Here is a 51,670-nt window from a genome sequence, read left to right as displayed (position 1 = left end):
TTCGTCGGCCGCGTCAGTTGTGTAAAAGACACCGGGCCCCGCCCCCGGCACGGGGGGGGGGGCGCCCCACCCAGGAGGGGCGCCCCACCGCCGTTTCGTCCGTACGCCCGGGTGTGTCCGGGCCGGTGCCGGGGTGCGTCAGCCGAAGGCGCCGTGCTGGGTGACGTCGGGCCCGGCCTGGCCAGGCCCCTCGCCGGCGGACTCCGCGGGGCCACGGGAGGTGGTGCCGCCGGCTGCGGCGGCAGGGACGGCCGGCCCGGCGGCGGGGGTGGCGGACGTGGCGGCCGCGGAGGCCGTGCCCTTCTTCCGCGGCCCGGCCTTCGGGTCCCGCTCGTCGCCCGGGGCCCGCTCGTCGCCCGGGGCCGGCTCCGGGCCGGCCGGCCGGCTCCGTACGCCCTTGGCGATGCCCTCGCCGCCGCGCGCCTTGGCTCCGCCGTCCTGCGCCGGGCCGAACGGGTCGGGCCCGTGCGCCGCCGTGGACGTGACCCACTCGTGCCGCAGGGGCGGCCGCCCGCCCTGGCCGCCCCCGCCGCCGCGCTTGCCGAACGCGCCGCCGAGGCCGTTGGCGAGCTGGCCGAGCGCCATGAAGCCGTAGGCGATCTCGGGACCGGACGACGACTGCGCGCCGCCGGCGGAGTGGTGCGCCGGGGGAGCGGTGTGCGGCTGCTGCTCCTCGTCCTTGTCGTCGGGGGGCTGAGCGGCGGCGGTTTCCAGGTCGGCGGCGGCCAGTTCGAAGACCGGCAGCGACTCGTCGACGGACCGCTTGAGGCGGTGCCACTCTCCCGCGAACGCCTCGCCGGCCGGGCCGTGCCAGTTGGCCGCGGCGGCGGTGCCCACATGCCGGTCCAGATCGCGCATGAGGCCGTCGAGGTGGCTGCCCATCTCCCGCCAGCCGGCCGCCGCTCGATGCAGGGCCTCGGGGTTGCGTCGTTCGCTCACTGGACGCTCCGGATCGTCTCGACCAGCTCTTCCTCGGCCGCCTGCGTGTTCGCGACAGTCTCCTTGATCCGCCCGCCGACCTCGGCGAGACGCTGCTGCAGTTGGACGAGCGCGTGCTCGGCCTGCTCGTACAGTTCGCGGTAGGGCCGGGCCGCGTCGTCACTGCCGAATCCGTCCCGCAGGGCCTCGGCGTCCGCCCGCCGCCTGAATGCGGCCAGCTGCCGGCTCAGTTCTTCCGCACGTATCTCGAAGGTCGCACCGAGCTTGTACAACTCCTCGGTACTGAGCCGGACTTCGTCGGACATCATTTCTCCCCGAATTGAATGACGGCTACCTGCCGACATCGCCTCAGGTCTAGCACACCCGCAATAGTCCCGAAGCCCTCTCCGGGGCGAGCGGGCGACGGACCATGAAATACCTGTGGAGCAATATCCGGCAATACCGACAACCCCCGCCTTGACGCCTCGTTCACACCCGTCATTAGACTCAGGACGCCGGTGCCGCACACGCGGTTGCTGTGCCATCACACGTTCAAGGGGGCAGATATGAGCAAGGAACGGCAGATCCAGGACGAAGACCTGATGGACGTCGCCCGGGATCCGGAGCAGGCGCACCGGCTGCGCAAGGCGCTGAAGGTCCTGGCGGAAAACCCCAACGTCGGCGGCAAGCTCCAGGAGATGGCCCAGGAGGTGCTCTCCGGGCGTATCGGCATGAAGGACGCCATCGAGACGCCCGGTTACATGGATGCGCTGGGCGACCGGATGAACCAGATCCGGCGGGCCGCGGAGAACCAGACGATGGCCGAGCGCGAGGAGTCCCGCGAGAAGTTCGCCGCGTGGCAGAAGGAGCAGGAGGCCAAGGAGGACGAGGAGCGTGCGGAGCGCGACGGTCCGACGGGCAGCATCGTGACCGCCCCGCGGCGCGGCGGCCGGGGCGGCGGGCACCGGGGCTGACGCCGGGGCGGCGCGGGGGGGACGGTCCGCGGCGACCGGCCCGCGGCGGCCGGCCCGCGGCGGCCGGCCCGCAGTAATCGGCCTGCGGTTACCGGCTTGTGGCCTGGGTGACCGGTCCGCCGGCACGTCAGATATCCGGCAATTGCCGCTCTCCCCCTCTCACCGGAATCCGTACAAGAAGTCCGGAGAACCGATCCGGAAGAAAGCAGATCGACCGCCGGTCGGAAGAAAGCCGATCAACCGTCGGAGCGATCGGACAGATCTGCTTTCTTTCCGCACAACGTGATCTCTTTTTCTCCACATCGAGCCCCGGGACAACGGACTTCACGCACACTGCCCGTCCCCCGCCGCGTTCAGTCGCACACCGGCCCCAACCTGCATGTTCCAGTTCCGGCACAGCCGCCCCCGCGTCATGCCCAGGTCACGGCCCGGATCATAGGATCGAGCCGGTACACGCAGGAATCCACAAAGGTGGCGGCGGATTGATCGGGGACGAGGAAGCCATGAGCGCCTCAGGCGAAGGAAATGCCACGGCGGCCGGTTATGCACCGCATCCGTACATCGGCGGACGCACCGCCGCGCTCCGCGCGCTGGCAGCCTGGCGGATGCGGTGGCCCGGTGCGCCGCGCGTCATCGTGCTCACCGGAAACCCGGGCAGTGGGCGTTCCCGCCTGGTAACCGGCTTCCTGATGATGTGCGACCCCGGCTACCGCAAGCAGTTGCCGCTGGACGATCTCGACCCGGCGACCGTGCCGCCGGACCTCCCGGCGCCCGCCGTACCGAGCCCCGCGGGGCGCACGGCGGCACAGCTGATATGGATCATCTCCGACCATTTCGGGCTGAGCGTGGACCACGCCGACGACATTTTCACCGAACTCGCCGCTCGTGAAGAGCCGGTGACGCTTGTGGTGCCGGATGTCGATCGGGCCGGTCCGGTACGCGCCGCCCACGAGCCGGCGCGCCTCGTACGGGACGTACTCAAGCCGCTCGCCGCCACCGAAACGGTTCACCTGCTCGCCGAGGTGCCGCGCGAACTGGCCGCGGAGCTGGCCGGGGCACTGCCGCGCGGCCAGGTGCAGATCATCGATCTCGACGAGCCCGAGTGGGCCGACCCCAAGGGCCTGGTGCTCCATGCGGAGACCGCGCTCAGCCCCGAAGCGGGGGCGCCGGAACTCCCCTGCACCACCGACCCGTCCGCCCGCCGGGCGCTCGCCGAGGCGCTCGCGGCGCGCGCGGACGGCAATCGGCTGACCGTCCAGCTCGCCGTGCAGTCACTGCTCATGCAGCCCGAGGGCTTCGACCCGGCGGACGCGTCCCAGCTGCCCGGCAGCATCGGCGAGGCACTCGATCTGCATGCGCGCCGGCTGGGCGCCGATCCGCACACCCTGCGGCTGATGCTGGCGCCGCTCGCGCTCGCCGAGGGCGAGGGGCTGCCCGTGCAGCTGTGGGGTGCGCTGGCGAGCGCCGTCGCCGGACGGGACATGCGCCAGGACATCGCCGACGGCATGCTGCTGACCGCGCCGTTCATCCAGCCGGTGGAGCCGTCCCGGGACGGGGACGGGGACGGGGACGGGAACGGGAACGGGAACGGGAACGGGAACGGGGAAAGGGTCTCGGATGACGGTGGGGCCGGGACCGGGACCGGGACCGGCGCCGAGGGCGGCCGTACGCTGCTGCGTCTGATCCACCCGGGGATCGCGGAAGAGATCCGTTCCGCTCTGCCGGACATCCGGGACGCCCAGACCAAGATTGCCATGGCGCTGCTGGAGGCGGTGCCCCAACAGGACTGGTCCCAGGCCGATCCGTACCTCCGCGACCACCTGGCCGGACACACCCTCGACGCCGGCCTGCTGCCCCAACTCCTCACCGACCCCGGCCTGTTCGCGTATGCCGATCCGGTGACGATGCGGGCCGCCATCGAGGCCGTACCGCTCGATCAGCTGGGCGCGCCGGCCCGTACGTACCTGCGCACCGCCCCGCTGCTCACCCGCTCCCAGGCGCCGGCCGAGGTACGGGCGGCGTTCCTGGAGTCCGCCTTCGTCGAAGACGGGCTGGCGCCGTATGCGGAGGCACTGCACACCCTGGGCTTCTCCCTGCCGTGGCGCACGCTGTGGAGCGTGCCGCTGACCGGCGTCCGCGCCGTGACGACGGGAACCCTGCCCCCGCAGGGCGCGGCAGGCACGACCACGGACGGGACCGGGCACACGAACCACACGGCCATGGACAGGACCGGGCGCACGGACCGCACGACGGCAGAGGCGGCCCCTGGCACTACGGACGGCGCAACGGCAGCGGAAGCTCACGGTCCGTACGGCGCGACGGCACCGGAATCTGCCCGTACGACGCCCGGTTCCGCGAGGCCCGGCAGGCCGGCACCGGCCTCCGGCACCACCGCCCCCCGCCCCGTTGCGGCCTTCATCGTCCCCGAGGGCACCCCTGGTTCCCGTACGGTGCCGGGCCCTGGCGGCGGCGCCTCCGAGGAGGGCGGACGGGCGCTCCTCGTCCACGATCTGCTGCGTCCCGAGTACGTCGACGCCGACCCGGCGCACGTACAGCTGCCGTCCGAACAGGCGCAGGCCACAGCGCCGTTCAGGCTCAGCCGCGGCGCGGACTATCTGCGGGTCCGGGCCCGCGCGAGCGAGGAAGTGGTGGCCGCGCTGATCTCCGACACCCCGTTCACCGGCGCCGACCTCTCACCGGACGGTGTACTGGTCGTCGCCACCGCGCGCGGTGTGACCGCCCGGCAGATCCTCGCCGCGGCTCCCGCGGCCACCCCCACCGTGCCCGCCCAGCGCGCCGGTGCCGCTCACTCCGAGGCTTCCGACGGCCTCGACGGAGACCACTCGTGATCACCCAGGCGGAGGCACATGCCACCGCCGCCCGCTGACTCCATCCCGAGGGCCGTCAGGGGCCGCCGCGGGAGGTGGCGATGCAGGAGTTCGACCTCGGCTGGGTGGTGTGGGCCGTACCGTCGCCCCTGCAGACTGGTCCGCAGACCGGCCCGGGGACCAACCCGCAGATCGGCCCCGGGACCGACCCGCAGACCGGCCGGCGTCGTCGCCCGCCGAGGTGGGCGCCGTATGGGCGGTCCAGCCGTCATCCGGCGGCGGCCGGTTCGTCAACCGCACACTCTCCGCCTACCTGCGCTCGCTCGCCCTGCTGGTCACCACGCGCCGGCAGATGCAGGGCATGGACCGGTACGCGGCAGGTGCGGCCGTCGTCGCCTTCCAGGAACAGACCGCAGCGATCGACTCCTGGGCGCTGGATGACGACGGCAACTGGAGTGGTCACGGGTCATCGAGCAGATGTGGCATGGGTTGTTCTGAGGGAAAGGTGGGCTTCTTGAGAGGGTGAGGCTCCGGGAGGGACCTCGGGGTGCTCCGGGGACTGCTCCCTGGCATGGACGGTTCCCGGGTGCGGGGCCGGGGGAGCTCGGAGGTTCCGGGCGGGGAGCCCGAACGGGGAGCCCCGGCGGGCACGGCCCGCCCCTCACCCGCCCTCAGGGCAGAAGCAGCCAGTCCGCGGCGAGCGCGGCCACCAGTCCGATGCCCAACAACCAGGTGCCGAGCCGGGTGCGCCCGTTCCGGCTGAGCTCGATCACCACGCCACAGAGCACCAGTGCGGCCCCGTACACGCCCACCACGAGCACCGACGTACGCGCCGCCAGGCGTACCACGAGCACCCCCGCCATCGCGGCCATCAGAACCGAGGCCAGAACGATGCGTATTCGCCGAGCCTGACGAGGCGTCAATTGCACTTGATTCTCGACGAGGGGCTCTTCATTGCCGGGTACGTCCATGAGCGGGAATGCTACGGGACGAGTGATCGCCACTCCGCTCCGCTCCCCCCGACACCTCTCAACTCCACACCTCTCAACTCCCCTGCCAACCGGCCCATTCGGCCACCCCCGGCCCTCGCAAGTCCGTACATCCGGGCACATCCCAGCACCCACTCACATCCACACATTTACGCATCCACGCATCCACGCATCCACGCATCCACGCATCCACGATCGTCAACATGCCACGCCCAAGCCTGCGGCCCATTCCGTACCGCACCTGGTTGACACTTCCGTCACACGCCATTGACGAAGAATCCGCCCATCACCGGCCAACAGCCGGTCTGCCAGTCATCCAGCCACCCACAGCTCCCCGCCAGTGGCCAACGACGCACCGACTCTTCACCTGCCCTTCAAGGCGACCACTGAGGACGCACCCGGCCACCTCACGCACGCAAGATTCTCCAATGGCACAGGTGGGTCAATTCCCCGGACTCGCCGGGTGGTTGAGCCGCGGAATGCCCACGCTCCCTCCACACACTCGCCTTGACATGCCTGCGCCCGGATCGCCTAATGTGTGGGATCATTAAGGACGCGACAAGTATCTGCGGGTGCGCACCGCACAACGGGGGCAAGGGTGGCAGGCAAGGCATTTGACGTCGATCCGGATGTGCTGCGCAAGCAGGGCAACGCATTCGTCCACATCGGCGGCGAATTCTCCAAGGCGTCGAAGAAGCTTCAAGACGATCTCGAAGGTCTCGGCAGTCCGTGGGAAAACTGCGACTTCGGCGACATCTTCGAAACGATCTACACGCCCATCAGGGATGGCATGTTCGAGTCGATGGACTCCCTGGGCGAGCGCATCGAAGGAATCGGCGACAAGCTCCAGAACATGGCCGGCTCGTACACCGAGTCCGACGACCAGGGCATCCACACCATCAGCGCGGTCGGCCGTCCGGCCATCTGACATCCGGCCCGCCGCCCGGCACGCATGCGCCCGGGTCGGCTCCTGAGTCCCGCCCGGGGAACCCCGCGGCCGAATTCCCACCGCCGCCGCCCTCGCCCTCGCCCTACCTTCGCCTCTCTCCTTCACCACCATCTTTCACCTTTCCGCTCCGCAATCGGCTACAACTGCACGGGGGACGATCACTGTGTCATTGACGCTGCCAAGCGAGGTAGCTTGGGTCTTGGACCTCCTCGGCTATAACTGGCCGGACGCCGACGAGGACAAGCTCCACGAATGCGCCCAGGTCTGGCGCAACTTCGCCCAGTCGGTCAATCAAGCGTCCTCCCAGGGCTCTTCGGCAGCCAATGAAGTCGTCTCCGCCAACTCCGGCGATGCGATCGAGGGCTTTTCGAACGAATGGGGTTCTTTCTCCGGCGGCGGGAACAGCGGGGACAACTACCTCCGTGACGCCGCCGCGGCGGCCGAAGTGATCGCCGTGGCCTTCGATGCGGCCGCGATCGCCGTTCTCGCGGGCAAGATCGCCGTCATTGTCCAGCTCGTCATGCTGGCCGCCGAGATCATCGCGGCACAGGCTGCTGCACCGTTCACCCTGGGCCTGTCCGAGATCGGCGCCGCAGGCGCCACCCAGGCGACCCGCGTGATGGTCCGCCAAATCCTCGACAAGATCAAGCGCGAGGTCATGGAGGCAGCCACGAAGGCCATGGAGCACGCCACCATGGACGCCATCAAGAAGATGGCCAAGAAGGCCGTCTCGAAGGAAGCCCGCAAGGTGGCGGCGGACTACGTCAAGAAGACGGTCAAGGAGACCGTCAAGGACAAGGTAGTCGACCAGGCGAAGGAAATCGCCAAGGACAAGATCGTCGAAGAGGGCAAGGCAAAGGCCCAAGAGGCCGCCACGGAGATGGCCCAGAACGTCGCCCAGCAGGGCATCGAAAGCCACTTCGGCGCCCGCGACGGAATCGACTGGGGCGAGACCGCCGACATCGGCAAGGAAAAGGCCGGCGAATACGTCGACGGCATCAAGGAAGGCGCCCAGGACTACAAGGACGGCGTCACCAGCCTGGCCGACCCCGGCACCTACATCGACCACGCCAAGGAAGACCTCACCAGCCGAGGCCTGGACGCCGCCCAGCGCCACACCGACCGCCACACCGGCGGCGCAGCCACCCGCCATCAGGACGTAACGGACGAGGTCCGCTCGGTCTTCGGCTGAGCCACTCCGCACCGGAGCGCGGCAAACCAACGCAATGGCAAGGGGGTCAAGCCCGCGGGCTTGACCCCCTTGCCATTGCTCTCAACTCCACGTACGCAGTGGTGATTACCAGCCGATGGCTGAAGGGGAGAGGGTGCGGCATGCCACCCACCCGGCGAGGCACCAGCTCGTTCCGCGCTCGGACCAAAGCATCAGGTGGAACCTCAGTCAACAACTGCGGTTCCACCTGGCTGTGTTCTGGCTACCGTCCCTGACTCATTCCGTCAGATGAGCTCTCTGAACGTGCCGTCCTCACTGACGAGGAGGGTAGTTGGGCGGTGCCGACTGGTACCCGCCAGGGCCACCCGGCTGCTGGTAGGAACCGGACGGATACTGAGGGGGAACTCCCACCCCACCACTCGGACCGCCGAATCCGGTACCACCAGGAGGCGGACCATTGCGGCGCTTCTTGTTAGCGACGATCACGCCGATGACAATCCCCAGAACGACGACCGCGCCGAGAGCGATGCCGACAACCATGACGGGGCTCACACCGCTCAGGTCACTACCACTGCTCGCCGAAGGAGTCCCCCCGGGCGCATCCGCGCCTGCACCGGCAGAAGGCTCCGTGTCCTTCGGCATGGTGAGCGGCCCGTTCTTCGAACCTGCGGGAATATTCTCCGAGAGGGCCCGGTACGGGCGAATCACACCGTACCCGTATTTGGGGTCAGGGGAATTGACGTCCGTCTTCCCATCCGGGGTGATCGCCGTCTTCGTCAGGCGATTGGCGACCTGACCTGCGGTGAGATCCGGGAACTTCGAGCGCACGAGGGCTGCGGCGGCCGATACATACGCTGTTGCGTCGGATGTGCCTGTTCCCTGACGGTACTTCGGGGAGATGCCTGCGGAGTAGACCTTCTCGCCGGGGGCGATCAGCCGGAGATGGGGGCCGTAGTTTGATTCGCCGAGAACCTTGCCGTCCTTGGCTACCGCACCGACCGCGAGTACTCCGGGCGACGCAGCAGGATAGAGAGGTTTGCTGGAGCCGTCGTTACCGGCACCGGCAACCAGCAGGACATCCTTCTTCACGGCATAGTTGACGGCGCTCTGTTCCTGCGCATTCAGAGGACCACCGGCAAAGGACATATTGATGACCTTCGCACCGTGATCAACCGCGTAGCGAATAGGGCCGTCGATGGCGTTCTCAGAGCCGCCTACCGATTCGTTCCTCTTGATCGGAAGAATCTTGGCATCCGGCGCCAGACCCATGATTCCGTCGGCGTGATTAGGGCCGTGTCCATGGCCCGCGATCAAGGCGGCCATAGCCGTGCCGTGATCATCATCACCGGTTTCGTGATCTGCCGTACCACCCCCGCCGGCAAAGCTCTTCCCAGGGAGCACATTGCCCTTGAGATCGACGTGGTCTCCGTTGACGCCCGAGTCGATGACCGCCACGATGACGTTCTTGCCGGTCGACTCTTTCCACACCTTTTGCGGATTGAACGCGTCAAGCGCCCATTGTCCGTCCCTGATGTAGTCCGCCGAAGCAGTCGGCGCGGCGGTGAAGAGCAGCGCTCCCGCCACCGCCACGCCGCCCACCGCACGCAGCGTCCGCGTGAAGCTCATGCTGTAACACCTCTCCTCAACAGGTTGCGGCCCGCAGCCCAATGACTGCGGGCCCAACTCGTTTCCGCCGCTGTCACACCCGAAGGCTAGCTACTCAATCACCTTCGGAGCGACATTGCGCTCGGTCGTCCACGTCTCTTCGTCCTCAACCAGGTAGTCCGGACGCTGGCCGTTCTGCCCCTTGTCGTCCTTGGCCTTTGCGCCATGGGCACCGTGTGCGCCAGACATACCGGCAGGACGTCGGCTGCCAGAAGCGCCGGCACCGGGCTGGGCACCACCACGGCTGCGATGCAACCCGGAGCCGCCCTGAGACCCGGCAGTCGTCTTGCCTCCCGAGCCGGCACCCACTACTCCGCCCTTCTGCCGGGCGAGTCCAGCGCCACGGCCCGCAGCACCGGCCCCCTTGGCGCCGCCCTTGGCTCCTACGGCACCGGCACCACCCATGCCGGGCATGCCGGCACGTCCGGTCCCACGCCCGGCAGCCCCGGTGCCGGCGGCCCCACCTGCACGACTGCCAACGCCACCCGTGATCCCACCGGCACGACCACCAGCGCCACCCGTAGTCCCACCAGTACGGCCACCAGCACCACCGGCCATGCCGCCCGGCATATCGGGAAGCCCACCGTGACCTGCGCCGGCACCGCCGCCAGGACCGGCGCCACCACTCATGCCTCCGGTGCTGACGCCGGGACCTCCGCCGGTGCCCACACCGCCTTGCGGAGGAGTCAAGCTGTCAAGGCCCGTGCCCACGTGCGGCGAGAAGGAGCCATGGCCCGGCGTCGTGTTGCCGATACCGCCGCTGATCCCCGGCGTCTTCACGCCGTCGCTCGAGAACCCCGGCCCCGGCGCCTGACCTACGGGCTTCATCGAGCCCTTCGGCGTTCCCTTGGGCTTGGTGATACTTGCCGGCAGGGGGTAGTGAACCGGCGGAATACCCGAGTTGTCCGGCGGAGGGATGTCCGACGGATCGTCAACATTGGGGGAGGCGGGCTTGCCGATTGCTGCCGCGTTGGTCCGGTAAGCGGCGCCCAGGTATTCCATGGTCGCCGCAGCCTTCAGCTGGGTCTCCTTCTGGGCCGACAGGTCGTCTTCGTTGTCCTTAACGACCTGCGTCGCACTCTTTCCGCCCGCCAGCTGCACGTCGGCGTTCTTGTCCTGGCGGTCGATATGGTCCGTCGCCCAGTCCCAGGCCCGGTCGCCCCAGTCCGGCATCTCCATGCCGTCGAGGTGCTGCTTGTACGCACTGAGAGCCTCATGCGCACGACTCATGCCATCGCCCACGAGCTTGGCATACTTCGCACCGTTCTCGACATTCTGGCTGATCTTCTTGGCGCGCTCGCGAAACGCCTTCGCGGCAGAACCCTCCCAATGCTGCAGAACCTCGTCGATGGCCCTGTCGAAGTACGCGCGGATGCCACCGCCGTCGTCGACCACCATCCTGTTGTGCACCTGTTCCCAGGCGTGAGCAACGCCGACGACCGTCTCTGGCTTCGCATCGGCCACCATGGCCTTCAGCGACTCAAAGTCGACCTTGTAGAACTTCGTGGTGTTCTCGATGGCATAGCACTTGTCCTGCGGCGCGTACTTCGAATCCGCGTAACTACCCACGCCCCTGCCCCCTCTTCCTCTGCAAGCTCATCGCTACCGCTCAGGAGTACTTGTTTTGCGTCGAAGACTGCCCATCGTTCATGGCATTGCTCGTGTTCTGCTCTTGGTCCTGATAGGCGCCGTGAGCTTTTGAGGTCTTCTTCTTGAGATCATCGATCAGATCCTCAAGATTCTTGAGCACGTTCCTCTCGATGTGGTCCTTCATCGCGGCATGCGTCTGCCGCAGTTCGCCCTCTTCCTCGAAGCCCTTGCCCAGTGCGCCCTCCGGAAGATGCGTCCCGCTCTTCGCCTTGCCCGAGGCGCTCTGCATGTCCTTGAGCACACTGTTGAGCTTCTTGACGACCTCATCGAGTCTGTCGAGATCGACGCGGTAGGAATCGTCAGCCATGTTTGGCCTCCCCGTGTTTGCTATGCAGTTTTCCGTCGCCAGTCACGAAGTGCGATTGCGCAGCCCACTACCGTACCGACGGCCAGAAGTCCGCCGCCGACAATGTAGATGGATACGCGGGCACGCCGGTCCTCGGTGCTTTCCCCGAGTGTGACCGCGACCGGATGGATGTCGGAGCCGTCAGCCACGTTCGAGGGCTTGTCCGGCTTGGGTTCGGCGGTGGGCGCGCTGTCGTCGTTGAGGGCTGCCACCGGGTCGACGACACCCCAGCCGATGAAGTCGTCGCGGTTCTTTCCCACACGCTCGGCGGTCTGCTCGAGATGCCAGATGAGCTTCTGCGGCGTCCAGTTCTTGTGCTTGGCCTTGAGAAGGGCCGCGGCTCCTGTGACATAGGGGGCGGCGAAGCTGGTGCCCTGGTCGACGCAGTTTCCGCCGTCGGGGACCGTGGAGACCATGTCGACGCCGGGGGCGGCGATTTGGACGAACTTCCCGGACTGGGAGAAGGGCGCGCGCTCGTTGTTGCGGTCCGAGGCCGCCACTGCCAAGACGTTGGGGTAAGCATTCGAGAACGCAGCGGGGTACATGTTCTTCTCGCCGCCGTCGGCGCCACCGTTGCCGGCCGAGGCGACCACCAGAACGTTATGGGCGCTTGCGTTCGCGATCGCTTGCTTGAGGGTGGGCAGAAGGCTTGGGTCGGCGCCGGTTCCCTGGGAGATGTTGATGATGTCGACATTCTCCGCCACGGCCTTGTTGACGGCCTTGGCCAGGCTTTCGGCGGTGCCGGCCTTCTCGTCCGAAGTCTGCTGGAACGGGATGACGGTCGCCTTGGGCGCGATCCCGAAGAAGCCGGAACCCTTGACCGGGCGGGCGGCAATGATGCCCGCGACCTTGGTGCCGTGGCCGACCTTGTCCTCGGTCGGCTTGCCGTTGACAAGGGACATACCGCCGCTGCCGATCGCGCTTTTGAGCTGCGGATTGCCCGCGTCGATCCCGGTGTCGATGACGCCGACGCGGATTCCTTGACCCTTCATTCCGTCGGCCCACAGCTGATTGGTCAGGAGTCGCTGCAACGACCAAGGGGTCTCTTCGATGTTGTCCGTACCGAACTTGCACTCGCCGCTGTTGAGCGGCACGTTCTCGTCCGCAATCGCCGGCGCGGCGGTCACGCTCGACAGACCGGCAATGCACGCCGCCGTAACCAGTGCACCCGCCGCAGTGCGACGGTGCCCGGCTCGATGGCCAATGGCGCGAGATCCCACGGGTTGTCTGCTCTCCCTGTATACGGAATGGGCGGGAACGAGGAGTGAGGAAACGGCGGAGAAAGGGGCGGTGTGGAGGAGTTGGCGGAGGTGTTGCGGGGCGGTACCGGACGGCAGAAGGGCGAGCGCACTGATGCAGCGCGCTCGCCCTCATTGACCACTGTGCGAGCCGTCGGGCTGCTCAGCCGATCGCTGTCCGTACCGGTCCTGACGCGAGGTCAGCCCGCCCAGATACCGGAGTTCTTGTGCTCGGTGGCCTGGTAGTTCTGGGCCGCCTGGTCCAGCGCCTTGGCGATGGCCTCGAGCGTCGAGTGCAGGGAGGCCGCGCGCTGGTCCCACTCACGCTGGCGGGCCTGGTAGCCCTCCTGCGCGGCACCTTCCCAGCTGGCGGCGATCTTCTTGACGCCCGCCTCGAGGTCGTCGAGCTGCTGGCGGATGTTGTTGGCCGTACCGCGCACGTCGGAACTGGCCTGCGAGATCGTCGCGAAATTTACGAGGATCTGGCCTGACATGGTGTCTCCTCAGGAGTTGATGAAGCCTGGTCGATGCACATGCCACAGCGGGCCGGCGGGGACTGCCCGGCTGGCCCGCGCTGTGACTGCTGAGCCGCTGCGCCGCGGAACGCGACGCGGCTCCATCATCCGAACGGGGAAGCCGAGGCGGAGACGTGCGAGATCGACCGGGCCTGCTCCTCCTCGGAGGCGGTGTAGTTCTTCGTGGTCGCGTCGATCGCTTCCTTGATCTCACCCAGAAGCTGGTTGAGACGGTTGGCGTCCTCGTTCACCTGCGTCTGCAGCTGGTTGTACGAGGTGGCCGCAGCACCCTTCCACCCGGACGTGATGGTGTCGACGACCGTGTTCAGGCGCGAGATCTCGCCCTGGATCGACTGATTGACCGAGGAGATCTTGCCGCTGAACGCGACCATCTCCTCCTCGGTGGTTGTGTACTGCTGACCAGCCATAGTCAACGTCCCCCATGAGACTCGTACGTCGTACCGCGGCATGCCGCAACAGGCGCTCGCGCGGTAGGCATCTCCTGCTGACGCCTTTGGCTACTTTAACCACTCCATATGTCTGTTCCCAACAGGGGGAGGGTTCTTGTGACGGGATCACAACCTGTCAACTGCCCGTCGCCGAAACGTTGTTCAAAAGAACCGGACAGAAGTGATGCTATCGGTCAGGTCGGGGTGTGGGAGAGCGGTGAAGATCGCACCGAGAGGTCGGCGAACGACCTTGGTGAATTCCACGGCGCACGGAATCCGGACGCAGCGGCTTCCGCGCCGATTGCCGTCCCGGACCCCGGGCGCGGACTTCGGCGCCGACTTCGTGCCTATCAGGACGACTGCGGCTTCTTGGCGCTTCGGATGTCCAGTGCCGGCCCTTCGGAGAGCAGGGTGGACCACGACTTCAGAATGAGCGGGGGGTGGGTGCCCCCGTAGCCCAGGTGAAGCCTCGACTGATCCAGTTCCTGCTTGTCGTTGCCGGCCGTGTCCCCGCCGTCGTTGTTCCGCGGAATCGAGTAGCGCAGTCCGGTGTCGGTGACCAGGAACAGGCTGCCGCTCTTCGCGGAGGGGGTGGGCACCTCCGTGTAGAGCAGCCCGCTGCCGGGGGTGACGTACGAGCTGGCGCCGCCGGCGGGCTTGGCCGGGTAGTCCTTGCCGACCCAGGTCTGCATGTCCGGCACACCGTTCGGGTATCCGAGCTGCTTCTCCTCACCGCCCGGGTACTTGGTGTTGGTGCCGTTGTAGACACTGCAGGACACCCCGCTGTCCGTGGGGGTGACCAGGCCGCCGGTCTGGGAGCCGTGCGTGAAGTCGTTGGCCGTCGAAACGGCTTCGGTGGGCCACGGCGAGTCGAAGCCGCCGAAGACCTTCCCCAGGAAGGTGGTCTGGTTGCCCGCGTCATCCCGCTTCGGGTCGATACTGCCGGCGGCGACGGGTACGGGAGTGAGCGGCGAACCGTCGGGGTGCAGCTTCTTCGCGTTCGCGCCCTCCTGCAGGAGCTTCGCGACGAAGTTCGTCACCTGCTCGACGCCATCCCTCTCCACGACGTACTTGTGACCGTCGCTGCCCTCGAGGATCGAGCCGACGGTCCTGGCCTTCTGCGGGACCTTCTGGGCGGTGGTCCGGGATCCCGCCCCGTCGACCGTGGGCATGCTGATGGAGAGCTGGTCAGGGACGGTCAGGAGGGTGTCCATGAACTGCTTCGACACCTTCTGCGGCGTGGCGTCGGAGCCGAAGATGATGCGGCGCAGGACGGCGTCGCCCTCTTCCTTGCTGCCGGAACCCGCCCCCATGCGGGCGGAGTTGAATCCGAAGGCCATGCCGTTGTGGTCGACCAGCCACTTCTTGCCCTGGGGGTCCTCGACGTACAGCGCCTGGTGGATGTCGAGCTTGCCCTTGTCCTCGACGAGCTTCTTGTCCTTGCCGGCAAGGACGAAGACGGCCTGCTGGGGCTTGGCGCCGGCGCCCGTGCCGGGGCGGTTGCACACCGCCCAGGTCTTCGGCTTGCCGGCGTCCTCGGAGGTGGGCAGCCGGTCGGGGGCGTACGGAATACCGAGGGCGGGTCCGTGCGGGAGTTTTCCGTCCAGCTCGGATTCCTTGACCTTGACGACGTTGAACTTCGGGTCGATAAGGAGCCGGGCGGATGCGAGGTTCAGGATGGGATGCAGCAGTTTCTGGTTCTTGCCGTTGACGTCTTTACTATTCAGGACGACGTAACGCGTGGTGGATTCGTCCCCGACGATGACATTCTTCCCGACCTCGTCCCACCCCTGGGGCGCAACAGGCTTGAGAATGCCGCACGCACCGAATCCCACGAGCATCATGACACCCACGACGACGCTCGGCACCACCGCCTTGAGGGGCTTGGGGGCACTCTCGATCGAACCGTTCGGCAGCGGCTTCAGAAATGCCGCATTCGTGCGCTTTCGAGCGAACGAATACGCATTCAGCTCGTCCCGACGTGATGCCATTGTTGCTTTCTCTCCCCGCCTGTCGGATCCACAACGACCGCCCCCGGCACTCACGCCGTAGCGCCCTCTACTATGCCGTGTGTCGATCGCCCCGTACGGTACGGGTGCCACCTTCCAACGCACCAGTCTCAGCAGGCGACCGATACGTCTAGAGGCCACACCACCAGTAGAGGAGCAGGCCGGGGGATGTCCAGCGCCACCAGGGCTCGACGCCGCAATGGGCGGCAACAGCAACAACAGCCTTCCGCTGCCCCGCAATACGCGGGAAATGCTGACCAAAACGGTACAGCTTCGGGCAACAGAGGAAATGGCGGCCGGGATTCCGCGGCCCGTCCGGCCGGTCCGGTGGCACCGCGGCTGCGCCAGCAGGCGGGAACCATCGGCGGGGTGCGCGTCCAGCAGCTGGCCATCATCGAACTCGCCGCGGCACTGGTACTGGTGGGCTGGGCGATCCATCCGGCCGTGCTGACCGCGGCCATTGTGATCGCGGCCGTTCTGGTCGTTTTCGCGCTCGGGCGGCGGCGGAGGGTTCCGCTGCCGGAGTGGATCACGACCGTGCGCGCGATGAAGCGCCGCGGCAAGGACAGCGCCTCCGTGATCGCGGCCACGCAGGGTGTGGACCCGGCGTTCGCCCCGGTGGTGGAGTGCGAACCGGCGCTGCAGACCTACGAGTTCACCACCGAGGCGGATCAGCGCGCCATCGGGTTCGTCGGTGACGGGACATTCCTGACCGCCCTCGTCCAGGTGGACGCCCGTGACGAGCCGCTGCGGCCGCAGCGCGGCAGCCACATGCTGCCGCTGGAGGTGCTGCACACCGCGCTCGACATCGAGGACATCCACCTCGAATCCGTGCAGTTCGTCCAGTACACCCAGCCCGCGCCGGCGCCGCATCTGCCCGAACAGGCCGTCGCGGCCCGCTCGTACGCGCCGCTGCAGGCCCAGTCACAGACACCGGCGCTGCAGCTGACATGGATCGCGCTCAAGCTCGACCCCGAGCTGTGCTCGGAGGCGATCGAGGCCCGCGGCGGCGGGATGGAGGGCGCCAAGCGTTCACTGCTGCGCGCCGCCGACCAGCTCGTCAGCCGGCTGACCGCGCACGGCGTGCGCGCCAGGGTGCTCGCCGAGCGCGAGGTCGTGGCCGCGATCGGTACCGCGGTGTGCGTCAGCCCGCGGGCCGCCAATGGCGCGATGGGCCGTGACGGCCGGGCGGCCCGCCGCACCCAGGAGACGACCCGGGCGGTGCGCTGCGACGACCGCTGGCACTCCACGTACTGGATCGGCCGGTGGCCCCAACTGGGCGAGGGCGGTGCGCCGTTGGCGGCCGTCACCCAGCTGCTGACCAGCACCAGGGCGATGGCCAGCACCTTCGCGCTGACCGCCACGCACGGCGGGGGCCGCGCCCCGGCCATCTCGGGTTACGTCCGTCTTTCCACCCGCAGTGAGAACGAACTCTCCGCCGCTCAGAGCGAGTTGGAGCGCCGTTCCGGTTCCGTGAAGGTCGGGCTCGTACGGCTCGACCGGGAACAGCTGCCCGGCCTGCTGGCCACGCTTCCCCTCGGAGGTACCCGCTGATGGCCTCTCCCACCTATCAGCCCCGTGTCAACACCAGCGGCAACGGCTGGCGCAATCCCCCCATCGGCGGCAGCGGCACCGGCGGTGGCCGGCTGTCGCACCAGCCGCGTCCGGAGCAGGAGCAGTCGGGCCCGAACGGCCTGAAGCCCCGGCCCGGCTTCGGCCTGCGCGGCCCCCGGCGCAGCCCGCACGTCCTGACGGCCGAGTCGCTCGCCGCGCTGACCCTGCCGGTCGGCGACGACGGCGTGATCATCGGCATCGACCCGCAGAACCAGCCCGCCGTGCTGAGCCTGCTGCGGCCGGCACCGATGGAGATCGCGCTGGTCGGCAGCATGTGGATGGCACAGGTGCTGGCGCTGCGTACGGTCGCCACCGGCGCCCGGGTCGCGGTCGAGACGGCGCGGCCGCCGGCCTGGGGGCAGATGGCACAGGCCGCGGGCGGCGGACAGCAGTGCGTCTCCGTCCACGATGTGCGTCAGATCGCGCCCCAGGGGCCGTCGATTTCCAGCCCGGTGCTGGTCGTACGGGACATGGGTGCGCGGCCGCCGCGCAATCAGCTCGCGCCGAGCCCCTGGCAGTCGGTGCTGACCGTGCTGCCGTTCCTCGGACCGCGGTCGCCGCAGCTGCTCGGCCGTGCCGATCTGGTCGGCCTGCAGCGGCTCTCGCCCGAGGAGGCGGAGGTTGTGACGCGAATCATGCGGCTGCCGGACCAGGTCCGTGCGGTGCTGCCGACGCTCAGCGACAACGCCCTGCTGTGGTGCTCGCGCGACGGCCACCAGTTCGTCATGACCCAGCCCACGGAAGCGGAGACCAACCTGCTCGGCGGGCCGCGCCGCATGGACTGACCACCGGTGCGGGCCGGTTGACCGCGGGGCGCTGCGCGCCGCGCACGAGCCGCCGGCCGCAGGCAGGTCTTACGGGCGCACCCATGGGTGCGCCCGTACGTGTGCCGAAGGGGCTTGAAGACGACACGGCACCGACTGCCGCTGGGGGCCGACTCTTGATTAGGCTGTGTGGGAGAGCCGCCGGAGCACAGCACGACGGCAGTAGAAACGGGGACGGAGACAGTTAGTGTTGGCGCAACCCCGGGTGGTGTGTTCCGACTTCCGCTACATCCGATCGATCCGCCTGTATCCGGTCCTGCCGTTCAGGTGCGTTGCAGTACACCAGGAGGCACAGTGAACGAGCAGGAGGCTTTCCGTCCGGAGGGAAACGATCCTGACGACGACCAGTCCGAGTTCGACCTGACCGGTGAGTTCAAGATCGATTTCGCCGCACCGGCCTGGTACGCGAGCAACGACACCAGTGGTGAGGGCACGAGCGCCGCCTCCCCCGCGACTCCTCCTGCGTCTTCGCCCACCACTCCGGCCGCCGAGTCCCAGCCCCCGCACGGGCCGCCCACGGGCCGGCCGCTGACCGGGCCCGCCCAGGGTGCGCCCGGAATTCCGCAGCAGGGTGCGCCGACGGCCCCGCCGCCCGTAGCGACCGCACCGCCCGGCTTCCCGACGCTGCGCCCGCAGGACACCGGCAGGGACACGCCGGCCGCCGCACCTCCCGCTCCGGAGGCGGCCGCGGAGGCCGCGCCGACCTCGTCGACCGCTCCGACCTCTCCGGCCTCTCCGGCCTCGAACGAGGACGCAGGCTCCGGCAATCATCGCGCCGGCACCGGTGTCGACCCGTCGGCCTCGCTCTGGGACGACGATGACGAGGCGCCGGAGGCGGTGAGCCCGTCCGAGCCGGAGGCCTCACCCACCACGGCGGCCGAGGCCGCACCCGCCGCCGCGGCGCCGCAGCCGGCAGCCGTGGAGGTGTCTCAGGCCGCTGCCGAGGGCGGAGGCGCGGCTCCTGATGCTGCCGCTCCCGATCGGCCCCGGCCGGCCCCCGAGGCCACCGCACAGGGCGCACAACCCGCCCAGGTCCAGCCGCAGCCGCAGCCGCAGGCGAGCACGCCCCAGCAGGGTGTGCCGCAGCAAGGCCTGCCGCAGCAGGGCGACCCCCGGCAGACGGCTCCGCAGAACGTCCCCCAGCAGGGAATCCCTCAGCAGGGTGCTCCCTGGGGCGCCGCGCCGGAGGGGCCGCAGCAGCGTGTTCCGCTGCCGCCGCTGCCGCCGGAGTTCCAGCCCGCGGACCCTCGAACGGCGCAGGCGCAGGCCGGTCAACAGTCGCAGCAGGGCCAGCAGCAGGCCTCGGCCCAGCAGCAACAGCAGGCGCAGTACCAACCACAGGCACAGCAGCCGCAGGCCGGCTACCCGCAGGCGCAGCCCGCTCAGCAGGGTGGCTACCCCCCACAGCAGCAGGGCGCGCCCGTACAGCAGCAACAGCCTGCGTACGGTTACCCGCAGCCCGCGTACGGCTATCCGCAGCAGGGCCGGCCGCAGCCGCAGCACCAACCGCACCCGACCGCACCCCAGTCGGCGTACGGCTATCCGCAGACCGGCGCGCAGGGCTACCCGCAGCAGAGCCAGTACCCCCAGCAGGCGCAGCACGGCTACGACCAGCAACAGGCGGCCCAGGCCCAGGCGGCCCAGGCCCAGGCGGCCCAGGCGCAGCACGGCTACGACCAGCAACAGGCAGCTCAGGCGCAGGCGGCACAGGCCCAGGCGGCACAGGCTCAACAAGCCCAGCAGGCGTATCAAGCCCAACAGGCCCAACAGGCCCAGCAAGCCCAACAGGCTCATCAAGGCCAGCAGGCCCAGCAGGTTCAACCGGCCCAGCAAGCCCAGCAGTCTCCATACCAGCCGCTCCCCGGCCGGCAGGCCGGCGACCCGAACGCGGCGGCGAACTACGCGTCGTACTCGCAGCCGGGCCAGCAGCAGCCGCAGCGGGCCGCTCCCGGCGCGCCGCTCGGTTACAGCGCCGCCGTCGAGCTGACCTCCGACCGACTGCTGCGCAACCAGCCCAAGAAGCGCAAGCCGGGCGCCAATGCCCAGCCGTCCAAGTTCAAGCTGGGCGCGAAGAAGGAAGAGGCGGAGCGGCAGCGCAAGCTGGAGCTGATCCGTACGCCGGTGATGTCCTGTTACCGGATCGCGGTGATCAGCCTCAAGGGCGGTGTCGGCAAGACCACCACGACGACCGCGCTGGGCTCCACCCTGGCGTCCGAACGGCAGGACAAGATCCTGGCGATCGACGCCAACCCGGACGCCGGCACGCTCGGACGCCGGGTGCGCCGTGAGACCGGTGCGACCATCCGTGACCTGGTGCATGCGATCCCGCATCTGCACAGCTACATGGACATCCGCCGGTTCACCTCACAGGCCCCCTCGGGCCTGGAGATCCTCGCCAACGACGTGGACCCCGCGGTCTCCACGACGTTCAACGACGAGGACTACCGGCGGGCGATCGACGTCCTCGGCCGGCAGTACCCGATCATCCTCACCGACTCGGGTACGGGTCTGCTCTACAGCGCGATGCGCGGAGTCCTCGACCTCGCCGACCAGTTGATCATCATCTCCACCCCGTCCGTGGACGGTGCGAGCAGCGCGAGCACCACCCTGGACTGGCTGTCCGCACACGGCTACGCGGACCTGGTGCAGCGCGGTATCACGGTCATCTCGGGAGTGCGCGAGACCGGCAAGATGATCAAGATCGATGACATCGTGTCGCACTTCGAGACCCGCTGCCGCGGTGTGGTGGTCGTCCCCTTCGACGAGCATCTCGCCGCCGGGGCCGAGGTCGACCTCGACATGATGCGGCCCAAGACCCGTGAGGCGTACTTCCACCTCTCCGCCCTGGTGGCCGAGGACTTCACGCGGGCGCAGCAGACGCAGGGGATGTACCCCCAGCAGCAGATGGGCGGCGATCCGTACGCCCAGCAGCAGTACGCCGCCCAGCAGGGTCAGCCGCAGCCGGCACAACAGCCGCAGCAGCCGCAGCAGCCGCAGCAGGGCCAGCCGCCGGCCGGTTACCCGCCGCAGCAGGGCGGCTGGACGCAGCAGCCCGCCCAGCCGCCGGCCCACTGGCAGCAGCAACAGCCCGCTCCGGACGCACCGCAGCCGGAGCAGCCGGGCCTGGCCCCGGGGTGGCAGCAGCAGCCGCCTCCGCAGTGAGACTGGCGTCACGCAATGCGGGGCGGGGCCCGGCACCTGTGAGGACACTGTTGGCGAATCCGGCCCGCGGCCCTCGGCGAACTCCATGACCGGCACCGACGCCGGCCGACCGGCGACCACGCCGACTTCTCCCTGTCGGGTACAGCCCACCGAAGTCGGCGTCCGGGAACAGCTCGCCCCACTCGTCACGGCCCCGCATCGCCAGGCTGCCCTTCGGGAACGCAGCCCGCGCCACCCGGCCGTCTTCTCCTCAGGAACCCCGTCGATCTTCCTGGCGTGCAATGACACCGCCCGCCCCAAGCACGACATCGGCCTTGACAACCTCAAGGGGTCACAAAGGCCGTCGTCTCACCACCCGGTTACTGCGCCATTCCTACCCGCCGGTGCCACTGCGCCGGGAGCGTCAACTTCGCTGGTGGCTGATTCACCCTGAAGAAGGATGAACACAAGGGGTGCAACGGGGGCTTTCGGCCATGACAGGGCGGGGTGGAGGGAGCTGGGAGGCATGTGTGGCGGGAGCGGTGCGCCTTCGGCCTCACGCATGACGTCGCGGCGGGAGTGTTCCGGGCGGGTTTCCCAAACCTGCTGAGCCAGGTTGGCCAAAGCTCATCAAATGTCACTTTACGCGTTCGTGTGAATGCGATGCGCTACCCGCGTTCGGTTCCGCCACGACGCGCAGGGGTGCGGCCGGTCGGCGGTGCATTTCCGCAGCATCGAACCGAGGGGAAGAACCATGGCCACACCTCCTGCTGCTCCGCTCCGCGTCGCCCTGGCCAACGGCAGTTTTGAACAGCCCCCTGTGACCGGTGTGGAGATCCTGCCGGACGCCTCACAGACGCAGGCGGCCAAGCGGGTTCCGGGCTGGCTCACCACCGCCTCCGACCACATGATCGAGCTGTGGCATTCGGGCTACCTCGGTGTGCCGGCAGCCGACGGCACCCAGTTCGCCGAGCTCAACGCGTACCAGGTGTCCACGCTTTACCAGGACCTGCCGACCACTCCCGGTACGAAGCTGTACTGGCGGCTGTATCACCGTGGCCGCCAGGGGGACGACACCATGGCGCTGGACATCGGCGCGCCAGGCGCCACGGTGGAGCAGAGGCGTTTCACCGACGGCAAGACCGCCTGGGGTTACTACACCGGTACTTACACCGTCCCAGCAGGCCAGACAACGACGCGCTTCGCCTTCCGTTCCGTCTCTGCAGCCGGCGGCAATCCCAGTATCGGCAACTTCCTGGACGGCATCTTCTTCGGTACCGCTCCCTACGTGGTGCTCGACAAGACCGCGATTCCCACGGGGCCGCTGGATGTGGGCGACGTCGTCACCTACCGCGTCACGGCCAAGAACGAGGGCGGCGGCGGGGCCGAGAACCTCATCCTGACCGACGTCATCCCGCAGGGCACGACATATCTGCCCGGCTCCCTGCGTATCGTCGACGGCCCGAACGCCGGGGCGAAGAGCGACGCGCCAGGTGACGACCAGGCGTACTACGACGCCCAGGCAAACAAGGTTGTCTTCCACCTCGGCAACGGCGCCACCGCCGCGGAGGGGGGCAGTCTGCCCAGCACCGAGGCCCTGCCGTCCGGGAGCACGGTGGAGTACCGGGTCACCATCGACCGGGCCAGCGGCGGCATGCAGATCAGCAACACCGCAACCGCCTCCTACGAGAACCGGCTCGGCGACACGCCAGAGCCATTGACGTCCACCTCCAACGAGCAGGTCACACAGGTCAAACCGGCTGCCGACCTGACCGTGGCGAAGGCAGCCGACGCCACCATCGTCACCGTCGGCCAGACGGTGACCTACCGCATCACCGTCCACAACGCCGGCCCGAACGACGCCACCGGCGTCACCGTTACCGACCAGCTCCCCGACGGCCTCACCTTCCTGTCCGCCGACGGCCCCGGAAGCTACGACCCGGCCACCGGGCAGTGGACCGTGGGAGACCTGACCGATGGCGCCACCGCCACCCTCGTGCTGCGGGCCAAGGCCACCAAAGCCGGCCTGATCAGCAACGTCGCAACCGCCACCGGCAACGAAAAGGACCCCGACGCCACCAACAACACCGACACCGTCAGCGTGTGTGTCGAACCGGCCCCCTCCTGCTGCGACCCCTGCGCCGGCCAGAAGTAGCCCCCAGCCAACCGCCACGAGGACTACTGACGTCACCCCGCATGACTCATCCCCGCATCACGTCACCCCTGCAGCACGTCATCCCTGCAGCACGTCAATCCTGTAGCACGTCATCCCTCGGAAGAGGGAACCGTTCTCGGTCGGACTCCGCCTGGAATCAGCCGAGTTGGCGCTACCGCACCGCTACACCCGCCCACCCCCCGAAGGGGGGTGGGCGGCGGGGAAAAAGGTCAGGCGGCGGGCAACGAGAAAAGCCCCGGAGAACGGGCGGCCCGAAATCACCAGAGGGGTACGGAAGAGCCGTGCCGGAAAGCCTGTCGGAAGGGAAGCGGCGGGAACGACACGGAGGGACGGAGGGACGGAGGGACGGAGCGCAAAAAGGAGCGGCGGAGCCGCAAGAACTCGGCCAGCCGGGCAGCCGGCCCGCCCTGCCCCCTGCGGTCAACCCGCCGAGGCGATCAGTCCCGCCACAGCGATCAGTCCCACCGCAGCGATCAACTCGCCTCCGCGACCAGCCCCCGAGCCAGCTTCACATCGACCGCCATCCGCTCCAGCAACGCGTCGAGGGTGTCGAACTTCTCCTGGCCACGGATGTAGGCGAGGAAGTCCACCCCGACGTGCAGGCCGTACAGGTCCAGGCCGATGCGGTCGATGGCGTACGCCTCGACGGTGCGTGCCTTGCCGTCGAACTGCGGGTTGGTGCCGACCGAGATGGCCGCGGGCATCGCCTCGCCCTCGACCTGCAGCAGGCCCGCGTAAACGCCGTCGGCCGGGATCGCGGTGTGCGGCAGGGTCTCCACATTGGCCGTCGGGAAGCCCAGTTCGCGGCCGCGCTGGGCACCGCGTACGACGACGCCCTCGACCCGGTGCGGCCGGCCCAGGACCTCCATCGCACCGGCCACCTCGCCCTCGGCGACCAGCCGTCGGGTGAGCGTGGAGGAGAACGGCTCGCCGCCGCCGGCCGCCCCGCGCTCGTAGAGGTCGATGACCTCCACGCTGTAGTCGTAGGTGGTCCCGAGCTCGGCGAGGGTCTCGACGTTGCCGGTTGCCTTGTGCCCGAAGCGGAAGTTGGGGCCCTCGACGACGACCTGGGCGTGCAGCTTGTCGACCAGTACCTTGGCCACGAAGTCGGCCGGGGCCAGCTTCGAGAACTCCTTGGTGAACGGGAGGATCAGCACCGCGTCCACCCCCAGCCCGGCCATCAGCTCCGCACGCCGGTGGTGCGGCGCCAGCAGCGGCGGGTGGGTGCCGGGCCGCACGACCTCGCTCGGGTGCGGGTCGAAAGTGACGACCACCGCGGGGATCCCCAGCTCACGGGCGCGCGCGACGGCCTTGCCGATGATCAATTGGTGGCCGCGGTGCACTCCGTCGTACGAGCCGATGGTGACGACGCTGCGTCCCCAGCCCTCGGGGATGTCCTCCAAGCCACGCCAGCGCTGCACAGTGCCCGCTCCTCGCCCGAACCCTTGTCCGTCCATTGCGCCAATTCGGCATGGCGCAGGTCTAAGACTGCCATGCCGCGGGTGATGCTCCGCGCGAAGGGTGGCTCCGGGCACCTGCCCGAGCCTCCGTGCGACCCTGGTCCGTCGATTCGCCCGTCCGTCGATTCCCCCGTCGATCGCCCGACCGTCCGGCCATCGCCCGTCCAACACCCCGACCGTCCGGCCATCGCCCGTCCAACACCCCGACCCTCCGGCCATCGCCCGGCTATCGATCCGGCCCTCCGGCGATCCGTCGCCGGCCAACCGTGCCATGCCCACCGCCGGTCAACCGTCCCACGCCCGCCGGTGCGTAGCGGCATCCCCGGTCAGCTGTGACACCCGGCGAGCGTGGCACGGGCGCCGGGGCCCACCATCGCCGCCCACTCCCCCGGCTCGTCCGCCACCCAGTCCTGCACCCGACGGGCGAATCCGGGCACCCGCCGCCCCAGTTCCACCAGCCGCCGGTCGAAGCAGGCCGCGCCCTCCGGCGTACGGACCAGCAGCATTCCGGTGCGGTGCACCAGCTCGCGGGTGCGCTCCGCCGGCCGCCGCTCCGCGCCCTCGGCGGCCGCCCGCAGCAGCGCCTCCAGCACCCGCGTGTCCCGGCCGCCCTCGTCGTACGCGCCGCGCGGAGCCGCGTACGACGCCTCGTGCGCCAGCAGCGCGTCGAGCAGTTCACGGCGCAGCGGGACCGAGTCGCCGGAGCCGGTCTCGGCCATCACGGCGGCGAGTGCGCACCGGACCGGTACGGGGGACCGGGTCAGCAACTCCACGGCCAGCGGACGGAGCGCGGCGCGGGCGGCCGGGCCGCGGTCGAGGCGGCGGTCGAGGAACTCCGCCACCGGCCGTGCGGCGCGGTCCGGGCACTGCCGGGCACAGTCGCGGACGAGGTCGGCGACGCGGGCGGCGAGGTCCGGCGCATCGACGCGGGCGAGCATCCGCAGCAGCGCGGCCGCCACCGGCGGGCCCTCGCCGCCGACCAGCCGGGCCCGGAAGGCCTCCAGCACCGGCCCCGGGTGATCGTCGAGGGCCGCCTGGAACGCCGTGGGCGGCAGCTGGGGATCCCCCGCGACGAAACGGGCCAGCGCCCGGTCCAGGAACCGGGAGCGGGTGGCCGGGTCGCCCATCAGCAGGGCCAGCGCGGAGCCGTGGTGCGCGCTGTCGGCGCTCCGGGCGAGGAGGCAGAGGGCGGCGTAGCGCAGCAGGGCCCGGTCAGCATCGGCGACGGCATGACGGGCGGCCCGCAGGCCGTACGACACCGCGGCGGCCCGGCGCTCGGGACGCTCGTCGTGCGCCCAGCGGTCCACGGCCCGGCACACCGCCGTCGGCTCGTCCTCGGCGAGCGCGTCCATCAGCTCGTCGCCCTTGGGATGCGCGGCCTCCACCAGCGCCTCCGTGAGCGCATCGAGCGCCCGGTGGCGGTGGGTGTGCAGCAGCGCCTGCGCGGCGGCGGCCACCGTGATCTCGGACGGCGGGGCGGCTGCGGCGGGAGCCGTGCCGCCGTCTTCCGCGTCGGCCCGTTGCAGCGGGCGGGTGTCCTCGAACCAGGCGCACAGCAGCGGCTGCATCCGCTCCGGATCCCTGCGCAGCAGCCCGGCCGCGGCATCGAGGAACCGCGGCGAGCGGGCCGCGGCGGGCTCGGTCCCGGGCCCGGCGACGGCCTCTGCGGGGGTTCTGTCCTCGGTGCCGGTCCCGGCGGGAGCGGGGCGCGGGCCACTGGTGGCGTCGGTCCAGCCGTCGCCGCCGGCCGCGGACGCCGGATCGTCGGCGGGATGGACGCGTACGCGTGGGGCCGGTGCGAAATGTCGCCCCGCGCCTGTCCCGTCACCGGACCCGGTGACCGGCGACGGGTCACCCGGCGGAGGCTCGGACGGCGACGGGTCACCCGGCGGAGGCTCCGACGGCGACGGAGGACCCGGCCACGACGACGCACCGGACCGCGCCGGCCGATCCGACCACGACGACGGGCCGGACGCCGACGACGCACCGCCCCGCACACCACCCGCACCACCCGCACCACCCGCACCACCCGCACCGGCACCTTCCCCGGCCCCCCGCCGCAGCACCCGGCCCGGCACCCGCCTCGCCCCGCCGTGTGGCCCATCCGCCGGCAGCAGGCGGCGCAGCAGATCCATCCGGTCCTCGTCGGGCAGTGCCAGCCGCTCCCAGAACCATGGCCCGAACGCCTCCAGACCCGTGTGCACGAAGCCGCCCGCCCGGAGGGACCGTTCCGTGATCCGGTCGGCGAGCAGCCGCAATACGCCCGTGTACGGCCGCGCGTCGGGGACCCGGAGCAGTACGCCGGACAGCAGATGGGCGGCCCACCAGCGGCCGTCCACGGCGTAGCCGGCCGGCGGTCCGGCCGCGGGGGCGGTCGCCATCGGCACCAACTCCGCGAGCCGGAAGGTCAGTTGTACGCTGCCCTCACGCCTGCCGAGCAGCAGCAATGCCTGGACGGCCGGACCGGTGCGGTGCCCGGGGGCGGGCAGCAGATCGAGGTCGACATGAGCGCCCTGCAGCCACTCCGCGAACTCCTCGTGCACAAAACGGTATCCGGTGCCGGCCGGGACCAGCAGCCCCTCGGCCAGCACCGCGGAGGCCCAGCCGGGCTCCCGCGGAAAGACCTCCTCGAACGACATACGGTCCAGCGCGCCCGGCCCGGGGCCGAGACAGCGGCGGGCCGCCTCGTGCACCTGGCCGGCGACCTGGGCGGCCAGCCGGCGGACGGCGGTGCCGCGCAGCGCGGGCCGGTGCGCGGCCGCGAGCCGTACGGCGATGCGCAGGCACACCAGGTCCAGATAGGCGTCGAAGATCTGATGGCGATCAGGCGCGCCGAGGCCACCCGGATCGTCCTCCGGTCCGGCCCCGTCCCCCTCTTCCCGTCCGGCCCCGTCCCCCTCTTCCCGCCCCTGTCCGGCCCCCTCCCCCTCGGCCGGCACCGCACCGGCCTCGCGCCCCTCGGGCATCGCCGCACCGGCCTCCTCCCCCTCTGCCAGCGCCGCACCCACCTCCGCGAGCAGACGCAGGGCCAGCGGATGGCGGGCGTCGGCCGCGGCCGGTGTGCCGGGCGGCAGGCCGTAGCGGCCACGGGCACGCTCCGCCGCCTCCTCGGGGAGGTCACCCAGCTCCACACAGGCGGGCAGCGCGGGCACCGGACGGCGCGGACGGTGCAGCATGCCGGGCGGGAAGAGCGCACCGGTCCGCTCCCAGTACTCGGGGCGGCAGGCGATCACCAGCCGCACATCGGCCGTACGCAGCCAGTCGGCCGTCGCCTCGGTCCACCCGGCCAGCCGCTCCCGCCGCGCCAGGGCCTGCGGCATCTCCTCCGGCCCGTCGAGCAGCACCAGCAGTGGACGCCCGGCCGCGGACGCCGCACGGGCCACGCCCTGCGAGGTGGTGTCCGCCGGATCACCGGCCGTACGGCCCGCCCCGGCGACGCTCCGGCCGGCGAACCGCAGCGCCCGCTCGACCGCGGTGCGTACCCCGTCGTCGCCGGCCCGCAGTTCCGCGCCGCGCAGCCAGACCGTCGGTGCCGGTTCCGGGTCCTGTGCCCGGCGGGCCGCGAGCCCGGCCAGCTCCGTGCTCCGCCCGGTCCCCGGCTCCCCCACCAGCCCCAGCACCCGCGCTCCGGCCGCCCCCCGGGCCTCCTCGAAGCGCACGAACTCCGCGACGGTATCCGGCCGTTCGACCGGCTCCCGCCACAGCCGCAGCCGCCCGGTGGCGCCCATCGACACCTCGCCGAGACGCCGTGCGCCGGCCGGGTTCAACTCACTGCCGTAGGCCGGAACGGTCGCCGCATTGCGCGCCAGCAGCACGGCCAGCGCACCGAGGGGCGCGGCCTCGGCGGCCGCGCGCAGCGGAATCGCGAAGCCGCCCGCCCGGCGCCCGAAGGGACTCTCCCCGCCTCGGGCGCGGGCGGGAGCCTGGGGGTGCAGCGCGGTGCCGAGGATGCCGAGCACCGCGCCCGTCCGGGCGTCCAGCACCGGCCCGCCGACCGCGGGACCGCCCAGCCGCAGTGCCTCCCGGCCCCCGGCGCAGAGTCCCAGCTCCAGCGTTTCGTCGAGGAGGTGGACGCGCTCGGCGGCCGTGTACATCACCCCGGAGCCCGGCCCGACGACCGTGCCGTCCAGCCAGCCGCCCGCCCAGAGGCGCGCGGCGGTGCCCGCGGGCGGCCGGCCGGCGGCGATGGGCAGCGGCGTGAGCCGGTGCGGCCCGAAGTCGCCGGCCCGTACGAGGGCGAGTCCGGCCTCCGGAAGGGGCGTGAGGGCGTCGGCCGCCACCACGCAGGTCCATCCGCCGCCCCCGGCCGCGCCGCCGCCGGCGCCGTCCGCCATGGGCTGCAACACCAGCTGCGTCGCCCCGTCCACCGCCTCGTGGCTGGTGATCACGGTGCCCTCGTGGTCCGCGAGGAACCCCGTACCACGCGTCCGACCTGCCAGATCGCGGATCCGCACCAGTGCCACGTCCGCATCGGCGTCCAGCAATGCCATCGCCGGTCCTCTCGCCCTGTCCCGTCCTTTGAACGGTAAGCAGGCGGTGATCGTCCCGACAGGGAGCCCTGCCAACGCGCCCCCGTCCGCGCCTTGATTCACTTCGAGCGCCTCACCGAATGAGTGAATGGCCGGAACCCTCAGGTGAGGGACAGCCGGGCCCGAAGGAGGAGAGGGGCAGGGGGAACCGCCGCTCCACGCACAAGGCCGGGCCCGGAGCGCGTCCCCACGCCTCCGGACCCGGCCCGGTGAGATGCCAGGTCGCCGGCCCGTCCTAGACCGCGAACACCGCCAGGCTCTTCGCCTTCCCGCCCTGGTTCTCCACCAGCGCGAGGAACCGGCCGTCGGGTCCGAACGCCGCGACGGGTCCGTTGCCCTCGAAGAGCGGCATCGGGATCCGTGCGCCGTTGAGCAGCAGGCGGGCCTGCGCCTCGGCGACGTCCCAGCGGGTGAACGCCGCGGCGGCCGCGTCGCCGAGCGGCATGACCGGCAGGCCCTCCCCCTCGGTGTCGTCCACGGCGGCCTGGAGCTGTTCGAGCGTGCGCGCCCGGTCCAGCTTGTACGGGCCGACGCGGGTACGGCGCAGCGCGGTGAGATGGCCGCCGACACCGAGACCCTCGCCCAGGTCACGGGCCAGGGCGCGGATGTACGTACCGGACGAGCACTCGACGGAGACCAGCAGATCGGTCACCGGGGTGCCGTCCTCGGCCTCGGTCTCGTGTGCGGAGTGCACCACGAAGGAGGAGACGGTGACCGGCCGGGCCGGAATCTCCACGTCCTCGCCGTCGCGGACCCGCGAGTACGACCGCTTGCCGTTGATCTTGATGGCGCTGACCTTCGACGGGACCTGCATGATCGCGCCAGAGAGCCGGCCGACGCCCGCGTCGATGTCGTCGCGGACGAGACCGTGCGCCGCCTTCGACGCGGTGATCTCGCCCTCGGCGTCATCGGTGATCGTCGTCTGGCCGAGCCGGATCGTGCCGACGTACTCCTTCTCCGTCAGCGCGAGATGGCCGAGCAGCTTGGTGGCCCGCTCGAGGCCCAGGACGAGCACGCCCGTCGCCATCGGATCGAGCGTGCCGGCGTGCCCGACCCGGCGGGTGCGCGCCATCCCGCGCATCTTCGCCACCACGTCGTGCGAAGTGAAGCCGGACGGCTTGTCGACGATGACCAGCCCGCCCGCCCGTTGCCCACCATCGCCCTTGCCCCGGAGCGCTGCGCGCTCGCCCCTCTCGTTCCGATTGTTGCTCTCACGCTTCATTCTGCCGCGGTGCCCTCGTCATCGTCCTCGCCCGGCTTGCGGTACGGGTCGGCCTCGCCGGCGTACTCGGCACCCGAGGAGACCTCGCGCACCTTGGCGTCCGAGGCCCGTGCCTTGTCGAGCAGGTCGTCGATCGTCTTGGCGTTCTCCGGCAGGGCGTCCGGCACGAAGGCCAGGGTGGGCGTGAACTTCGTCCCCGCCGCGGCCCCGACCGCGGAGCGCAGGATGCCCTTGGCGCTCTCCAGCCCGGCGGCGGCGCTGGCCCGCTCCTCGTCATCGCCGTAGACCGTGTAGAAGACCGTAGCCTCCCGCAGGTCGCCGGTGACCCGGGTGTCCGTGATGGTCACGTGCGAACCGAGCCGCGGGTCCTTGATTCCGCGCTGCAGCTTCTGGGCGACCACCTCCCGGATGAGGTCCGCCAGCTTCTTCGCCCGCGCATTGTCGGCCACTGGTCCGTCTCCTTCTTTCTTCCACAATTGTGCTTCCACCGGCGGCGGACTGCCCGGTCCCCGGGTCAGTCGTCGTCGCCGTGCAGCCGTCGGTGTACCGACAGCAGCTCCACTTCGGGCCGTGCGGCGACCAGGCGCTCGCAGCGGTCCATGACATCGGTGAGATGCCCGGCGTCCCCGGAAACCACCGCCAGGCCGATGGTGGCCCTGCGGTGCAGATCCTGGTCCCCGACCTCCGCGACGCTCACCGCGAATTTGCGGTGGAGTTCGGCGACGATCGGGCGGACGACGGAGCGCTTCTCCTTCAGCGACCGTACGTCGCCGAGAAGCAGGTCGAAGGACAGCGTCCCTACGTACATGCAAGACGGGTCAAGCCACCCGCGGGGCCTTGGGGGCACCACCCAGCATGAGCTGGAGGTGTACGTGTCAGGGGAACCGTACACGCAACGGCCGGGGCCGATCGACGGAAATAACTCCGCCGACCGGCCCCGGTCCCGCGCGTCGCCCGGCCACCGTTTCCGGTGGACCGTGCTACGCGCGGGCAGTCCCGCGCATGATCAGCCGCGCGGCTTCTCGCGCATCTCGTACGTCGCGATGACGTCGTCGATCTTGATGTCGTTGAAGTTCCCGAGGTTGATACCGCCCTCGAAGCCTTCGCGGATCTCGGTGACGTCGTCCTTGAAGCGGCGCAGACCCTGGATGTTGAGGTCCTCCGCGACCACCTTGCCGTCGCGGATGAGGCGCGCCTTGGTGTTGCGCTTGACCTCGCCGGAGCGGATGAGCACACCCGCGATGTTGCCGAGCTTGGACGAGCGGAAGATCTCGCGGATCTCCGCGGTACCGAGCTCGACCTCCTCGTACTCCGGCTTGAGCATGCCCTTGAGGGCCGCCTCGATCTCCTCGATCGCCTGGTAGATGACCGAGTAGTACCGGACGTCGACGCCCTCGCGCTCGGCCATCTGCGTGGCACGGCCTTCGGCCCGCACGTTGAAGCCGATGACGATCGCGTCGGAGCCGGACGCCAGGTTGATGTCGGTCTCCGTGACCGCACCGACGCCGCGGTGCAGCACCCGGATGTCGACCTCTTCGCCGACGTCGAGCTGGAGCAGCGAGGACTCCAGGGCCTCGACGGAACCAGAAGCGTCACCCTTGATGATGAGGTTGAGCTGCTGGACCTCGCCGGCCTTGAGCACCTTGTCCAGGTCCTCCAGGGACACCCGGCGGGTGCGCTTGGCGAAGGCGGCGTTGCGCTCGCGCGCCGCGCGCTTCTCGGCGATCTGACGGGCCGTACGGTCCTCGTCGACCACCAGGAAGTTGTCGCCGGCGCCCGGGACGTTGGTCAGACCCAGGACCAGGACGGGGGTCGACGGACCCGCTTCCTCGACGTTGTTGCCCTTGTCGTCGAACATCGCACGGACTCGGCCGTACGCGTCGCCGACCACCATCGTCTCGCCGACGCGCAGCGTGCCGCGCTGGACCAGGACGGTCGCCACGGCGCCGCGGCCACGGTCGAGGTGGGCCTCGATCGCGATGCCCTGCGCGTCCTGCTCCGCGTTGGCGCGCAGGTCGAGCGAGGCATCCGCGGTCAGGACCACGGCCTCGAGCAGCTGGTCGATGTTCAGACCCTGGCGGGCGGAGATGTCGACGAACATGGTGTCGCCGCCGTACTCCTCGGCCACCAGACCGAACTCGGTGAGCTGGCCGCGCACCTTGGTCGGGTCGGCGCCCTCGACGTCGATCTTGTTGACCGCGACCACGATCGGCACATCGGCCGCCTTGGCGTGGTTCAGGGCCTCGATCGTCTGCGGCATGACACCGTCGTTGGCCGCCACCACGAGGATCGCGATGTCGGTCGACTTGGCACCACGGGCACGCATGGCGGTGAACGCCTCGTGACCGGGGGTGTCGATGAAGGTGATCCGACGCTCTTCGTCGTTGACCTCGGTCGCGACCTGGTAGGCACCGATGTGCTGGGTGATGCCACCGGCCTCGCCCGCGATGACGTTCGTCTTGCGGATCGCGTCGAGCAGCCGGGTCTTACCGTGGTCGACGTGACCCATGACGGTCACCACCGGCGGACGCGCGACGAGCATGTCCTCGCCGCCCTCGTTCTCACCGAAGTCGATGTCGAAGGACTCGAGCAGCTCGCGGTCCTCCTCCTCCGGGCTGACGATCTCGACGACGTAGTTCATCTCGTCGGCGAGCAGCTGGAGCGTCTCGTCGGAGACCGACTGGGTCGCGGTGACCATCTCGCCCAGGTTCAGCATGACCTGGACCAGCGACGCCGGGTTGGCGTTGATCTTCTCCGCGAAGTCCGTCAGCGAGGCACCACGCGACAGGCGAACCGTCGCGCCGTTGCCGCGCGGCAGCATGATGCCGCCCACCGACGGGGCCTGCATGGCCTCGTACTCCTGACGCCTCTGCCGCTTCGACTTGCGGCCACGGCGCGCCGGACCGCCGGGACGGCCGAACGCACCCTGCGTGCCACCACGGCCGCCGGGGCCGCCGGGACGGCCGGCGAAGCCGGGACGACCGCCGAAGCCGCCGCCACCACCGGGACCGCCGCCACCGGGACGACCGGCGAAACCGCCGCCGCCACCCGGACGACCGCCGCCACCGCCACCGGGACGACCGGCGAAACCGCCGCCGCCACCGGGACGACCGGCACCGCCACCGGGACGACCGGCACCGCCGGGACCGCGGCCGCCGCCACCGCCGGGGCCCGGACGCGGGCCGGCAGCGGGACGCTGCGGCATCATGCCCGGGTTCGGGCGGTTACCGCCGCCGCCACCGGGACGCGGGGCGCCGCCGGGAGCCGCACCCTGCGGACGGGGCATACCACCGGGGGTGGGACGCGCGCCGCCCTGGCCGCCGCCCTGGGGACGGGGACCGCCCTGGCCGCCGCCCTGCGGACGCGGGCCGCCGGGACCACCCTGGCCGCCGGGACGCGGGGCGCCACCGGGACGGGGGGCCTGCGGACGGGCCATGCCCGTGGAACCACCGGAGGTGAAGGGGTTGTTGCCCGGACGGGGGCCGGACGGACGGCCACCGGGACGCGGGGCCGGACGCTCGCCACCGGGACGCGGAGCGTTACCGCGGCCCTGACCGCCCTGGCCGCCCTGGCCGCCCTGACCGGACGCCGGACGGGCCGGACGCGGGCCGGGGGCACCGGGACGGGGAGCCGACTGGCCGGCAGCGGGAGCGGCCGGCGCGGACGGCGGAGCCTGGAACTCGGGCTGCGCGGGGGCGGCCGGAGCGGGCTTGGGTGCCGCGGGGCGCGCCGGGGTGGGGCGCGGGCCCGGGGTGGGGCCGGCGGCGGGAGTGCTCTTGGGTGCCACCGGGGCCTCGGGGGCCTCAGGGGCCTTCGGTGCCTCGGGGGCTGCCGGAGCCGCGGGGCCCGGCTTGGGGGCGCCCGGCTTCGGGGCAGCAGGACGTTCCCCCGCTGCCTTAACGGCGCGGGAGGTGTCCCCGGCCTGCGCCGGAGACGGCGCGGACGGCTTCGTGGGGGCCGACTTGCGCGGCGCCGCGGGCTTGCCGGCGGCGCGGCCGTTGCCGCTGCCTGCCTGGAAAGCATCGGTCAGCTTGCGAACAACCGGCGCCTCGATCGTCGAGGACGCTGAACGGACGAATTCACCAAGTTCTTGGAGCTTGGCCATGACGACCTTGCTCTCAACGCCGAACTCCTTGGCGAGTTCGTATACCCGGACCTTAGCCACTTCGCTCCTTCTAGGTCCGGGTTGTCCACCGGACCGTCGCTACTTCATGGGCGTACTCATCGCGTACTCATCGAGTGCTCATCGCAATCTCGACCTACTTCCGACTCGCGAGGTACCTGACCGCACGGTTTTCCGTGCGCTGTGCGTTTCCAGCTGCTGTGCGTTATTGCAATGGCGGCTGCTCGACGGGCGTCCGCTCGATGAACCGACGCAACTCCGTCGTGTCGAACGGTCCCCGGGCCCGGTAGGCCCGGTTGAACGCCCGGCGGCGAACCGCCAGGTCGAGGCAGACCAGTGTCGGGTGCACGTAAGCACCCCGGCCGGGCAGCGTACCGCGAGGATCGGGGGCACACTCACCCTCGATCTCCACGATGCGCAGCAAATCGCCCTTGGCCGCTCGCTCCCGGCATCCCAGACAGGTGCGCTCAGGGCATGCGCGGGCATGCGTCCGGCCAGACACTGCTTAAGTCTACCTCCCCGCGCCGACCCGACCCCTATGGGGTAAAGAGCGGAACGGCTGCTCAGAATTCCGGGCGGAGCGCCGCGGCGCCACCGATTTTCCGGGGCCGCGGCGCCACCGTCCGTTTCGGACGGTCTCAGTCCTGCGGTGCGGTCTGCTCGGTGTCCGGGCGGATGTCGATCCGCCAGCCCGTGAGACGGGCGGCGAGCCGGGCATTCTGCCCTTCCTTGCCGATGGCCAGTGACAGCTGGTAGTCGGGGACGGTGACCCGGGCGGAGCGCGCCGCCAGGTCCACGACCTCGACCTTGCTGACCCGGGCCGGCGACAGCGCGTTCGCCACCAGCTCGGCCGGGTCGTCCGACCAGTCCACGATGTCGATCTTCTCGCCGTGCAGCTCTGCCATCACGGCGCGCACCCGGCCACCCATCGGGCCGATGCAGGCGCCCTTGGCGTTCAGGCCGGAGCGGGTGGACCGTACGGCGATCTTGGTGCGGTGGCCGGCCTCGCGGGCGATGGCGGAGATCTCCACCGAGCCGTCCGCGATCTCCGGGACCTCCATGGCGAAGAGCTTCTTGACCAGATTGGGGTGGGTGCGCGACAGCGTCACGGACGGGCCGCGGACGCCCTTGACCACCCGTACGACATAGGAGCGCAGCCGGGTGCCGTGTGCGTAGTCCTCGCCGGGGACCTGTTCCTGCACCGGCAGGATGGCCTCCAGCCGGCCGATGTCGACCAGGACGTTCTTGGGGTCCTTGCCCTGCTGGACGACGCCGGTGACGACATCGCCCTCGCGTCCGGCGTACTCACCGAACGTGATCTCTTCCTCGGCGTCCCGCAGCCGCTGCAGAATGACCTGCTTGGCGGTGGTCGCCGCGATCCGCCCGAAGCCCGAGGGGGTGTCGTCGAACTCGCGCGGCTCGGCGCCCTCCTCCAGATCCGTGAGGTCCTCGGCGTTCTCCTTCGCCCACACCGTCACATGGCCGGTGTTGCGGTCCAGCTCCACCCGCGCCCGACGGCGGCTGCCCTCGGTGCGGTGGTAAGCGATGAGGAGGGCCGACTCGATCGCCTCGACCAGCAGGTCGAACGAGATCTCCTTCTCCCGCACCAGTCCCCGCAGGGCACTCATGTCGATATCCACGGCTACGCCTCCTCCTTGTTCTCGTCGTTCTCGTCGATCTTCTCGTCGTGCTGCGCGTCGCGCTTGTCGGACTTGCGGTTGAACTCCAGCTCGACACGCGCCTTGGCGATCTCGTCGAAGGAGACCCGGCGGGCGGTCGGCTTGCGGCCCTTGACCCCCGGCACCTCGAGATCCAGGCCGTCCTCGTCCACGGCCTGGATCCGGGCCACCAGCTCGCCGGCCCCTGCTGCATCGGTCAGTTGGGCCTTGATGAGGCGGCCGACGGCGCGGCGGTAGTGCCGCAGCTCGGTCAGCGGCCGGTCGGCGCCGGGGGAGGTCACCTCAAGGGTGTACGGGGCGCCGCCCATCACATCGGAGTCGTCCAGGACCTGGGAGGCCTCGCGGCTCAGTTCGGCACACTCGTCCAGCTGGACGCCCTCGTCGGAATCGACCACGATCCTCAGCACCCGCCGCTTGCCTGCCGGTGTCACCTCGATCTCTTCCAGATCCAGGTCTCGCGCGGCGACGAGCGGTTCAAGCAATCCGCGCAGCCTCTCGCTCTGGGTGGTGCTCATCCGGGTGACTCCTCGGCCGCGTGTGCTGTTGTGGGTGGGTCGCGTGTCGGGTCAAAGCCTATCGGTTCCGGCGGGGTACTGACGATTCGGTGGGTGGTCACGGATACTCTCGCCTGCGGTGATCACTACGGAAGACCCCGGGAAGTGCAACGTGCCGAAAGTGGCGCTCACGCGCAGAAGGACCCTGCTGGCCGGCGCCGCCCTCGGGGGTGTGGCGCTGCTCACGGGCTGCTCCGAGGACTCCGGCCCCGAGCGGGTCGAACACTCCCGTGCCGCCGACCGGCTGCGCGAGCGCTCCGCCCGCGACAGTACGACCCTGCTGGCGCGCTACGACGCGACGCTGGCCGCGCACCCGGCACTGGAGCCGCGGCTGCGCCCGCTGCGCTCCGAAGTCGCCCGGCACGCCGAGGCGTTCGGCGACGAACGGACCGCCCCCTCCCCCGGTGGCGGCGCTTCCGAGGGCCCGGCGCGGGACGCCGCGGCGCCCGCTTCCGGTCCGTCGCCGCACGGCTCCCGGCGGCCGTCGGACCCCCAGGTCCCCGAGGACGAACGGGCCGCGCGCACGGCTCTCGCCGAGGCGGAGCGCAAGCTCGCCGAGGTCCGCACCAAGGCGCTGGCCGCCGCGCCCCCGGAGTTGGCCCGGCTGCTCGCCTCGGTCGCGGCGGCAGGTGCGGCGCATGCGTATCTGCTGGCGGAGCCGGCCGGATGACCGGCACGGCAGCGCGGCGGAGGGCAAGGACCGGCGAAGGGGCGAGCACATGAGGGTCACAGCAGTTCACGGCAGCAACCGGCGCAAGGACAAGGACGGCGGGCACGACGAGCTGACGGCGGTACAGGCGGCGCTGGCCGCCGAGCATGCGGCGGTCTACGGCTACGGCGTGGTCGGCGGGCGGATCGCCGGTGACCGGCGCAAGGAGGCTCAGGCGGCGTACGACGGGCATCGTGCGCGCCGGGATGCGCTGCGCCGCGAGGTACGTGACCTGGGCGGTACGCCGCAGGCCGCGGCCGCCGCCTACGAACTGCCCTTCCCCGTCCCGGACGCGGCCGCCGCGGCCCGGCTGGCGGCGGAGCTGGAGGACCGGCTGGCCGCCGTCTACGCGGATCTCGTACGGGCCGGCGGCCGGGCCCGGCGCACGGAGGCGGCGGCCGCGCTGCGCGAGGCGGCAGTGCGGGCGGTGCGCTGGCGCGGCAGCGGCGTAGCCTTCCCTGGGCTCGTGGAGCGGGCCGCGGCCGCCGCCCCGTCCGGTGCCGCGAGCGCCTCCGCCGGCGCGCTCTGAACGACCGGCCGCGGTGCGGTCACGGCCCCAGGAAAGGGGACAGCTCAAGCATGGCAACGGCACCCGTCGAACCGCCGCAGCGGTTGGTGAGTTCGCTGAGCGGCGATCCGGAAGGCCCCGTGCGGGAGTGGCTCGACGCGCTGCCGACGCTGGTTCAGCAGCGGCTGGAGGCCTGGGATCTGACGCTGGAGCGGGTACACGCCCCCGGTGGCCGCAGCAGTCTGCTGGCCCTCGTACGGCAGAAGGACGGGACACCGGCGGCGCTGAAGTTCCCGGTGCCCGGCCGGGACTCCGCGCACCAGCGGGCGGCGCTGGAGGCGTGGGACGGCTGGGGCGCGGTACGGCTGCTGCGGTCCGACGAGGCCGGCGGTGCGCTGCTGCTGGAGCGGCTGCAGGGTGGTGTGTCGCTGCGGTCGCTGCCGGAGGCCAAGGCGCTGCTGGAGGCGGCCGGTACGGTGCGGCGCCTGTGGGTGGCGCCGGGCCCGGAGCATGCCTTCGAGACGCTGGGCGGGCGGACCGAGGAGGCCGTGGCGGCGCTGCGGACAGCCGGTTCGCTGGCCCCCGCGGCCGGGCCGGTGGTGGACCGGGCACTGGAGCTGCGGCGCACCCTGCCGGACGGGTCCGACGAGGAGTTTTTGCTGCACGGCGCGTTCCGGCAGGGCAAGGTGCTGGCCGGTGAGCGTTCGCCGTGGCTGGCGGTCGGCCCGTCACCGGTGGTCGGCGAGCGGGCGTACGACCTGGCGGCGCTGGTGCTGGACCGGTTCGAGGATCTGGTGGCCGGGTCGGGGGCCGCCGCCGCGGCCCGCCGCCGGGTGGCCAGACTGGCGGACTCCCTGGACATGGAGCGCGACCGGCTGCGCGACTGGACGCTGTACCGGGCGGTGGATCTCGGGGTACGGGAAGTGGCGGCGGGCGAGAGGCAGCGCGGCGAGCTGCTGCTGGAGTTCGCGGCCTGGCTGTAGTGGACGGACGAACGGGCCGGTGGCCGGGGTGGTGCGCCCCGGCCACCGGCCCGTTCGCGTGCGGTCGTTACGCGCTGAGGCGGGCGACGGCCTCCTCGACCGTCAGCTCCTCGCGCTCGCCGGTGCGGCGGTCCTTGACCTCGACGACGCCCTCGGCGGCGCGCCGGCCGGCGACCACGATGGCCGGGATGCCGAGCAGCTCCGCGTCGGTGAACTTCACGCCCGGCGAGACCCCGGCCCGGTCGTCGACCAGGACCCGCAGGCCCGCGGCGCCGAGCTGTTCGCCGACCTCCAGGGCCAGCTCGGTCTGCTGGGCCTTGCCTGCCGCGACCACGTGCACATCGGCCGGGGCGACCTCGCGCGGCCAGCACAGGCCCTTGCCGTCGTGGGTCTGCTCGGCGAGGGCGGCCACCGCGCGGGAGACGCCGATGCCGTACGAGCCCATGGTGACCCGGGCGGGCTTGCCGTTCTGGCCGAGTACATCGAGCTCGAAGGCGTCCGCGTACTTGCGGCCGAGCTGGAAGATGTGGCCGATCTCGATGGCACGGTCGATGCGCAGGCCGGCGCCGCACTTCGGGCAGGGGTCACCGGGCTCGACGACGACCATGTCGAGGTAGTCGTCGACCTCGAAGTCCCGGCCGACGACGACGTTGCGGGCGTGCTTGCCCTCCTTGTTGGCGCCGGTGACCCAGGCCGTGCCGGGCGCGATCCGGGGGTCGGCGAGGTAGCGGAACGCCTTGCCGGCCAGGCCCTGCGGGCCGACGTAGCCGCGGACCAGGTCGGGGCGGTCGGTGAAGTCCTCGGCGGTGACCAGCTCGACGGTGGCCGGTGCGAGGTGCTCGCCGAGCTTGCCGAGGTCGACCTCGCGGTTGCCGGGCACGCCCACCGCGACGATCTCGCCGTCGACCTTGATCAGGAGGTTCTTGAGGGTCGCCGAGGCCGGGACGCCGAGGTATTCGGCGAGGGTCTCGATGGTCGGGGTGTCGGGGGTGTCCAGCTCCTCGACCGGGCCGTGCACGGAGCCGTCGGCCGGGCTGACCTTGACCGTGACGGCCTCCGTGTTGGCGGCGTAGTCGCAGGCCGGGCAGTCCACGAAGGTGTCCTCGCCGACCGCGGCGGGGGCCAGGAACTCCTCGGAGGCGGAGCCGCCCATCGCGCCGGAGACGGCGGAGACGATGCGGTAGTCCAGGCCCAGGCGCTCGAAGATCTTGGTGTAGGCCTCGCGGTGCAGCGCGTAGGACTGCTCCAGGCCCTCGTCGGTGGTGTCGAAGCTGTACGAGTCCTTCATCTGGAACTCGCGGCCGCGCAGCACACCGGAGCGGGGACGGGCCTCGTCGCGGTACTTGGTCTGGATCTGGTAGAGGATCACCGGCAGGTCCTTGTAGGACGTGCACTGGTCCTTGACCGTGAGGGTGAAGATCTCTTCGTGGGTGGGGCCGAGGAGGTAGTCGGCGCCCTTGCGGTCCTTGAGGCGGAAGAGCAGGTCGCCGTACTCCTCCCAGCGGCCGCTGGTCTCGTAGGGCTCCTTGGGCAGCAGGGCCGGCAGCAGGACCTCCTGGCCGCCGATGGCGTCCATCTCCTCGCGGACGATGCGGGAGACGTTCTCCAGGACCTTCTTGCCCAGCGGCAGCCACGTCCAGATGCCGGCGGACGAGCGGCGGACGTACCCGGCGCGGACGAGCAGCTTGTGGCTGGCGGTCTCGGCGTCGGCCGGGTCGTCGCGCAGTGTCTTGATCATCAAGCGGGACATGCGCTGGACCTGTGCGGCGTGGGCCATGGGAGTTTCTCCTGCGTAAGAAAGGTGACTGCCTGGAGGTTAGCTGTAGGGGTGTGGCGCACGGAAATGCGTATCCGCTGCGCTTTGCCTCGGCCGGTGTTGTCCGCTTCCCCGCCGCGGTGGTTTCTCGCCGTTGCGCCCCTTCGCTGCGCATTGCCCGGACACACGTTTTCGGCTTTCCCGCCGTTGTGCCTGCGGTGGCGGTGTCCGCTGCGCGGGGCTTCGGGTGCGGGGGCGGGAAAAAGATGACCTCAGCGCTTGAGAGGCAGCGGGGCCCCCATGACCGCGTACGGGGTGGGGGCGCTGGGGAAGAGCACCCGGCGGGCGATGTCCTGGTAGCCCAGGGAGCGGTAGAGGCGGCGGGCGGGGCTCTCGGTGTCGACGGCGGAGAGGATGGAGCGCGGTTCGCCGGCCTCGTCGGTGATGCGGGTGATCAGTGCCCGGCCCAGGCCGCGGTGCTGGTAGGCGGGGTGGACGTGCAGCTCGGTGATGGTGAAGGAGTCGTCGAGCCAGTGGTCGAGGCCCTCGTTGCGGAGATAGGGCTCGACGACGGTGGACCACCAGTGGGCGCGGTCGTTGGGCATGCCGTAGACGAAGCCCACCAGCCGGCCGGTGGGGGTGGTGGCGCCGAGGGCGCGGGCGCCGGTGCAGGCGAAGTGGCGCAGCACGATGTGCCGGCGGACGGCGATCTCCTCGTCGCTCAGGCCGAACGCGAGCGCCTGGACGGCGAGCGCGTCGTCCACGCGGGCAGCGAGATCAAGGGGGCCGACCGCGACGTCATCCATGCTCGGAGCGTACAAGGCGGCGGGTCAGAACAGTACGCTCATGAACGCACCGACTTCCTCGAAGCCCACCCGCCGGTAGGAGGCGCGGGCGGCGGTGTTGAAGTCGTTGACGTAGAGGCTGACGAGGGGCGCGACATCGCTGAGGGCGTAGCGCAGCACGGCGGCCATACCGGTCTCGGACAGGCCCTTGCCGCGGTAGCCGGGGTCGACCCATACGCCCTGGATCTGGCAGGCCCGCTGGGTGGCGGCGCCGATCTCGGCCTTGAAGATGACCTTGCCGTTCTCGATGCGGGCGAAGGAGCGGCCGGAGCCGACGAGTTCGGCGACCCGGGCCTGGTAGAGGAGCCCGCCGTCGCCGGCCATCGGAGAGATGCCGACCTCTTCGGTGAACATGGCCACGCACGCGGGCATGATCAGGTCCATCTCGCTCTTGCGGATCCGCCGGACGTACGGGTCGGGGGCGATCTCGGCGGAGGGTGCGGTGGTGACCATCAGGGGCTGGTGGGAGCGGATCTCGCGGGCCGGTCCCCAGGAGGGCTCCAGCAGCGACCACAGCTCGGCGGTGCACTCCGCGGGGCCGACGATGGACGAGCAGCGGCGGCCCTGGCGGCGGGCGCGTTCGGCGAAGGCGTGGACGGCTTCGGAGGTGGCGCAGACGGGGACGAGGTTGGCGCCGGCGTAACAGAGCGCCTCCAGGCGGCCGGCGACGTACCAGCCCCACATCTCGCCGCCGAGCCGCCAGGGGTCGAGGCCGGCGACCTGGACACGGGCGGCGACAAAGGCGTTGGCGACCGGGTCGCGGTCCAGGACCGCGAGCGCATCGTCGAGGTCCCCGGGCTCGAGGACCTTGATGGTGGTGGTCGTCAGCACGTGTCGGAAAGCCTCACCGTTACGGGCCTGGGAGGCCAGGCGGGGAGCAGGTCTTGGCACTTTACCTCCACCCGCGCGGGAGCACCCGGCCGCCGGGGGCCGGATTGGTCCGGGCAGGCGTCGAGCCCCGCGGCCGGGTGGGGCGGCGGGGCTCGACGGCTGCGAGTGGGGGTGGGTCAGCCCGCGGCGGAGACGACCGGGCTGCCGGAGGCGACGCCGTCCGCCTCCATCTGCGCGGCGATCTTCATGGCCTCTTCGATGAGGGTCTCGACGATCTTCGACTCGGGGACGGTCTTGATGACCTCGCCCTTGACGAAGATCTGGCCCTTGCCGTTGCCGGAGGCGACACCGAGGTCGGCCTCTCGGGCCTCACCGGGGCCGTTGACGACGCAGCCCATGACGGCGACGCGCAGCGGCACCTCCATGCCCTCCAGGCCCGCGGTGACCTCGTCGGCGAGCTTGTAGACATCGACCTGGGCGCGGCCGCAGGACGGGCAGGAGACGATCTCCAGCCGGCGCTGGCGGAGGTTGAGCGACTCCAGGATGGAGATGCCGACCTTGACCTCTTCGGCGGGCGGCGCGGACAGCGAGACGCGGATGGTGTCGCCGATGCCCTCGCTGAGCAGCGCGCCGAAGGCGACGGCGGACTTGATCGTGCCCTGGAAGGCGGGGCCGGCCTCCGTGACGCCGAGGTGGAGGGGGTAGTCGCTCTGGGCGGCGAGCTGGCGGTAGGCGTTGACCATCACGACCGGGTCGTTGTGCTTGACCGAGATCTTGATGTCGCGGAAGCCGTGCTCCTCGAAGAGGGACGCCTCCCACAGCGCGGACTCGACGAGCGCCTCGGGGGTGGCCTTGCCGTACTTCTGCAGCAGGCGGCGGTCCAGGGAGCCGGCGTTGACGCCGATCCGGATCGGGGTGCCGGCGTCGGAGGCCGCCTTGGCGATCTCCTTGACCTTGTCGTCGAACTGCTTGATGTTGCCGGGGTTGACCCGGACCGCGGCGCAGCCGGCGTCGATCGCGGCGAAGACGTACTTCGGCTGGAAGTGGATGTCCGCGATGACCGGAATCTGGGATTTCCGGGCGATCACGGGCAGCGCGTCGGCGTCGTCCTGCGTCGGGCAGGCGACCCGGACGATCTGGCAGCCGGAGGCCGTCAGCTCGGCGATCTGCTGCAGCGTGGCGCCGATGTCGGATGTGCGTGTGGTCGTCATCGACTGCACCGAGACCGGTGCGTCTCCGCCCACGGCGACCGTTCCGACCTGGATCTTGCGGCTGACCCGGCGGTCGGCGAGCTTGGTCGGTACGTCCGGCATTCCCAGTGAAATGGCAGTCATCTGGCGAGCAACCCCAAGGTGTGGATCTAGGCCCCGCGACCCATCGGCGGGCTCCGGTCTTCGAGATTACGGCACAGGACTTGCGACAAGCACATCGATCCCCTGTGCCCCCACGAAAGGAGACGGCCGGACACCTCCAAACGCCACGGAGGTGTCCGGCCGCCGCCCCGGGCAGGCCCTGCGACACGGTGCCGTCAGGTCAGCTTCACCGGATTCACCACGTCGGCGACCAGCACCAGCAGCGTGAAGCAGATGAAGATCCCGGCCACGACGTAGGCGACCGGCATCAGCTTGGCGACGTCGAAGGGGCCGGGGTCGGGACGCCGGACGATCTTGGCGAAGGCCCGCCGGAACGACTCCCACACGGCGCCGGCGATGTGCCCGCCGTCCAGCGGCAACAGCGGCAGCATGTTGAACAGGAACAGCGAGAGGTTGAAGCCGGCGACCAGGAAGAGCATGGTCGCCACCCGCTGCTCCGGCGGGATGTTCAGGGAGAACACCTCGCCGCCGACCCGGGCCGCGCCGACCACGCCCATCGGGGAGTCCTGCTTGCGCTCGCCGCCGTTGAAGGCCGCATTCCACAGGTCCGGGACCTTCGCGGGCAGGTCTATCAGCGACGAGACCCCCTGCTCGACCATGTTGCCCATGCGGTCCACGGACTGGCCGAAGGACTGCTGGACGACGCCGCTGGCCGGGGTGAAGCCGAGGAATCCGGCGGTGACGAACTGGCCGGGGACATAGCCGCCGTGGCCGTCGGTCTTGGCGACCTTGTTCTCGATGAGGTCGGCGTGCAGGGTCCGCTGGGCGCCGTGCCGCTCGACGACGAGGGTGGCGGGCCCGGTGGTGTCGCGGATCTGCTGCTGGAGGGCGCCCCAGTCCGGTACGGCGTGGCCGTTGAACGAGACGATCTTGTCGCCGGCCCGCAGGCCCGCGGCCTTGGCCGGGGAGTCCTTGGCGCCGTGCGGGCACTTGCCGGTCTTGGCGGCGGCCGAGATGACGCAGTCCGAGACGGAGCCGACCTGGGTGGTCTGGGTGTTGATGCCGAAGCCCATCAGCACGCTCATGAAGATCACGACCGCCAGGATCAGATTCATGAACGGCCCGGCGAACATCACGATGACGCGCTTCCAGGGCTTGCGGGTGTAGAAGAGCCGCTTCTCGTCGCCGGGCTGCAGCTCCTCGAAGGCCGCCGAGCGGGCGTCCTCGATCATGCCGCGGAACGGCGAGGTGGAGCGGGCCTGCAGCTTTCCGTCGTCGCCGGGCGGGAACATCCCGATCATGCGGATGTAGCCGCCGAGCGGAACGGCCTTGATGCCGTACTCGGTGTCGCCTTTTTTCCGGGAGAAGACCGTCGGTCCGAAGCCCACCATGTACTGCGGCACGCGGATACCGAACATCTTGGCCGTGGAGAGATGGCCGAGCTCGTGCCAGGCAATGGAGAACAGCAGACCGACGACGAAGACGACTATGCCGAGGAGGGTCATCCAGGTCGTCATGCGCGAGCCTCCGAAGGTGTCCGTGCCGCACGGGCGGCCAGTTCGCGGGCGCGGGCGCGCGCCCAGGTCTCCGCCTCCAGGACGTCCGCGACCGTCAGGGAAGTTCCCTTGGCGGGCGTTCCGTGTTCGGCGACCACTGCGGCGACGGTATCCACAATCCCTGTGAAGGGCAGCCCGCCCTTGAGGAACGCATCGACGCATTCCTCGTTCGCGGCGTTGAAGACGGCGGGGGCGGTGCCGCCGAGATCACCGACCTGGCGGGCCAGCGGGACGGACGGGAAGGCCTCCTCGTCGAGCGGGAAGAACTCCCAGGTCTGCGCCTTCGTCCAGGCCACGCCCGGTGCGGCGTCCGGGACCCGCTCGGGCCAGCCGATGCCCAGCGCGATCGGCATCCGCATGTCGGGCGGGCTGGCCTGGGCGAGCGTGGAGCCGTCGGTGAACTCCACCATCGAGTGGATGTAGGACTGCGGGTGGACGACGACCTCGATGCGGTCGAAGGGGACGTCGAAGAGCAGATGCGCCTCGATGACCTCCAGGCCCTTGTTGACCAGGGTCGCGGAGTTGATGGTGACGACCGGGCCCATCGACCAGGTGGGGTGGGCGAGGGCCTGTTCGGGCGTGACGCCGGCCAGCTCCCGCTTCGTGCGCCCGCGGAACGGGCCGCCGGAGGCGGTGACGACGAGCTTGCGGACCTCGGCGCGCTCGCCGCCGGCCAGCGCCTGGAAGAGCGCGGAGTGCTCGGAGTCGACGGGGATGATCTGGCCGGGCTCGGCGAGCGCCTTGACCAGCGGGCCGCCGACGATCAGCGATTCCTTGTTGGCGAGGGCCAGCACCCGGCCCGCCTTCAGGGCGGCCAGGGTCGGGGCGAGGCCGATGGAGCCGGTGATGCCGTTGAGGACGGTGTGGCAGGGGGAGGCGGCCAGCTCGGTGGCCGCGTCGGGACCGGCCAGGATCTCGGGCAGCGGCTCGCCCGCGCCGTAGCGGTCGGCCAGCGCCGTACGCAGGGCGGGCACCGCCTCCTCGCGCGCCACGGCGACGGCGCTCACCCCCAGCTGGTGCGCCTGGTCGGCGAGCAGCTCGACCCGGCCGCCGGCCGCGGAGAGCGCGGTCACCCGGAAGCGGCCGGGGTTGCGCAGCACGATGTCGACCGCCTGGGTGCCGATCGAGCCGGTCGAGCCGAGCACCACGAGGGAACGGGGGCCGCGCGGGCCGTCGAGGCCGCCGAAGGCCGGCTCGAAACGCGTATGCGGGTGGGCGAGGGAGTCCGTCATGTGGTCCATTGTGGCCGGTCGCCGAGGTGCCGTGGACACCAAGGGCGTGTCGTACGGATCATCGGGCCCCGCCCGCTCCGCGCGGAATGCCCCGGGGCCGTTCCGGCGGTTGCGGACCGGCCCCGGGGCGCAGCGGCGGGCCGCTCAGCGCACGGGCCGCCGGACGTTGTCCGTCAGGCTCGGACCCGGGGTGGCGTCGGCGATCCAGGGGCCGTCGCCGCTGGGGTCGATCATGCCCTCCTCCAGCCAGGTGTAGCTGCCGTCGAGGACCCCGTCGACGACCTTGCGGTCGAGCTCGTCGGTGTTGGTCCACAGCCGGCCGAACAGCTCCTCGACGCGGATCCGGGCCTGCCGGCAGAACACATCGGCCAGCTGCTGCGCCTCGCGGCCGTGGTCACCGGTCTCGTTCAGGTACTCGGCCCGTACGCAGGCGGCGCTCATCGCGAAGAGTTCGGCACCGATGTCCACGATCCGGCCGAGGAAGCCCTGTTTGGTCTCCATCCGGCCCTGCCAGCGGGACATCGCGTAGAAGGTGGAGCGGGCGAGCTTGCGGGAGGTCCGCTCGACATACCGCAGATGACCGGCCAGCTGGCCGAACTCCTGGTAGGTGCGCGGGAGTTGGCCCGGTCCGGCGACCAGCTTGGGCAGCCAGCGGGCGTAGAACCCGCCGGCCTTGGCCGCCGCCCGGCCCTTGTCGGCGAGGGATTTGTCGGGGTCGATGAGGTCGCCGGCGACGGAGAGGTGGGCGTCCACCGCCTCCCGCGCGATCAGCAGATGCATGATCTCGGTCGATCCCTCGAAGATCCGGTTGATGCGCATATCGCGGAGCATCTGCTCGGCGGGGACGGCACGTTCGCCGCGGGCGGCGAGCGAGGGGGCGGTCTCGAAGCCGCGGCCGCCGCGGATCTGGACCAGTTCGTCGGCCATCAGCCAGCCCATCTCGGAGCCGTAGAGCTTGGCGAGGGCGGCCTCGATGCGGATGTCGTTGCGGTTCTCGTCGGCCATCTGGGAGGAGAGGTCGACGACCGCTTCGAGGGCGAAGGTCGTGGCGGCGATGAAGGAGATCTTGGCGCCGACGGCCTCGTGCTTGGCGATCGGCCGGCCCCACTGCTCACGGGCCGCGGACCACTCACGGGCGATCTTCAGGCACCACTTGCCGGAGCCGACGCACATCGCGGGCAGCGAGAGCCTGCCGGTGTTGAGGGTGGTCAGGGCGATCTTCAGGCCGGCGCCCTCGGGCCCGATGCGGTGGGCGGCGGGGACCCGTACCCGGTGGAAGCGGGTCACCCCGTTCTCCAGGCCGCGCAGGCCCATGAAGGCGTTGCGGTTCTCGACCGTGATGCCGGGAGAGCCGGCCTCGACGACGAAGGCCGTGATGCCGCCCTTGTGTCCCTCGGAGACCGGCACCCGTGCCATCACCACCAGCAGGTCGGCGACCACGCCGTTGGTGGTCCACAGCTTCACGCCGTCGAGAACGTAGTCCTCGCCGTCCGGGACCGCCATGGTCGCCAGCCGGGCCGGGTCCGAGCCGACATCGGGCTCGGTCAGCAAGAACGCCGAGATGTCCGTACGGGCACAGCGCGGCAGGAAGGTCTCCTTCTGTTCCTTGGTGCCGAACAGCTTCAGGGGCTGCGGTACGCCGATCGACTGGTGCGCGGAGAGCAGTGCGCCGATGGCGGGGCTGGCGGTGCCGACCAGGGACAGGGCCCGGTTGTAGTAGACCTGGGTGAGGCCGAGGCCGCCGTACTTCGGGTCGATCTTCATGCCGAACGCGCCGAGCTCCTTGAGCCCGTTCACGGTCTCGTCCGGGATCTGCCCCTCGCGCTCGATCCGGGCGCCGTCGATCTCCGTCTCGCAGAACTCGCGCAGGGTGGCGAGGAACTTCTCGCCGCGGCGTACGTCGTCGACCGCGGGGGTCGGGTGCGGATGGATGAGGTCGAGCCGGAAACGCCCCAGGAACAGTTCCTTGGCGAAACTGGGCTTGCGCCAGTCCTGCTCACGGGCCGCCTCGGCGACCTGGCGTGCTTCGCGCTCGGAAACGTTGCGGATGGATGGAGCGGTCATCAGGAGCTCACCTCGCCGCGGGATCGGGAGTTCTGCGCCGGCGGGCCGGTCGGCCGCTGGACAGCGCTACTTGTGAGAGTTACCCGATCCGCGCGGGTTGCACCACTGGAGGTGGGGCGGGAAGCCGGGCCGGACGGTCACGCCACGCCAAGGGGGACATACGCCCCGGCCCCGGCCCGAGTTGGCTCGCCGCTCTCCGCCCTTCGGGGGGTGCGGCACTCCGCGCTGGTGGTACGTACGGCCCGTCCTCCCCGGGAAGCCGCCGCGGCTCCCCCTCGGACAGGAGGCCGGACGGCGGCCGTGCCGCTTACCGGCACGATCCGGCATGGCGGGAGAGGCGATGCCGGAAACGGGGGACGCGGCGCGCTCCGGGAACAGGGTGCCGGAGCGCGCCGCGTCGGGGGCCGGCGCCGGGGGGTGCGCCGGCCGGGGTCCGGTTGGTGTACGGCCCAAGGGACGACCGTCGCTGTCCACCGGTCCGGACCGGGTCGGGCGGAGGTTACAGCGCGAGACCCGTGAGGACCAGTACCCGCTCGTAGGTGTAGTCGTCCATCGCGAAACGCACACCCTCGCGGCCCACACCGGACTGCTTGACGCCGCCGTACGGCATCTGGTCGGCGCGGTAGGAGGGCACATCGCCGACGATCACGCCGCCGACCTCCAGCGCGCGGTGGGCGCGGAAGGCGGTCTGCACCTCATGGGTGAACACGCCCGCCTGGAGGCCGAACTTGGAGTCGTTGACGGCTGCGAACGCCTCGGCCTCCCCGTCGACCTTCTTGAGGGTGAGCACCGGGCCGAAGACCTCTTCGCAGGCGAGGGTGGCGTCGGCGGGCACGTCCTCCAGCACGGTCGGCGCGTAGGAGGCGCCGTCGCGCTTACCGCCCGCGAGCAGCTTCGCGCCGCGCTCCACGGCCTCCTCCACCCAGCTCTCCACGCGCTTGGCGGCGTCCTCGTTCACCAGCGGGCCGACCTCGGTCGCGTCGTCCGACGGGTCGCCGGTGACCTGCGCCCCGACGGCCGCCACGATCTTGGGCACCAGACGGTCGTAGACGGAAGCGTCGGCGATCACCCGCTGCACCGAGATGCAGGACTGCCCGCCCTGGTAGTTGGAGAAGGTGGCGATGCGCTGCGCCGCCCAGTCCAGGTCCGCCTCGGAGGAGTAGTCCGGCAGGACGACGGCCGCGCCGTTGCCGCCGAGCTCCAGGGTGCAGTGCTTGCGCGGCACCGAGTCGAGGATCGCGTAGCCGACCTTCTCCGAGCCGGTGAAGGAGACGACCGGCAGCCGCTCGTCCTGGACCAGCGCCGGCATCCGGTCGTTGGGCACCGGGAGGACCGACCAGGAACCGGCCGGCAGCTCGGTCTCGGCCAGCAGCTCACCGAGGATCAGGCCGGACAGCGGGGTGGCCGGGGCCGGCTTGAGGATGATCGGGGCGCCGGCCGCGATGGCCGGGGCGATCTTGTGGGCGCAGAGGTTCAGCGGGAAGTTGAACGGGGCGATGCCCAGGACCGTGCCGCGCGGGAAGCGGCGGGTCAGCGCGAGCCGGCCGGCGCCGCCCGCGTCGGTGTCCAGGCGCTGTGCCTCGCCCCCGTTGAAGCGGCGGGCCTCCTCGGCGGCGAAGCGGAAGACGGAGACGGCCCGGCCGACCTCGCCGCGCGCCCACTTCATGGGCTTGCCGTTCTCCGCGGAGATCAGCCGGGCGATCTCCTCCGTACGCTCCACCAGCCGGCGGTGGACGTGGTCCAGCGCGGCCGCGCGTACATGCGCGGGAGTGGCGGCGAGCTCGTCCTGGACCGCGACGGAGGCGGCAATGGCCTCCTCGACCTGGGCCTCGGTGGGGACGCTCACCGTGCCGACGAGGCGTCCGTCCCAGGGAGAGGTGACATCGAAGGTGGCCTCGCCGGTGGCCTGACGGCCGGCGAGCCAGAAGGCGGTGGGGGCTGCATCAGTGGGGATCGGCACAGTGGAACCCGGCCCTTCAGAAGTGGTGGGTGATGCGCATGGCTCAGGGAGCGGCTCTGCGGTGTGGACTCGGGACCCACGGTAGGGGTACGGCGGCGCCGTGGCGTTTGTCCGAAGCGTAGTAATCACCACGGCCGTCTCTCCGTGGTGGAGCGGGCGTACGGAGCGGATCCGGCGCGGATCCGGCGCGCGTGGAGGGGCGGGCCGCCGGGGGCGTGCTGTCCAGCGCCCCGGGCCGCCTCCAGGGGCCGCGATGTCACAAGAATCGGCTTCCGGGCCACCGCCCCGGACCACAGCGTCGCGAGGGGCCCGCACCCGCACTCCTGCTCCCCGGCCGCACTCCCCGGTGCCCCTGATACTCCCCGGTGCCCCTGATACTCCCCTGAGCCCCCGCTCACTCCCCCGGGGGCCCCGATGTCGCCTTGAGCGCCAGCCACAGTTCCATCCGGACATCCGCATCGTCCAGCGAGCGGCCGAGGATCTCCTCCACCCGCCGCATCCGGTAGCGCAGGGTGTGGCGGTGTACGCCCAGGTCGGCGGCGGCCGCGTCCCACTGGCCGTGCCGGGCGAGCCAGGCGCGCAGCGAGGCCACCAGATCGCCGCGGCCCCGCGCATCGTGCTCGCGCAGTGCCCGCAGCAGTCCGTCCGCGAAGGCGCGGACGGCGTCGTCGGCGAGCAGCGGCAGCACGGAACCGGCCGCCACATCCTCGTGCTCGACCAGCGCACGGCCGCGCCGGCGGGCCACCGACAGCGCCTGTTCGGCCTGGCGGTAGGCGTTCGCGGCGGCCATCGGGCCGGTCGGCGCGGACAGTCCGACGACCACCCCCTCGCCGCGGCCCGGCTCCGCCCGGCCCGCCCGGCCCGCCCGGCCGCGCGCCCGCGGCTGCCTC

At 70.8% G+C, this 51,670-nt stretch carries 40 protein-coding genes; 12 read left to right on the top strand and 28 right to left on the bottom strand.

The genetic code is table 11. The annotated features are described in order from the left end of the window. Positions 1-138 precede the first annotated feature (138 nt). Complete coding sequence (locus ACWGJY_RS28620) at positions 139-939, bottom strand: WXG100 family type VII secretion target (protein WP_453263749.1); 801 nt, start codon at positions 937-939, stop codon at positions 139-141. Beyond that, a complete protein-coding gene (locus ACWGJY_RS28615; RefSeq protein WP_453263748.1) occupies positions 936-1,244 on the bottom strand; it encodes a hypothetical protein in 309 nt (102 codons plus the stop codon). The genes ACWGJY_RS28620 and ACWGJY_RS28615 overlap by 4 nt, the downstream gene beginning before the upstream one ends. 240 nt (positions 1,245-1,484) lie before the next feature. Here ACWGJY_RS28615 and ACWGJY_RS28610 point away from each other — a divergent pair, with 240 nt between their 5' ends. The 3 genes from ACWGJY_RS28610 (at position 1,485) to ACWGJY_RS28600 (ending at position 5,246) form a co-directional block, all read left to right on the top strand. Further along, positions 1,485-1,892: a hypothetical protein gene (locus tag ACWGJY_RS28610; RefSeq protein ID WP_453263747.1), complete on the top strand. Its 408-nt coding sequence runs from the start codon at positions 1,485-1,487 to the stop codon at positions 1,890-1,892. A 503-nt stretch (positions 1,893-2,395) separates the two neighbouring features. Continuing rightward, on the top strand, positions 2,396-4,741 hold the full coding sequence (locus tag ACWGJY_RS28605) for an ATP-binding protein (RefSeq protein ID WP_453263746.1): 2,346 nt from the start codon (positions 2,396-2,398) through the stop codon (positions 4,739-4,741). A gap of 220 nt (positions 4,742-4,961) precedes the next feature. Further along, positions 4,962-5,246, top strand: a complete 285-nt coding sequence (locus tag ACWGJY_RS28600) for an SUKH-4 family immunity protein (RefSeq protein WP_453263745.1) — start codon at positions 4,962-4,964, stop codon at positions 5,244-5,246. A 145-nt stretch (positions 5,247-5,391) separates the two neighbouring features. Here the strand turns inward: ACWGJY_RS28600 and ACWGJY_RS28595 are convergent, their stop codons facing one another. Continuing rightward, positions 5,392-5,691: a hypothetical protein gene (locus tag ACWGJY_RS28595; protein ID WP_453263744.1), complete on the bottom strand. Its 300-nt coding sequence runs from the start codon at positions 5,689-5,691 to the stop codon at positions 5,392-5,394. Between the two features lie 616 nt (positions 5,692-6,307). Here ACWGJY_RS28595 and ACWGJY_RS28590 point away from each other — a divergent pair. Together ACWGJY_RS28590 and ACWGJY_RS28585 are read left to right on the top strand one after the other, a co-directional pair. Beyond that, on the top strand, positions 6,308-6,637 hold the full coding sequence (locus ACWGJY_RS28590; protein WP_453263743.1) for a WXG100 family type VII secretion target: 330 nt from the start codon (positions 6,308-6,310) through the stop codon (positions 6,635-6,637). 220 nt (positions 6,638-6,857) lie between these two features. After that, positions 6,858-7,850, top strand: coding sequence for a WXG100-like domain-containing protein (locus ACWGJY_RS28585; RefSeq protein ID WP_453263742.1), 993 nt, complete (start codon positions 6,858-6,860; stop codon positions 7,848-7,850). A 291-nt stretch (positions 7,851-8,141) separates the two neighbouring features. Here ACWGJY_RS28585 and ACWGJY_RS28580 read toward each other — a convergent pair whose 3' ends face one another. The 7 genes from ACWGJY_RS28580 to ACWGJY_RS28550 form a co-directional block, all read right to left on the bottom strand. After that, entirely contained in the window at positions 8,142-9,455 is a 1,314-nt protein-coding gene (locus ACWGJY_RS28580) for a S8 family serine peptidase (protein WP_453263741.1), read from the bottom strand. Between the two features lie 90 nt (positions 9,456-9,545). After that, positions 9,546-11,063 (bottom strand): hypothetical protein, encoded by a 1,518-nt coding sequence (locus tag ACWGJY_RS28575; RefSeq protein WP_453263740.1) that lies wholly within the window; start codon positions 11,061-11,063, stop codon positions 9,546-9,548. A 40-nt stretch (positions 11,064-11,103) separates the two neighbouring features. Continuing rightward, positions 11,104-11,451, bottom strand: a complete 348-nt coding sequence (locus tag ACWGJY_RS28570; protein WP_453263739.1) for a hypothetical protein — start codon at positions 11,449-11,451, stop codon at positions 11,104-11,106. A gap of 20 nt (positions 11,452-11,471) precedes the next feature. Next, positions 11,472-12,710 (bottom strand): type VII secretion-associated serine protease mycosin, encoded by a 1,239-nt coding sequence (mycP, locus tag ACWGJY_RS28565; RefSeq protein ID WP_453263738.1) that lies wholly within the window; start codon positions 12,708-12,710, stop codon positions 11,472-11,474. 218 nt (positions 12,711-12,928) lie between these two features. Continuing rightward, positions 12,929-13,222, bottom strand: a complete 294-nt coding sequence (locus tag ACWGJY_RS28560; protein ID WP_006602760.1) for a WXG100 family type VII secretion target — start codon at positions 13,220-13,222, stop codon at positions 12,929-12,931. 125 nt (positions 13,223-13,347) lie between these two features. Next, positions 13,348-13,671, bottom strand: a complete 324-nt coding sequence (locus tag ACWGJY_RS28555; RefSeq protein ID WP_453263737.1) for a WXG100 family type VII secretion target — start codon at positions 13,669-13,671, stop codon at positions 13,348-13,350. 371 nt (positions 13,672-14,042) lie between these two features. After that, complete coding sequence (locus ACWGJY_RS28550; RefSeq protein ID WP_453263736.1) at positions 14,043-15,683, bottom strand: type VII secretion protein EccB; 1,641 nt, start codon at positions 15,681-15,683, stop codon at positions 14,043-14,045. 345 nt (positions 15,684-16,028) lie between these two features. Between ACWGJY_RS28550 and eccE the strand changes: the two genes are divergently transcribed. The 4 genes from eccE to ACWGJY_RS28530 all read left to right on the top strand — a co-directional run bounded on the left by eccE (position 16,029) and on the right by ACWGJY_RS28530 (position 23,435). Continuing rightward, a complete protein-coding gene (eccE, locus tag ACWGJY_RS28545; protein ID WP_453263735.1) occupies positions 16,029-17,255 on the top strand; it encodes a type VII secretion protein EccE in 1,227 nt (408 codons plus the stop codon). Next, complete coding sequence (locus tag ACWGJY_RS28540; protein WP_453263734.1) at positions 17,255-18,100, top strand: hypothetical protein; 846 nt, start codon at positions 17,255-17,257, stop codon at positions 18,098-18,100. The genes eccE and ACWGJY_RS28540 overlap by 1 nt, the downstream gene beginning before the upstream one ends. Before the next feature lie 333 nt (positions 18,101-18,433). Continuing rightward, positions 18,434-21,301 (top strand): SCO5717 family growth-regulating ATPase, encoded by a 2,868-nt coding sequence (locus ACWGJY_RS28535; RefSeq protein ID WP_453263733.1) that lies wholly within the window; start codon positions 18,434-18,436, stop codon positions 21,299-21,301. Between the two features lie 733 nt (positions 21,302-22,034). Next, the gene (locus ACWGJY_RS28530; RefSeq protein ID WP_453263732.1) at positions 22,035-23,435 is read left to right on the top strand and encodes an isopeptide-forming domain-containing fimbrial protein; all 1,401 of its coding nucleotides are present in this window, start codon (positions 22,035-22,037) and stop codon (positions 23,433-23,435) included. Positions 23,436-23,929: 494 nt separating this feature from the next. Here the strand turns inward: ACWGJY_RS28530 and ACWGJY_RS28525 are convergent, their stop codons facing one another. From ACWGJY_RS28525 to rimP, 9 genes are all read right to left on the bottom strand, one after another. Next, complete coding sequence (locus tag ACWGJY_RS28525) at positions 23,930-24,877, bottom strand: bifunctional riboflavin kinase/FAD synthetase (protein ID WP_453263731.1); 948 nt, start codon at positions 24,875-24,877, stop codon at positions 23,930-23,932. Between the two features lie 365 nt (positions 24,878-25,242). Beyond that, entirely contained in the window at positions 25,243-29,406 is a 4,164-nt protein-coding gene (locus tag ACWGJY_RS28520; protein WP_453263730.1) for a hypothetical protein, read from the bottom strand. 274 nt (positions 29,407-29,680) lie between these two features. After that, entirely contained in the window at positions 29,681-30,667 is a 987-nt protein-coding gene (gene truB / locus ACWGJY_RS28515) for a tRNA pseudouridine(55) synthase TruB (protein ID WP_453263729.1), read from the bottom strand. Then, entirely contained in the window at positions 30,664-31,116 is a 453-nt protein-coding gene (rbfA, locus tag ACWGJY_RS28510) for a 30S ribosome-binding factor RbfA (protein ID WP_159469587.1), read from the bottom strand. The genes truB and rbfA overlap by 4 nt, the downstream gene beginning before the upstream one ends. A 65-nt stretch (positions 31,117-31,181) precedes the next feature. Then, the gene (locus tag ACWGJY_RS28505) at positions 31,182-31,475 is read right to left on the bottom strand and encodes a DUF503 domain-containing protein (RefSeq protein ID WP_327705147.1); all 294 of its coding nucleotides are present in this window, start codon (positions 31,473-31,475) and stop codon (positions 31,182-31,184) included. 198 nt (positions 31,476-31,673) lie between these two features. After that, the gene (gene infB / locus ACWGJY_RS28500) at positions 31,674-34,832 is read right to left on the bottom strand and encodes a translation initiation factor IF-2 (protein ID WP_453263728.1); all 3,159 of its coding nucleotides are present in this window, start codon (positions 34,830-34,832) and stop codon (positions 31,674-31,676) included. 163 nt (positions 34,833-34,995) lie between these two features. Then, positions 34,996-35,292 carry a YlxR family protein gene (locus tag ACWGJY_RS28495; protein ID WP_359014465.1) on the bottom strand — a complete coding sequence of 99 codons (297 nt, stop codon included), beginning with the start codon at positions 35,290-35,292 and terminating at the stop codon, positions 34,996-34,998. Positions 35,293-35,428: 136 nt separating this feature from the next. Further along, the gene (nusA, locus tag ACWGJY_RS28490) at positions 35,429-36,430 is read right to left on the bottom strand and encodes a transcription termination factor NusA (RefSeq protein ID WP_453263727.1); all 1,002 of its coding nucleotides are present in this window, start codon (positions 36,428-36,430) and stop codon (positions 35,429-35,431) included. Between the two features lie 2 nt (positions 36,431-36,432). Then, positions 36,433-36,984, bottom strand: coding sequence for a ribosome maturation factor RimP (gene rimP / locus ACWGJY_RS28485; RefSeq protein WP_453263726.1), 552 nt, complete (start codon positions 36,982-36,984; stop codon positions 36,433-36,435). 160 nt (positions 36,985-37,144) lie between these two features. Between rimP and ACWGJY_RS28480 the strand changes: the two genes are divergently transcribed. Genes ACWGJY_RS28480 through ACWGJY_RS28470 form a run of 3 tightly spaced genes read left to right on the top strand, consistent with a single transcriptional unit; the run spans position 37,145 to position 39,223 of the window. Beyond that, positions 37,145-37,693, top strand: a complete 549-nt coding sequence (locus ACWGJY_RS28480) for a hypothetical protein (protein ID WP_453263750.1) — start codon at positions 37,145-37,147, stop codon at positions 37,691-37,693. Positions 37,694-37,742: 49 nt separating this feature from the next. Continuing rightward, a complete protein-coding gene (locus ACWGJY_RS28475; RefSeq protein WP_453263725.1) occupies positions 37,743-38,261 on the top strand; it encodes a ferritin-like domain-containing protein in 519 nt (172 codons plus the stop codon). A 50-nt stretch (positions 38,262-38,311) separates the two neighbouring features. Continuing rightward, positions 38,312-39,223, top strand: coding sequence for an aminoglycoside phosphotransferase family protein (locus ACWGJY_RS28470; protein ID WP_453263724.1), 912 nt, complete (start codon positions 38,312-38,314; stop codon positions 39,221-39,223). Positions 39,224-39,290: 67 nt separating this feature from the next. On the opposite strand, the gene ACWGJY_RS28465 is transcribed toward ACWGJY_RS28470, so the two are convergent. The 9 genes from ACWGJY_RS28465 to ACWGJY_RS28425 form a co-directional block, all read right to left on the bottom strand. Then, positions 39,291-41,000: a proline--tRNA ligase gene (locus ACWGJY_RS28465; RefSeq protein WP_453263723.1), complete on the bottom strand. Its 1,710-nt coding sequence runs from the start codon at positions 40,998-41,000 to the stop codon at positions 39,291-39,293. A gap of 251 nt (positions 41,001-41,251) precedes the next feature. Continuing rightward, positions 41,252-41,785, bottom strand: coding sequence for a GNAT family N-acetyltransferase (locus ACWGJY_RS28460; RefSeq protein ID WP_453263722.1), 534 nt, complete (start codon positions 41,783-41,785; stop codon positions 41,252-41,254). A gap of 24 nt (positions 41,786-41,809) precedes the next feature. Further along, on the bottom strand, positions 41,810-42,655 hold the full coding sequence (locus ACWGJY_RS28455; RefSeq protein WP_453263721.1) for a GNAT family N-acetyltransferase: 846 nt from the start codon (positions 42,653-42,655) through the stop codon (positions 41,810-41,812). A gap of 176 nt (positions 42,656-42,831) precedes the next feature. Further along, positions 42,832-43,989, bottom strand: a complete 1,158-nt coding sequence (ispG, locus tag ACWGJY_RS28450) for a flavodoxin-dependent (E)-4-hydroxy-3-methylbut-2-enyl-diphosphate synthase (protein ID WP_453263720.1) — start codon at positions 43,987-43,989, stop codon at positions 42,832-42,834. A gap of 194 nt (positions 43,990-44,183) precedes the next feature. Beyond that, positions 44,184-45,485 carry a M50 family metallopeptidase gene (locus tag ACWGJY_RS28445; protein WP_453263719.1) on the bottom strand — a complete coding sequence of 434 codons (1,302 nt, stop codon included), beginning with the start codon at positions 45,483-45,485 and terminating at the stop codon, positions 44,184-44,186. Continuing rightward, positions 45,482-46,756, bottom strand: coding sequence for a 1-deoxy-D-xylulose-5-phosphate reductoisomerase (gene dxr, locus ACWGJY_RS28440; protein ID WP_453263718.1), 1,275 nt, complete (start codon positions 46,754-46,756; stop codon positions 45,482-45,484). Before dxr ends, ACWGJY_RS28445 begins: the two co-directional genes overlap by 4 nt. Positions 46,757-46,900: 144 nt before the next feature. Further along, on the bottom strand, positions 46,901-48,820 hold the full coding sequence (locus tag ACWGJY_RS28435; protein WP_453263717.1) for an acyl-CoA dehydrogenase family protein: 1,920 nt from the start codon (positions 48,818-48,820) through the stop codon (positions 46,901-46,903). Positions 48,821-49,319: 499 nt separating this feature from the next. Continuing rightward, on the bottom strand, positions 49,320-50,780 hold the full coding sequence (locus tag ACWGJY_RS28430) for an aldehyde dehydrogenase family protein (RefSeq protein WP_453263716.1): 1,461 nt from the start codon (positions 50,778-50,780) through the stop codon (positions 49,320-49,322). A gap of 394 nt (positions 50,781-51,174) precedes the next feature. Then, positions 51,175-51,670, bottom strand: a 496-nt coding sequence (locus tag ACWGJY_RS28425) for a PucR family transcriptional regulator (protein WP_453263715.1), incomplete at its 5' end; no start/stop codon positions are given.

This window comes from Streptomyces sp. NPDC054765, from assembly GCF_053612065.1.
Note: the sequence above shows the minus strand (reverse complement) of the source record. Positions and strands in the feature narration are given on the sequence as shown.

What these genes read in the sequence shown, in the direction of transcription:
- ACWGJY_RS28615 (WP_453263748.1), bottom strand. Translation starts at nt 1,244, where the DNA reads ATGTCCGACGAAGTCCGGCTCAGTACCGAGGAGTTGTACAAGCTCGGT.
- ACWGJY_RS28610 (WP_453263747.1), top strand. Translation starts at nt 1,485, where the DNA reads ATGAGCAAGGAACGGCAGATCCAGGACGAAGACCTGATGGACGTCGCC.
- ACWGJY_RS28605 (WP_453263746.1), top strand. Translation starts at nt 2,396, where the DNA reads ATGAGCGCCTCAGGCGAAGGAAATGCCACGGCGGCCGGTTATGCACCG.
- ACWGJY_RS28595 (WP_453263744.1), bottom strand. Translation starts at nt 5,691, where the DNA reads ATGGACGTACCCGGCAATGAAGAGCCCCTCGTCGAGAATCAAGTGCAA.
- ACWGJY_RS28580 (WP_453263741.1), bottom strand. Translation starts at nt 9,455, where the DNA reads ATGAGCTTCACGCGGACGCTGCGTGCGGTGGGCGGCGTGGCGGTGGCG.
- ACWGJY_RS28570 (WP_453263739.1), bottom strand. Translation starts at nt 11,451, where the DNA reads ATGGCTGACGATTCCTACCGCGTCGATCTCGACAGACTCGATGAGGTC.
- ACWGJY_RS28560 (WP_006602760.1), bottom strand. Translation starts at nt 13,222, where the DNA reads ATGTCAGGCCAGATCCTCGTAAATTTCGCGACGATCTCGCAGGCCAGT.
- ACWGJY_RS28555 (WP_453263737.1), bottom strand. Translation starts at nt 13,671, where the DNA reads ATGGCTGGTCAGCAGTACACAACCACCGAGGAGGAGATGGTCGCGTTC.
- ACWGJY_RS28550 (WP_453263736.1), bottom strand. Translation starts at nt 15,683, where the DNA reads ATGGCATCACGTCGGGACGAGCTGAATGCGTATTCGTTCGCTCGAAAG.
- ACWGJY_RS28540 (WP_453263734.1), top strand. Translation starts at nt 17,255, where the DNA reads ATGGCCTCTCCCACCTATCAGCCCCGTGTCAACACCAGCGGCAACGGC.
- ACWGJY_RS28530 (WP_453263732.1), top strand. Translation starts at nt 22,035, where the DNA reads ATGGCCACACCTCCTGCTGCTCCGCTCCGCGTCGCCCTGGCCAACGGC.
- ACWGJY_RS28520 (WP_453263730.1), bottom strand. Translation starts at nt 29,406, where the DNA reads ATGGCATTGCTGGACGCCGATGCGGACGTGGCACTGGTGCGGATCCGC.
- truB (WP_453263729.1), bottom strand. Translation starts at nt 30,667, where the DNA reads ATGAAGCGTGAGAGCAACAATCGGAACGAGAGGGGCGAGCGCGCAGCG.
- ACWGJY_RS28505 (WP_327705147.1), bottom strand. Translation starts at nt 31,475, where the DNA reads ATGTACGTAGGGACGCTGTCCTTCGACCTGCTTCTCGGCGACGTACGG.
- rimP (WP_453263726.1), bottom strand. Translation starts at nt 36,984, where the DNA reads ATGAGCACCACCCAGAGCGAGAGGCTGCGCGGATTGCTTGAACCGCTC.
- ACWGJY_RS28475 (WP_453263725.1), top strand. Translation starts at nt 37,743, where the DNA reads ATGAGGGTCACAGCAGTTCACGGCAGCAACCGGCGCAAGGACAAGGAC.
- ACWGJY_RS28470 (WP_453263724.1), top strand. Translation starts at nt 38,312, where the DNA reads ATGGCAACGGCACCCGTCGAACCGCCGCAGCGGTTGGTGAGTTCGCTG.
- ACWGJY_RS28465 (WP_453263723.1), bottom strand. Translation starts at nt 41,000, where the DNA reads ATGGCCCACGCCGCACAGGTCCAGCGCATGTCCCGCTTGATGATCAAG.
- ACWGJY_RS28460 (WP_453263722.1), bottom strand. Translation starts at nt 41,785, where the DNA reads ATGGATGACGTCGCGGTCGGCCCCCTTGATCTCGCTGCCCGCGTGGAC.
- ispG (WP_453263720.1), bottom strand. Translation starts at nt 43,989, where the DNA reads ATGACTGCCATTTCACTGGGAATGCCGGACGTACCGACCAAGCTCGCC.
- ACWGJY_RS28445 (WP_453263719.1), bottom strand. Translation starts at nt 45,485, where the DNA reads ATGACGACCTGGATGACCCTCCTCGGCATAGTCGTCTTCGTCGTCGGT.
- dxr (WP_453263718.1), bottom strand. Translation starts at nt 46,756, where the DNA reads ATGACGGACTCCCTCGCCCACCCGCATACGCGTTTCGAGCCGGCCTTC.
- ACWGJY_RS28435 (WP_453263717.1), bottom strand. Translation starts at nt 48,820, where the DNA reads ATGACCGCTCCATCCATCCGCAACGTTTCCGAGCGCGAAGCACGCCAG.